This window comes from Lapidilactobacillus dextrinicus DSM 20335 (genome assembly GCF_001436095.1).
In the GTDB taxonomy this organism is placed as follows: domain Bacteria; phylum Bacillota; class Bacilli; order Lactobacillales; family Lactobacillaceae; genus Lapidilactobacillus; species Lapidilactobacillus dextrinicus.
Map to the genome: position 1 here is coordinate 57,966 of NZ_AYYK01000008.1, position 57,671 is coordinate 115,636.

A 57,671-nucleotide genomic window follows, 5' to 3' on the forward strand; every position below is an offset into this window, starting at 1 on the left:
TGTTCATCTTAGCAATAAATTCGTTATTATAAGCTAACGTTGTTCTAACCACATGAACGGTCATTGCTACTTCAGTGGTACTCATTCCCCAAATATGCAAGTCGTGTACATCAGAGACAGTTTCATCTGCTAAAATAACTTTCTTAATCCTATCAATATCTAATCCTTCAGGAACGGCATTTAATGCTAAATTAATAGACTTGTGTAATAAATCCCACGTACTTATCAAAATTACAATTGCTATTAATAAACTGATAGCAGGATCAAGCCAAGTCCATTCAGTAAATAAACTAATAAACCCAGCAATGACAACACCTAAAGAAACGCCGGCGTCAGCCGCCATATGCAAAAAAGCACCGCGAATATTTAAATCACCTTTTTGATCTTTAGCAAAAAGAACTGCTGTTAGCCCATTAATCACAATACCAACGGCTGCAACAATAATCACTGTCCAGCTAGAAACAGGTTCTGGATTGGCAAAGCGCTGAATTGCTTCAACGGCGATTCCACCAATAGCAATTAATAAAATTACCGCATTTGCTAAGGCTGCTAAAATTGAAGAAGATTTATAGCCATAAGTACGTTGCTTGGTTGGTTGTTTTTGTGAAAGCCAAAGTGCTAACCAAGAAATTAATAAGCCTAAAACGTCGCTTAAATTATGCCCGGCATCAGCTAATAATGCTAAAGAACTAACAGAGAAGCCCGCAATTGCTTCGACAATAATAAAAGCTAAATTTAATCCGACACCAATTTTGAAAGCTTGAGTTTTATTACTGGCGTTAGTTGTCTGATGTTGATGCGCCATAATATAACCTCCATCACATATTTATATATGAACATTTATTCATATGTTATTGATAGCTATATTATGCCACCTTTTTCACTAAATGGCAATTACTTTTTAAGAGAACAATAAAAAAGCTCGCTGTAAAAAAATTACGGCGAGCTTTTATTTGTTACAACAATTGATCACAAGTTTTAATCAATCTGAATGTGATGATCGGCATTATTTGTTGGTTCGGCTTTTGGTAAAACAATCTTTAAAACACCTTGATCATATTTACCTGTAATTTTATCCGCTTCAATGTTAGGTAAACGATACTGACGAACAAATTGTCCATAACGCCGCTCGCTCATAATCGTATTACCTTCTTGATCACCATGATCGGCAAAGCTGTCTTTTTTACCACTAATTGTCAAAACATTTTGATCATAGCTTACTTTAATGTCATCCTTATTCATTCCCGGTAATTCAACATTAACTTGATAATCTTGGTCCGTTTCTTTAATATCTGTCTTCAATTCTTGGTTGGATTCACTCAAGCCATAAAATGTACGACCTAGATTGCTAAAGAAATGGTCATTAAATAGATCATCAAAACCTCCAAATAAATCATTACGACGATTCATCATTTCATTTGCCATAATTCTTTACTTCCTTTCTTTAACTTACAAATACATTGTAGTGCCGTTTTTTATGAAGTTCAAACATTTAGCACTCTAATCACAAGAGTGCTAATTTATCCCAGTAATTTATCATAGCGTTCACCGTCTCGCCAAACACCGCCATGCGCCTCTGCTGCGTTTGCTACCAAAATAAACGCTTCAGCATCGATATTCCGAATTGTTTTTAACATATGATGATAATCAGGGTTTTCTACAATGATCATTAACATTTCTCGTTCGTTGCCAGTATAACCACCGGTGACGTTAAAGATTGTTAAAGCCTTTCCCAAATAAGCAAGTTGCTGTTTTAATTCCTCTAAATCATGTTCACTCATTACGTAAATAACTTTTTTACGATCTAATCCTGTTTCAATAAAGTTCATCACAATTGTCGTTAATATTTGCGATAAAATTGCTAAAAACATTGTTTCAATACCTGCAACAAAAAGGTTCAATAAACAAATCATACCGTCAATCATTAACAAGGTCGTGGATGTTTTAATGCCAAAATATTTTTTAATAATCAATGGGGGTACTGTTGTACCGCCACTTGATGCATCTAATTGATAGAGAATAGAAATCCCCACTGCAAAAATGGCGCCACCAACAATTACCGTTAACAAGGGGTCCTCAATTAATTTAATTTGCGGTGTAATAGCTAAACAAATTGGTAATAAAACACTGCCTAGTGCAATACGCAACGTTGTCCCTTTGCCAAGAAAAATATAAGACAGGATAAGCATGACAATATTAATTAACATCACAACTACAGAGATATTTAATCCTAGTGTTGCTTCTAATAGGATGGCAATACCAGTTGCACCACCAGCAGCAATTTCATGAGGTGCATAAAACATATTAATGCTGACGGCCAATATCTCAATGCCAATAATTAATAACAAAAGATTAAGTAATTTTGATTCAGTTTGTCTAATTTTAGCCACAATGACGCTCCTTTATGTTTCAAAATTGTTAATTTATCTTATTGAAAAATAGACAGTCTATTCAATTAATTATGACAGAAACAAACTATCAATTGCTAACATTTTGCTTATGGTATGTATTAACAGAAAATTAATTTAATTCTTTTCATTGACATTTCACAAGCTAGACGTTATGATTACACCATAAAATTTAAAAGCCACAATGCAATAGAGGTCGCGAGAATCACGAAGCTTAGTGAGTGTCCAAACACATTGAACTAAGTCATTCAGGAGGATCGCCGAAGTAATATTATTTTTGGAGATAATATTATTGGGGCATAGATTAATAGTCTATGAACTGTCTTAACGATTTTTCGTTAAGGAGCGCTATGATTTTGGGATGAATCTATTTACATAAATTTATTCAGCAGAAAAATTATGGTAAAGACCTTTATTAATGCGAAAGCATCTAATAAAGGTCTTTTTTGTGGGCTCGTTGGAGGAATGAGTCATGAAACAACATCGCAATTTTTGGTTTTTCTTAGGTACTTTGTTATTGATGATCCTAGCCGTGCCTGCTGCAACTAGTCACGCAGCTAGCGGAACATTCAAGGTCGGCATGGAGGCTGGCTATCCACCTTTTAACTGGACACAAAACGATGCCAGTAATGGCGCCGTTAAAATTCAAGGAAATTCCACTTACGCTAATGGTTATGACGTTCAGATGGCTAAAAAAGTGGCCAAATCTTTAAATAAAAAACTGGTTATTGTAAAAACAGAATGGGATGGTCTACAACCAGCTTTAACTTCTGGTAAACTTGATGCCATTATTGCCGGAATGTCTCCAACCGCACAACGTCGTAAGGCAATTGATTTCACAGATACTTATTACCATTCTAAACTCGTTATCATCGTTCGTAAAAATAGCAAGTACGCGCAGGCAACTAGTTTGAAAGACTTTAAAAATGCCAAATTAACAGCACAATTAAATACTTATCACTACACAGCGTTAAATCAAATCAAAGGCGTTATTAAAGAACCTGCCATGAAAGACTTTTCGGCAATGCGTGTAGCTTTAGAGTCGGGAACTATTGATGGTTACGTTTCTGAAAAACCTGAAGGTATTAGTGTAACAAGCGCTAATCCTAACGTTAAAATGATCGAATTTAAAGGAACTAACGGTTTTAAAACTAATCCTGAAGACACTGACTTAGCAATTGGATTACGTAAAAATGATCCAGATAGAGTTAAAATTAACGCTGCATTAGCCAAAATTTCTCAATCAGAGCGAGATAAAATTATGGATAACGCCGTTAATGAACAACCTAAAACAAATGGTGATTCGGAAAATTGGTTCGTCGCAATCCTTAAACAATATGGCAATATGTTGTTAAAAGGCACGGGTGTTACTTTGTTAATTTCAATGGTTGGCACAATTGTTGGTTTTTTAATTGGCTTACTGGTTGCCATTATTCGTACCATCCCAGTAGCTGGTAATCGATTCCGTCGCGGTCTTTTAAAAGTAGTTGATTGGTTACTATCAGTTTACATTGAAGTTTTCCGTGGTACTCCTATGATTGTTCAAGCCGCTGTTCTTTATTATGGTGCTGCTCAAGCGTTCGGTTGGAATATGGATCGACTCGTAGCCGCTCTGTTAATTGTTTCTATTAATACCGGTGCTTATCTATCTGAAATTATGCGTGGTGGTATTATTTCTGTTAATGCTGGTCAATTCGAAGCTGCCCATGCTTTAGGTATGACGCACTTACAAACAATGACCAAAATTATTTTGCCACAAGCTGTTCGAAATAGTTTACCAGCAGTCACTAACGAATTCGTTATTAACATTAAGGATACTTCAGTTTTAAGCATCATCTCTGTATCTGAATTATTCTTCACTGGTTCAACGATTGCTGGACAAAACTTCCAGTTCTTCCACACTTACTTGGTTATCTGCCTAATCTATTTGGTTCTGACCTTTACGATTACTCGAATTTTGCGATTAGTTGAACGCCGCTTAGACGGACCACAAAATTACAATGTTATGGCTAATCAAAACCAAGTTTCAGCACCAACAGATAATAATTAGGAGGCAACCTTATGACAAGCTTATTAGAAGTTAACCATTTAGAAAAAACTTTCGGCACGCATAAAGTTTTAAAAGATATCAACTTACAAGTTAAACCTGGCGAAGTTTTATCAATTATCGGTTCATCTGGTTCAGGTAAATCTACATTGCTACGTTGTATTAACTTACTGGAACAACCGACTAGTGGTGCAATTAATTTCCATGAACAAAATATCCTGGCTAATAACTTTAACGTGACTGACTATCGAGCTAAGGTTGGCATGGTTTTCCAATCATTCAATTTATTTAATAATTTAGATGTTTTACAAAATTGCACAATTGGGCAAACGACTGTTTTGCACCGCGACGCTGCTGAAGCTAAAAAAATTGCGTTAGAACAATTAGAAACAGTCGGCATGGCACCTTATATTAATGCCAAACCAGCCCAACTTTCTGGTGGTCAAATGCAACGCGTTGGTATCGCCCGGGCTGTTTCAATGAGTCCTGAGGTATTGCTATTCGATGAGCCTACATCGGCCTTAGATCCTGAAATGGTTGATGGTGTGCTGGACTCCATGCGTGCATTAGCCCACACCGGCTTGACAATGATCCTAGTAACACACGAAATGGCCTTTGCACGAGATATTTCTGACCATGTCGTCTTTATGGATCAAGGCGTCATTGCCGAAGAAGGAACCGCCGAGCAAATCTTTGAGAACCCTCAAGAAGAACGAACAAAAACCTTCTTAAAACGTTATTTGAACCGGGTTTAAAAAATATAAGATTAAAAAAGGTGAGAACGATTTGTTCTCACCTTTTTTTGTCTATCGTCGTTCTAAAAAACGGTTAGCTAAATCCTTTAATCCTCATCTACTTGATACTGAATACTACTCTCACCGTTACCATGACTGATAACTTTTAACTGTGCTGGAATTTGGGCTTGTAATTCACGTACATGACTGATAATACCAATCATTCTCTGTTGGCTTTCTAAACTCATTAAAGCTTCAATAGCGGTATTTAGCGCTTCTTCATCTAGTGAACCAAAGCCTTCATCAATAAAGAGCGCATTAATTTCAATTGCACCGGTTTGTTGTTGCACAACTTCACCTAGTGCAAGTGCCAATGCAAGCGCCGCAATAAAACTTTCACCACCAGATAAAGTTCGCACGCTCCGATAATCACCCACATAATCATCAAAAACATTAAGTTCTAGACCAGAATTCTTACGTGCACTTCCTAGTTCTTCTGCCAACGCTAAACGATATCGACCTTTAGTTAGTTTAGCCAAACGCTGATTAGCAACTAAAAGAACCTGAGTCAAATAAGTTTGCAAAACATAGCGCTCCAGACCTAACTTCTGACTACCATTGCCGCGAGCAAGTTCGCTTAGTTCTTGTAAAGGCGTTATATCCACTATATCCGATATTAATTCTTTGACGTTTTCAGTGATTTTAATTTGTTGTGAAATCTGATTTTTAAGCTGTCCCACTTGTTCTTGAACCGTACTTTGCTCCGATTGTATTTGTTTAATCTGTTGTTGAAGCTGTTTTAGATCTGGTATTTCTTGATAATCTTTTAATTGTTGTTTTAATCGTTGTAAAACTGCTTGTTGACTAACGATTTGTTGCTGATACTGCTCAATTTGGGCTACTAAATCTGCCTGTTGGTCTAACTGTGTTAAAATTCGTTCGTATTGATCACATTGCGCCTTAAAAGAAAGCGTAGGCCAATTTTGATTAAAAATAGTTGTCATTTCTGTTTGCAACTGTTCAATTTTAGTTTGATCAGTCTCAATTTGTTGTTGATAATGACGTTGATCAGTTTTATTTTCAGTTTGTTGTTGTTGATTTTGTTGAAGCTGTTGTTGTAAGGTCATCTGCTGTTTTTTAAACTCAGCCACCTTTTGTTTGGTACTAGTTAAGAAATCTGTTAATTCTGCACTTGAAGTAAACTCTGTCGGCAATTGCTGTTGAAGGTCTTGAAACTGTGTCTCCACAATAGCTAATTGACGTTGCTGATCATTAATCTGAACTTGTAGTGCTTGGGACTTGGCCGTTAATTGTTGCGACTGTTCTTTGTATTCTGTTAATTTTTGTTGCTGAGCTGTTATTTCTGCCTGTTTTTGACTTAATTTGGCTTGTTCTTTATCTCGTTCTTTTAAATTCAAAGTCAAAAACTGCCTAACCTCGTCAAGCGTCGCCATATTAGTATCAGCAGTTTGTTGAACTATCTGTTGCCAAGTATCCTCATACTTTTGTTGAAGTTGTTGCGAACTGTTTTGTAGCGTCGTTATACTACTCTCTAACGTAGCCACTTCTTTTTCAACAGCTTGCCGTTGTTGGTCCATTTCATCAAGCAATTCTTCACTCACGATCGGTGCATCATTTTGAACCAACTTAATCTGCGAATGATCGCGTGAACCACAAACAGGGCAAGGTTCATTAGGCAATAAATCACGTTGTAAAATAGCGATTTGTTGGGCCGCATAGTTGCTCTTTACTTGACGATAATCTGTTTGGATTTTACTTTGACGTTCAGTAGCAACTTGGACGTGTTGCTGTTGTGTTGTTAATTCTTTATTAATTACGCTAATTTGTTGGTAAAAATCTGTTGCTTGATTAACCAACTCCTGTAATTTTTTCAACTGATCTGCACTTTGATCTAATTGCCGTTGCTGCAAATAAAGATCTGCAGTCTGTTCTTGTAATTCGCTGAGTTCTTTAACCTGCCGCTGAACTGTTTGTAATTGTTCATTTGTTTGTTGATGTTGCTGTTGTTGTTGAGTAATTTCTTGAGCTAATTGCTGTTTAGCTTGTTGTAACTTTGTTACTTGTTGATACTTAGGAATTAAATCTGCATATTGAATTAATTGAGTTTGTAATTCTTGCTGTTCTTTTTCATGAGTTTGTAGCTCGGCTGCTGTCTGTTGTAATAATGCTTGTTGTTGCTTAATTATTTGAGCTGAATCTTTAGCAGTTGCTAATTGAGCTTTTGCCTGCGTAAATTCAGCAGTTACTTGTTGTAATGATTGATAATGTTGTTGGTTATCCTGGGCCCACTTTAATTGATTTAATTGCTGTTGCATTTGCGTAATTTTGGGTGTTTGTTGCTGTAAGGTAGCTAACGTATTTTGTGCTTCTTGTTGCTGCTCAAACAATGTTTTAATATATTGACGTTGCGTTAACTCCGCTTGTTGCTGCTCAAGCTCTTTTTTTAATCGGGCCGCTTGTGCTTGTTGTTCTGATTCCTTTGCCTTCATTTGATCAGTTTGTTGTTGTAATAAGTCTAGTTGCTCAGTCACTGACACCTGATCATCTGAGGCCAAGGTTGGTAGCCAGTTAACTTGTTGCAATAGCGTTTGGATTTTTTGTTGGCGTTGGCCATTGTCATCTTTAAGTTGTTTATATTGTGTTTGTAATTGTTTAACCCACTGCTCGTAACGCTGCGTTTGAAAAAGATTCCGTAACACTGCCTCTTTTTGATTACTATCCCCGTTTAAAAATTGGCGAAACTCGCCTTGAGGTAATAAGACAATTTGCCGAAATTGGGCCGCATTTAATTGTAATAAATCAGCTAAATATTTGTTAGCCTGATCAATTTTAGTTAGCTGTTTAATTTCTTGGGTGGGCGTTTCATCAACATAAATCGTTAATTCAATTTGTGGGGGCTGTTCAGTTGTCCCTTGTCCCCGCTTTTTGGCTAATGTTTGCTTAGGCTTACGAATAAGCTGGTAATAGTGCCCCCGATGCGTAAACGTCAACTCAACACTAGTCTCATCATGGATCGTAGCAAAATCTGAACGAAATTCCTTGGGATCTCGTTGTGAACCTGAAGCCTTATCATATAAGGCAAAAACCAAGCCATCAAAAATCGTTGATTTGCCCGCACCTGTTGGCCCACTAATTAAGAACATCGAGGTTCGATCAAATTTTGTAAAATCAATTATTTGCTGACGATAAGGACCAAAATAGTTTAATTTTAGTTGTAGCGGTCTCATTCATCTACCTCTTTTAACGCTTGCTCAGCCCAGTCCTGCTGTTGTTGTGAAAGTGAGCGTTGCGTCATTTCTTGATAAAATTTCGTTAATAGTGTCATGGGTGAATTAATCTCTTGCGTAGAGATCTGGTGAGCTGTAAATGTTGAAACACCATTAGCCCGACTCATATTCAAAAAGTGGGAAAATTGTTGACGCAGCAAAGCACTAGCATTACTAATCACGTTGGTATCATCCAAAATAATTCCTGTATAAGCATCTTGATTAATTTGGTGATTGCTTAAATATTCAGTATTGGTTAGGTCGATAAAACTCCCTTCAACCGTTTGAACATCTCGTAGTGGTGTGATTGGTCTGAATTTAACTTTTACATTTGGTTCAGTATCAACAATTAACACACCTTTAGTTTGATTTTCTTCAGATAATGAATACTTAATTAATGAACCGCTATAACGAATCGTTGGATTTTGTAAGGCATCCTTATTATGGACATGGCCTAATGCTACATAATCAAAATCTGCCAATAGATCTAACGGCACTGCCTCTAAACCACCGACATTAACAGTTGTTTCAGAATCTGAATGTAAACTGCCTGCAGCAAAAAAGTGGGCAATCAAAATATGACGTTTCCCTTTAACAAAGCGTTGTTTGATTGCCGCCATAATTTTTATCATCGCCTGCTCAAGTGTTCGAATATGATCGTCATTGAAATATTGACGCGCTTGATACAATTCAAAGTAGGGTAATAAGAAAAACTGCACATCGTTCATTTCAATTGGTTCAAAAGCCTGCGCCAATTCTGTCTGTAAATAAAAATTAGTCGCAGTAAACCATTGATTCCCCACACCCAAACGAACTGCGCTATCATGATTACCATTAATCATTAATAATGGTAACTTCAATTCCAAATTAACCGTGCTAATCATCTTCGTCAATTGTGCAACCGCTGTTTCTGCAGGATTCTGTCGATCATAAAGGTCGCCTGCAATCACAATGGCATCAACTTTTTCTTCTTGAGCAATGGTGACGAGTTGCTTAAAGGCATCATCTTGTTCAGCTGTTAAATCATAACCAAATAAGCGCCGCCCTAAATGCCAATCTGCTGTATGTAAAAAACGCATTAATCTCCCTCCTGTTCTAATCGCCAGGTTACATAGTGAGAAATAATATAATCATGGCGAATCTGAATTAATTTTTGATAATCACTATTTTCGCCATCAAGTAAACCTTGTAAAACTTTAATTTGTCGTCGTAGTGGTTGTAAATTAGCAGCTTGTTCTGAACTCGCCAGGTGCCGGGCAACTGCTAATTGCGATTGCAACTTCTTTTGGCGTTGGGTTAAACGCTCAATTGTTTGCTGGTAGCGACGCAATTTATTCAATGTTGCTGAAATTTCATTATTCCATTGAACAAATTGTTGATAAGGCATACTTCCTTTTAACTTATTACATTCACGGCACGATAACGTCAAATTGTCTAAGCTGTTATCATCTGATAATGATACTGGGTCTTTATGATCAACACTATCACCATAACGACCACAATATTGACATACGTAATGATACTTCTCCCGAATATAAAGCCGCGTTGTATAGTCCAAGTTGTTTTTATCGAAAATTGTCGTTGTGTCACAGCCTAAATTTTCTAAATCAATGGGAAAATTACCCGTTAATTTAACAGCATCTGGTTGATTCTGCCATTTAATAACATGCTGATAAAATTGAAAACGTAACGATTGATCCTGCCAAGAACCTGGTAAAACATCAAAGCTATCAATTAAACTGTTGCAGCTTTTACGTTCTGCCTTGGACAATGTTAATGTTATCAGTTGCTCCTGGTTAAAATTATCGGGCAGACCTAAATAAACCCATTGACGAGCTATAGCCAAACCGAGACTCTGTAAATTTGCAAAATTGCCAATTAAAAGCCCACGAGTTTGACAAATATCACAAATACTCGTTAATTGTTTCTTGCCTAGGTAAAAATGTTCCTCAGCTAAGTTCAAACGACAATATTGACAACGTATCCTCATTTTAATCCCTCTTCTAAATTGAATAAGAAAAATGACCCCGCTGAATCTATCATGAATTCAACAGGGTCAATCAAATATGAATTGGTGAAAATGAATAACCACTAAATATTTTGCGTTAGATAAAATCATCATAAACGATTTCGACAAGTTCTTTTTTAGTCGCAAAATTAACTTGATAGACAGTTTGATCTAAAGCTTTTTGGTATTCATCTAAAACATCTTCAGGCAATGGTGTTACTGCTGATAATTTGGCAATCATCTCTGAAGTATTCTCGATGTTTTCCAGATCTACAAACAAGTAAACCTTAGTCAAAATATCATGAAGCAAATCGGTCATCACGGCATTAGGCTTGCCATTTAAATCAGTTAATGCGACTTGATCAGGTGCGATACCTTGATGATTAATTGTAATAAATTTCAAAACTTGAAAAACATTCATTTAGCTTACCCCAATACACATGAATTATTATCTTCATATTAGCACAAATAAGTACTGATTCGATAGTAGTGAAACCTTTTAAAGCTATAAATTTAGCAACTTAATAGAACAGTTAAAGTTATAAATACTTAACAACTTAAGCAAACCTTAACTGACTTGAGAATTAATTAAGTAAAGGATCAAACTCTTCAAAAATAAAACACAAATTAACTAAAGAATTAATCGTAAAGTGGTCAATTTTATTGCGTATGATAAAAACATCATCAAGAAAGGATGTTCTTCTCATTATGCTAATCAACGATCAACAAGTCATTTCAATTCAAATTATCAAAATTATCAACGCTAAAAAAATTAAATGTTTAACTGAGAATGGTCATATCATTAATCTCCACATTACTAGTGCAGAAAAAAAGGATCCCTTATTCTGGTGGAGTTTAATCAAAACATATACAGCTCAATTATGGATTCCTATTGCTAAACAAACAAAAACACTTTTAGCAACAGACTGGTTAGCTAGTCCTGAACCGGTTTAAGAGCATAAAAAAAGTCGAACATAATTGCTCGACAAAAAATAAATCATTGACTACTTATCTGCTTCAGCTAATTTTTTTAAAGTTTCTAAAACCTTGTCATTAGCTTTTTTGTTCTTTTTGATGTTAGCCGTATTAATTGGTCGACGGTTACCGTTCATACCAGTATGATTGTTTTGTGACATGGTGAACCTCCTTACGTATTACGTATTCAATTAATTCTATTGCATTTGTGCCTAAATTTCAAGCCGTAAAGCACTTAAGTTTATCAAAATTCAGAATTATCAGCTAATTATAGACCCGCTTTAAAATTAGTTATTACCCGGGAAATAATTTATCATACTCATGAAATAAAATTAGTGACGCCGACTTAAATTTTTTAAAGCTATTTTAACTTGCATTCGTCGGTTATGATCGGTCAAGACGATTAAAGTATCGCCGGCTAATATTTCTGTGTCTCCCCTTGGAATTAATTCCTTTTCTCCTCGTCGAATAGAAACAAGCAAGATTTCTTTAGGCCAGGCAATATCGCGAACTTCTGCATTCACAAAAGTTGTGCCCTCAAAAACCGGAACTTCTAAGCGGTCTTGATGTCCAGCTTTAACTAAGTGTGGTTGATTAACTTGCATTCGCTCAGCCAACGATTCATAAATAGGTGCACCACCTAAAACATCAACCACGAGATAAGCAACTAAGGAAACAACAGCTAATGGCATTAGATGTTCTAAGGTACCCACCATTTCTGTAATTAATAATATGGCCGTAAATGGCGCTTTACCAATTCCAGCAAAGTATCCTGCCATGGCAAAAATAACCAAATTCATAATCAAACTACGCGGTAATAAACCTAGGTTTGCCATTACAATCCCGTATAAATCACCAATTAATGCCCCCAGCGTTAGAATCGGAAGAAAAATACCACCAGGCAACCCAGATCCATAAGAAATCATCGAGAAAACAAATCGTAGAATGAATAATCCCAAGACAATTAGGGCCAGTGGTTGGTGATGCGCTAGACTTAGGATTAAACTATTACCGCCACCTAGTGTTTGCGGCCAAAAATAACCAATCGGAATTATTAATAATAAGGGGATAAAACCGTCAGCACGCCGTGGCAGCTTTTTAATTTGTCGATATAACGATGGCAATGCTAACAGCACTTTTTGATAAATAATGCCTAGCACGCCTAAAATAATCCCTAATAACAACAAGTGTCCGTATAATCGTAATGGAAAACTCGTGGTGTATTGCAAATGTAGCACGGGTGTTAAACCAAAAATATTTGAAGAAATAAAATTAGCACTTAACGCACCAGCCAATGACGTCATCCAAACGAGCGGTGAAAAATTGTGATAGATTTCTTCAAGAACAAACATTGTCCCTGCAATTGGTGCATTAAATGCCGCTGCTAGGCCGCTAGCAGCACCTGATGCAATTAAAACACGTTCATTAGTCCCTTTTTCTTTTAAGCCAGCTGCAACTCCCTGGCCAATCGAGGAGCCTAATTGAATTGACGGTCCTTCACGACCTAGAAAGAGTCCGGAACCAATAGCCAGCGCACCACCGATAAATTTACGCCATAAAACCGGCCACCATTGTAATTTTAAATTACCACCAAGCTGAGTCTCTACCTCTGGAATACCTGATCCCATAATATGTGGTTGCTGATGAATTAATTTCATATTGATTAACCCAATCAGTAATAATATGAGAATAACCAAGGCTCCCCACCAAATATTTTGATGCATTTTTTGATATGCAAATTGCCAAAAAATTAAGGAATGCTCAATTAAAAAACGAAATAAGCTGACAATTAATCCTGATAGTAACCCCACTAAAATACCCTTAGCAATAAAACCAACATGAATTAAGTTTAATTGTTGTCTAAATTTAGTCATTAATAACACCTCAACTACTATTAAAAGCCAAAATAAATAAAATTACTAGTCCACATTATCCTGTAAAGATTCTCAAATTATCAAGGCCACAAAAAAACGTCAATCAAAATCTTAGCTTGATTGACGCTTTTAACGAAGAACTAGCTTATTTTAGCAATTCGACCTTGTTCAATATAAACACTCAAAATAGCAATATCAGCTGGATTAACACCACTAATCCGTGATGCTTGAGCAATAGTTTCTGGTTGAATTTTAGTTAACTTTTGTCTTGCTTCCGTTGCTAAACCATTAATCGCCGAATAATCAATTCGATCTGGAATCTTTTTAGCTTCTAACCGTTTAAGATGTGCAACTTTATTTTTTTCTTTATCAATATAGCCTGCATACTTCAATTGAATTTCTACTTGTTCTTTGACGTAACGGTCTGCCTCTAGGCTTTCATCGCCAACGAGTTCCGCAATTTCATCATAACTAATGCCGGGACGCTTGATTAAATCGCTAGCTAAAATACCATCTTTTAGAGGCGCACTATGATGTGCCACCATAAAGTCCTGCACTTTTGGTGTTGGTTTAATTCTGATTTCTGTTAAACGTTTCGTTTCGGCTTCAACTGCTTGTTTTTTAACCAAGAATTTTTGATAACGGTCTTCACTAATTAAACCAAGTTGATGACCCTTTTCAGTCAATCGTAAGTCAGCGTTATCGTGACGTAAAATCAAACGATATTCTGCACGACTTGTTAATAAACGATATGGTTCATTCGTTCCTTTAGTGACCAAATCATCGATCATAACGCCGATATAAGCTTCATTTCTACCTAAGGTGAAAGCTGGTTGATCATCTGCCCGTAAAGCCGCATTAATTCCGGCTATGATGCCTTGACCGGCCGCTTCTTCATAACCTGATGTCCCATTCATCTGACCAGCCGTAAAGAGATTTTTGACAACTTTTGTCTCTAAACTATGTGTCAACTGCCATGGTTCAATGATGTCATACTCAATGGCATAACCGGGACGCATTAATTCGGCATGTTCCAATCCTTCGACAGAATGTAGCATTTTCAACTGAATTTCTTCAGGCATTGAAGTAGAAAAATCACCAACATAATATTCTTCAGTTTTACGGCCTTCTGGCTCAAGAAATAGTTGATGGCGTGGTTTATCAGCAAAACGAACTACCTTATCTTCAATCGATGGGCAGTAACGCGGACCAACACCTTCAATAATGCCAGAGAACATTGGCGCACGATCTAAATTATCGCGAATAATTTGATGCGTTGTTTCATTCGTATAAGTCATCCAGCATGACAATTGATCTTTTAGATAAGCCGTATCTGGTGTCTCATAAGAGAAATGATTAGGTGTTTGATCGCCAGGTTGTTCCTGGGTTTTATCATAATCAATCGTGTTGCCATCGACACGTGGCGGTGTCCCTGTTTTAAAGCGACGTAGCTTAAATCCTAAAGTCTCTAAATTTTCAGATAGTTTGATTGATGGCAAGGAATTATTAGGACCAGATGAATAGGTCAATTCACCAATAATAATTTTACCGCGTGAAGAAGTACCAGCAGTCAAAACGACACTTTTAGCTAAGTAACGCGCGCCAGTAGCTGTTATAACTCCTTGACAAACACCGTCTTCAACAATTAATTCATTTACTAGTCCTTGACGCAAGGTTAGCATTGGTTCGTTTTCAATGGCATCTTTCATCGTTAAATGATAATCATTTTTGTCCGCTTGTGCTCGCAAAGCACGGACGGCTGGTCCTTTACTGGTATTGAGCATTCGCATTTGAATATAAGTAGCGTCAATATTTTTACCCATTTGACCACCTAATGCGTCAACCTCACGGACGACAATCCCCTTTGCTGGTCCACCAACTGATGGATTACAAGGCATAAAAGCAACCATGTCCAGATTAATTGTTAGCAATAATGTTTTTTGCCCCATTCGTGCAGCAGCTAATGCAGCCTCACAACCAGCATGGCCGGCACCTACTACAATCACATCGTACTCGTGAGAGTCATATTGTTTAACTTTTAAATCCAAAATCTAAACCTACTTTCCTAAACAGAACTGACTGAATAATTGCGTAATTAATTCATCAGGTGCATTTTCACCAGTAATTTCTCCTAATTTTTCCCAACAAGTTGTCATGTCAATTTGTACTAAATCAATCGGCATATTAGCATTTAATCCAGAAATAACACTGTCCAACGCAACTTCTGCTTGTTCCAATAAACCAATTTGGCGATTATTAGAGACTAAAACATCTTGTTGACGATTCTCAATACCACCAAAGAATAGTGTTTTGATTTCCTGTTCAACAGCCGCAATTCCTTGATTGTCTTTCACTGAAGCAACAATCGGATCTTCAGTAACACCAAGTCTTGCTAATTGTTCTGGTGAAATTTTTTGTGGTAAATCTGATTTATTTAAGATAATAATCCGTTTTTGTTCGCGCGTCATTTCTAACAATTCGCGATCTTCAGCAGTTAATGGTTCACTAGCATCAAGCACTAGGATAATTAAATCAGCACCAGATAAGGCTTTCTTGCTTCGTTCAACACCAATTTTTTCAACCTTATCGTCTGTTTCGTGAATACCAGCTGTATCGATTAATTTTAAAGGTACGCCTTGAACATTAACGTATTCTTCCAAAACATCACGCGTTGTACCGGCAACATCAGTAACAATCGCCTTGTCTTCCTGCAATAAATAATTTAAAAGTGATGATTTACCTACATTAGGACGACCAATAATCGCAGTTGCTAAACCATCTCGAAGGATTTTACCTTGTTGAGCTGTTGCTAGTAGTTGTTGAATACGTGCTTTAACTTCAATTGCTTTTTCCATTAAAAGTTTAGCAGTTACTTCATCTTCATCGTATTCAGGATAATCAATGTTAACTTCAACTTGAACCAAAACATCGGAAATATCTTGACGTAAATGATGAATCAAATGTTGAAGATTGCCATCTAATTGATTCAAAGCTACTTGCATTGAACGATCTGTTTTAGCGCGGATCAAATCCATGACAGACTCTGCCTGAGTTAAATCAATGCGACCGTTTAAGAAAGCGCGCTTAGTAAATTCACCAGGTTCAGCTAATCTTGCACCATTAGCTAATAATAATTGCAAAATCTTATTTGTGGGTACAATCCCACCATGGCAATTAATTTCAACAATATCTTCTCGAGTAAATGTTTTTGGTGTTCGCATTACGGAAGCCATCACTTCATCGAGTTCTTGTTTAGTTGTCGGATCAATAATATGCCCGTAATGAATCGTATGGCTGGCTACTTTGGTCAGATTTTTACCACGAAAGACCTGATTGGCAATCTTAATCGCATCTTCACCAGACAAGCGCACAATTGAAATCGCACCTTCACCAGGTGGTGTTGAAATAGCGGCAATCGTATCATATTCTGTAACACTCAGCATTGTTTTACTCCTTTTTTAATTAACGCCAATAAAAAAAGTGCTCAAAATCCAGCGATTAAAAATTAATTTAATCGCCGGACAAAGCACTTTGACTACTTTATCTATTTAGTTAAGTTGAGAAGATAATAGCGCATGTTGATGATTTTGTCAAAACTTAAGGTAGCATGACTGTTTTTCTAGGTGCAATCACCACATAACGATCAGGCTCTGTACCTTCTGAAAAAGTTTCAACATAAGGATTATCTGACAGCAATGTATGAACTAACTTACGTTCAAAAGATGGCATTGGATCAAGAAAAACAGCCTTATGGTCAGCAACTACATTGCGAGCAGTTCGCTTTGTTAATGCAGTTAACGCCCGTTCTCTACGTTCACGATAATCACCAACATCAAGAATAATTGTTTGGCGTGTACGGCCACGGTGATTAAAGAACGTCTGACTTAAATACTGAAGCGAATTAATCGAACGACCATGTTTGCCGATTAATAAGCCTTCTTTAGCAGTTTCTAAGTGAAAAATGATGCCTTGCTTTTGCTGATCAACTCTTACTAATGCAGGTGCGCCTAAACGTTTCGTTAAGTCCATTAAATAAACTGATAAATCTTTAATTGCCTGATTATCGTTTCTTTCAAAACTAGGCGTCTTCTTAATAACCTGATTGTTTTCGGAAGGCTCCATTGTTTTTTGAGCTTCAGCAGCAACTTTATCTTTAATTTCAGAAACGGTTTGTTGATCTTGTTTAGCATCATTCTTAATCGTTTTTTGAATTTTTTGATCTCGAACTTCTTGCTTGGCTTTCTTAGCAGCAACAACCGTTGGAGAAATTTGCATTTCAACAATTGCGGTCTTTTTACCAATACCAAGAAAACCATGTGAGTCTTCGCGTACAACCTGAATGTCTGCTTCTTCGCGTTCAATCTTTAGGTCAGCCAATCCTTTTTGGATAGCTAATTCAATTGTTTCACCTTCATATTGAGCCATGTGATCAACTCCGTTCCTTTCTATTATTTCTTACGCTTGCTGTAAGCTCGTTTACGCGCTCGTCTTAAATTACGATCGTGTTCGCGTTGCGCCTGTTCTTTTTCGTCTTGCTCGCGCTTAGCCTTGAATGGGTTTTGCAAAATTAAAGTTTGTACAACTTGGAAGGCATTAGAAACAACCCAGTAAAGTGAAATAGCTGATGCAATGGTTAATGCCGGAATCATAATCATAAATGGCATAACGTACATCATAATTTTACCAGTTGAACCATTTTGTGGCATTGACATATTACTAATCCAAGTACTTAAGAACGTGAAAACACCCGCTAAGATAGCCATGATGTAGTATGGATCCCGCTCACCAAGTTGCATCCATAAGAATGTTCCTTGACGTAATTCCGTGGTCCGCCAAATTGCCTGATACAAAGCATACATAAAAGGTAATTGGATCAACATTGGTAAACAGCCCAACATTGGATTGACACCTGCTTCTGACATTAACTTCTGTGTTTCTTCACGAAGTTTTTGTTGTGTTTCAACATCTTTACCACTGTACTTCTTTTGAAGTGCTTGTAATTCTGGTTGGATAGCACTTTGTTTCTTCATATTTTTCGTACTGAAATGATTCAATGGTAACAAAATAATCCGTACGATAATTGTAAAGACAACAATTGCCCAACCGTAACTACCACCTAATAATGAGGCTAACTTCAAAATAAAGCGTGAAAAGGAATATAACACATAATGATCCCAAAAACCGGTACTTTCACTTGTAATTGGCGCATTCAAATTACCGCATGCTGTTAAGAACAACATTAAACTTAATAACGAAACCGCCAATAAAACTCTTTTTAAATGCGATCGTTTCTTCACTAATTTTTCCTCACGAATCAAATTTTAGTCACTGTTTAGTCTTCTTGTTCGACAGGTAACAGCTCACTCAATTTTAACACATGTATCAGATTACTTTTAGTCTCTGCCATAGTTAAATTTTTTGCATTTTTTCGGGCAATAACTAAAAAGTCGACGTCTTGTTTCAATTCGCCATCTAATTCATGGAGGCTTTGTCGAATATAACGTTTCATTCGATTACGGCTGACTGCAGTATGCCCTATTTTTTTGCCCACAGAAATGCCGACACGAAAATGAGCCTGTCCGGGTTTATCTAATCGATAGATTACAAAACTACGATTAGCAACTGAACGACCAGTCTCAAATACTAGTTGAAATTCTTTTTCTTTTTTTACTCGATAAGACTTACGCATCTGACTTGTCCAATCTTTGTCCTTTTTAAATCAAATTGAAATTAATAAAAAAAACCACTGATCCCAGTGGCCTTTAAGCAGATAATACTTTTCTACCTTTAGCACGGCGTCTAGCTAATACTCTACGACCGTTCTTCGTGCTCATACGTTTCATAAAACCATGAACTCGTTCGCGATGACGTTTCTTTGGTTGATATGTTCTCTTAGTTGTCATGTGTGCTGCACCTCCTAAATATAATACAGTGGATACACCATGAAGATCGGTTAAATCGACTTCTTCCAGCGCAATTACTTAAATATACTAGCATATACACGCGCAAAAAGAAACTGTCTTTTACTTTTTTTCCAATTAAAAAGAAAAAATTTGGCAAAAAGTTTTCCACAATTTAAAAAATCGGCGTTAATTAGCTGTGGAAAATTATTTTAAATACACAACAATATCCACAGGTTTTTCCAAAATTCACACCCTGTCTTAAAATTTATCCACAGCCCCTGTCAAAAATTCAAAAACGTTAATTTATAGCTTGATTTATCTTTTAGTTATCCACAATTGTCTGTTTAGTTTTTAAAAATTATTGTTTGTTTTCTAATTTTATCCACAGCCAGTGGATTACTTATTCCTTTTCTGTGATTAATTTTTTTAAATATTGAAAAGCTGTGGAAAACTTTTTTTGAGAATGATAAACTTAATTTATCTTTTTATTTTAGGAAAGGAGTATTGAAAATTGGCTAATGAAAAATTACTATGGGAAAAACTCGTTTCCGAATTGCAAAAAAACTTTGAATCCGTTAGTTATGACACTTGGATTGCACCTGTAGAACCGATCTCTTTAGTTAATGGTGTCTTAACTTTAGAATTACCGTCTGCCTTTCATCGTGATTATTGGGATCGTAACTTAGTTGCTGAATCTGAGACAATTTTACAAGACTACACTGGGCAAAAAATTCGCCTCGATTTAACAGTCCCCAATGAAAATCATAAAGAAGATGTTGATGATCCAGTCGTGACTGGCGTTGATGCGCCTGGTCAAGTTTATGCTCATGATACCCATTTAAATGATAAATATACTTTTGATAGTTTTGTCGTTGGCTCTGGTAATTACTTAGCACAAGCAGCTGCACTGTCTGCTGCTGAGGAACCAGGACAAGTTTACAATCCGCTTAATCTTTACGGTGGTGTTGGATTAGGTAAGACCCATCTGATGCAAGCTATTGGTCATGAAGTTTTACGGCGTAATCCTGAAGCAAGGGTTAAGTATGTCACCAGTGAAGAATTCGCCAATGATTTTATTAATTCCATTCGCACCCGTCGACAGGAAGAATTTCGGCGCGAATACCGCTCCGTTGATTTGTTATTAGTGGATGATATTCAATTCTTTGCAGATAAAGAAGCGACTCAGGAAGAATTCTTCCATACTTTCAACAAATTATATGAAAACAAAAAACAAATTGTTTTAACTTCTGATCGTATTCCTAGTGATATTCCTAAGTTGGAAGATCGCTTAATTTCGCGCTTTAAATGGGGCCTATCTGCGGATATCACACCGCCAGATTTGGAGACACGAATTGCTATTTTGCGTAATAAAGCGGTCGCTGAAGGATTGGAAATTGATAATCAAACGTTAAATTACATCGCCGGCCAAATTGATACTAATATTCGTGAACTTGAAGGAGCATTGGTTCGCGTTCAAGCCTATGCCACAATTAATAAAATCGACATTACTTTAGAGACCGCTATTGCTGCGCTTAAGGGACTTAAAGATTCAGCGCAACAACATGGTCTTTCAATTAGCAAGATTCAAGAAGTTGTCGCTCAATATTATCGTCTTCAAGTTTCTGATCTAACTGGTAAGAAGCGGACTAAAAATATTGTTGTTCCCCGGCAAATAGCCATGTATCTTTCACGCGAATTAACGGAAAATTCCTTACCTAAAATTGGTAAAGAGTTTGGCGGCAAAGATCACACAACTGTTATTCATGCCCATGAAAAAATTGTGCAAGATCAAAATCACGATTCAGAATTACGTTCTCAAATTAGTGATTTAAAAAAATTACTTAAAGGCTAGCCTGTGGAAAACTTTTTAATCGTCCCCAGAACTTTCCACAAGTTATACACAGGACAAATAACCAATCTAACGGAACATTTTCCTTTATCCACATAATCAACAAAGCCTATTACTATTACTTTAAATTCTTTTATATATATAATAAAAACACCTAGGAGGGTATCCAATGAAATTTACAATTGATCGTCTTAACTTCATTCGTCAATTTAATAATGTTTTACGTGCTGTCCCATCAAAAACAGCTATTCAAATTTTGACAGGGATTAAATTTGATTTGACCGAAGCGGGATTAAAATTAACAGGTAGCGATGCTGATATTTCAATTGAAACAATGTTACCTGTAACTGACGAAGCGCTGAAGTTACAAATTGAATCAACCGGTTCAATTATTATTACCGCTCGTTTCTTTAGTGAAATCGTTAAAAAATTACCTGAAGAAACATTTACTTTTGAAGTTAAAGATAATTTACAAGTCACTTTAACTTCAGGAAAATCTGAATTCACTGTTATTGGTTTTGATGCAAATAGTTATCCGCATTTACCAGAAGTAAGTGATGCAAGTCAGTTAGAATTTTCTGCAGATCTATTAAGAGGTTTAATTAACCCAACCGTCTTAGCTGTTTCAGCTCAAGAAAGTCGTCCTATCCTAACGGGTGTTCATTTCTTAATTAATGCCGATGGTTTATTGGCTGTTGCTACTGACAGTCATCGCCTAGCTCAACGTAAGCTTGACTTACCTAATGTTGAAGGTAATTACGATTTTGTAATTCCCGGTAAAAGTTTAACTGAATTAGCGAGAATGTTAGCTGACTATCAAGATGACGTGCAACTAAAAATTACAGATAACCAAGTGCTCTTCACTTTTGGCCAGACACAATTTTATTCACGTTTACTTGAAGGTAATTATCCAGACACAACTCGTTTAATTCCTACGGATTCAACGACAACTATTCAAATTGATGCATCAACTTTATTAGCTTCTGTTGAACGTGCTTCTTTACTTTCTCATGAAAGTCGAAATAATGTTGTTCGCTTACAAGTTAATCCGGCTGAAAATATGGCAACACTATCTAGTAACTCTCCAGATGTTGGTAATGTCGAAGAAGAATTAAGTTTAAGTTCATTAGTGGGTAACGAATTAGATATTTCCTTTAATCCGGATTACTTAAAAGATGCGCTCCGAGCATTCGGCTCAACTGAAATCAAGTTGTCTTTCACAACTAATTTACGGCCGTTTACTTTAGTACCTTCTGAAGACGCTGAACACTATATTCAATTAATTACACCAGTTAGAACTTTTTAGTAGCTAGCTCGGCTGTTTAAAAAACAAGGTTTAAATATTTCATTGTTGAAATATTCAAACCTTGTTTTTTATTTAGGTCATTGATGAAGAATTGGCTTATATCGTCATATAATTCATTTTCAGCAATTTTAGCTTTTTTGGCCAAAATATATTAGCTAACTGTAAATGGTCTTAAATCGCATCAAAATTCTAATATCGTTGTTTTGATTGGTTAAAAAGGGTATAATTGAATAGTGAAACTTATATTTTTATTGGTGGGAGTGATTGTTATGAAACAGATCAAATTAACCGCCGATTATTTAACTTTGACGCAATTATTGAAAGAAGAAGGCATCATTGGCAGCGGTGGTCAAGCAAAATTTTATTTGCAAGAACAACCAGTGACCTTAAATGGTCAAGCTGAAAATCGACGCGGCAAAAAATTGTATCAAGGTGACATAATCAAATTAAGTAGTGGCGAAGTTTACGAAATTGTGAAGGCCTAAAATGTATTTAGAACACCTTGAATTAGCTCATTTTCGCAATTATGATTCATTAGCACTTGATTTTTCACCACAAACTAATGTGTTGATTGGTGAAAATGCTCAGGGTAAAACCAACTTATTAGAAGCTGTCTATGTCCTATCTTTAGCACGTTCTCATCGAACTAATGATGATAAATCTTTAATTCAATGGGGCCATGATTTTGCTAAACTTTCTGGAGTTATTCAAAGACGAGTTGGGCGGCTACCATTAGAGATTGTGCTAAGTCACAAAGGTAAACGAGCTAAAATTAATCATCTTGAACAAAAGCGATTATCTCAATATGTTGGTCAGTTTAATGTTATTTTGTTTGCCCCGGAAGATCTAGGCCTTGTTAAAGGCTCACCTGCTGGTCGGCGGCGTTTTATTGATATGGAATTTGGTCAAATTAATCACCAATATTTATACAATATAACGCAATATCGCTCGATTTTGCGGCAACGTAACTTATATTTGCGTTCGTTACAACGCCATCAAGCTAAGGATTTAGTTTATTTAGAGGTCTTATCTGATCAATTATCCGGTTTTGGTGCGGAAATTATCTGGGCACGGAAAAATTTCTTACAACAAATGTCTGAATATGCCAATGCGCAACAGCAGCAAATTACACAACAACGTGAACAATTAATTTTTAATTATCAAACGGTATTGCCAACAGCTGAAATTCAAAGTTCCGAGCAACTTTATCAATATTTAAAAGAACAGTATCAAAAACAACAAAAGCGTGAGTTGCAACAAGGCACGACTGCCTTAGGACCTCATCGCGATGATGTTAGTTTTATTGTTAATGATAAAAATGTCCAGACTTTTGGATCACAAGGTCAACAACGTACCGTTGCTTTAAGTTTAAAACTTGCTGAAATTGAGATGATGAAGGCTCAAACCGGTGAAACACCAGTTTTATTATTAGATGATGTTTTGTCTGAGTTGGATGATTTACGGCAGACACATTTACTACAAACTATTCATAATCGTGTCCAAACATTCCTAACAACTACTAGTTTAGATGGTGTTGCTCGAGATATTATTGGTCAACCCACTACTTTCACGGTTAGTTCAGGAAAAGTTATTCACTAGAATTAAGGTTAACGCTAGGAGGATTTGACGTGAACGACGAGGAAAATAAAAATATATCAGCTGATCAATCTTCTGATCCGGAAACAATCACAGAAGTTGAATTAGAGAAAGAAGAAAAAGCTAAGGAATACGACGCTAGTCAAATTCAAGTACTTGAAGGACTTGAAGCTGTTCGTAAACGTCCTGGTATGTATATCGGTTCGACTAGTTCACAAGGTTTACACCATTTAGTTTGGGAAATTATTGATAACGGGATTGACGAAGCCTTAGCTGGCTTTGCGTCACAAATTGATATTACGGTTGAACCAGACAATAGTATTACAGTCGTCGATGATGGCCGTGGTATTCCAGTTGGTATTCAAAAAAAGACGGGTAGACCAGCTTTAGAAACAGTATTTACGATCTTACATGCCGGCGGTAAGTTTGGCGGTGGTGGATACAAAGTTTCTGGTGGTTTGCACGGTGTTGGTGCTTCAGTTGTCAACGCTTTGTCAACTAACTTAGATGTAACCGTTACACATGAGGGTAAACGTTACTATATGGATTTTGTTCGGGGCAAAGTTAATACTGAAATGACCGTGATTGGCGATGCACCTGAACATGAACATGGCACTAAAGTTCACTTTGTCCCTGATCCAGATATCTTTACTGAAACGACGATTTATGACGATAAAGTTTTAAATACCCGAATTCGGGAATTAGCCTTTTTGAATAAGGGATTAAAGTTAACTTTTACAGATAAACGCGCAGAATCTGCCGAACGAATCGAATATCATTATGTTGGTGGTATTCGCAGTTACGTTGAATATCTAAACGAAGGTAAGGAAGTTATTTTCCCAACGCCGATTTACGTTGAAGGTGAGCAAAATGACATTACTGTCGAAGTTGCTATTCAATATACCGATGATTTTCATTCTAATCTTTTAACTTTTGCCAACAATATTCATACCTATGAAGGTGGGACTCACGAAGCTGGGTTTAAAGCTGCCTTAACTCGGGTTATTAATGATTATGGTAAGAAAACTGGGTTAATCAAAGAGAATGACGATAATTTATCAGGCGATGATGTTCGTGAAGGGATGACGGCTGTTGTCTCGATTAAACATCCAGATCCTCAGTTTGAAGGACAGACCAAAACAAAATTAGGTAATTCTGATGCACGAACAGTTACCGATAAAATGTTTTCTGAGACGTTTAATAAATTCTTACTTGAAAATCCAACCGTTGCTAAACAAATTGTAGAAAAAGGCCAGTTAGCTTCTAAAGCACGTCTGGCTGCTAAACACGCTCGTGAAGTAACTCGGAAAAAATCAGGTTTGGAAATCAGTAATTTACCAGGTAAATTGGCAGATAATACGAGTAAAGATCCAGAAATTTCTGAATTATTTATTGTCGAGGGTGATTCAGCCGGTGGTTCTGCTAAGCAAGGACGTTCTCGTTTAACACAAGCTATTTTGCCAATTCGTGGGAAGATTTTGAACGTTGAAAAAGCCTCAATGGAAAAAATCTTAGCTAATGAAGAAATTAGAACACTATTTACAGCTATGGGAACTGGATTTGGTAGTGATTTTGATCTTAGTAAAGCACGCTATCATAAATTAATTATCATGACTGATGCTGATGTCGATGGTGCGCATATTCGGACACTATTGCTGACATTATTCTACCGTTACATGCGTCCAGTTGTTGACGCTGGCTACGTGTATATTGCTAAGCCACCACTATATCAAGTTCGTCAAGGTAAGTTCATGCGTTATATCGACTCTGATGAGGAACTAAACGAAGTAGTAGGTCAACTACCAGCCTCACCAAAACCAGCTATTCAGCGTTACAAAGGTTTAGGTGAAATGGATGCTGAACAACTTTGGGAAACAACCATGAATCCCGAAAACCGTCGGATGGATCGGGTTGAGGTAACAGATGCTCAAGAAGCTGATGATGTCTTCCAAATGCTAATGGGCGATAATGTTGGTCCACGTCGTGAATTTATTGAATCTCATGCGAAGTACACGAAGAATTTAGATGTTTAGAAGGGGAGTTTGCGAAGTAAATGGCAGAATTTGAAGACCATCGCATTGAAACAGTTAATTTATCTAAGACAATGCGGGACTCATTTTTAGACTATGCAATGAGTGTTATTGTCGCGCGAGCTTTGCCAGACGTACGTGATGGCTTAAAGCCCGTTCAACGTCGGATTTTATATGGTATGAACGAATTAGGCGTTACACCGGATAAGCCTTATAAAAAGTCAGCTCGTATTGTCGGCGATGTTATGGGTAAGTATCATCCCCATGGTGATTCTTCAATTTATGAAGGTATGGTACGAATGGCTCAAGATTTTAGTTACCGTTACCTTTTAGTTGATGGTCATGGTAACTTCGGGTCAGTTGATGGTGATGGTGCGGCTGCAATGCGTTATACCGAAGCAAGAATGAGCAAAATTGCCGTTGAAATGCTTCGAGATATTAATAAAGACACGATTGATTACCAACCTAACTATGACGGTACTGAACGAGAACCAGTTGTTTTACCAGCTCGTTTCCCTAATCTGTTGGTGAATGGTGCAACTGGTATTGCCGTTGGTATGACAACGAATATTCCACCTCATAATTTATCAGAAACCATTAGTGCATTACATTTATTGATGAATAATCCTGATGCAACAACTGCTGATTTGATGGAAGCACTCCCTGGTCCAGATTTCCCAACTGGTGGTATTGTCATGGGTAAGTCTGGTATTCGTAAGGCTTATGAAACTGGTAAAGGAACCATTATTCTCCGTGCTAAAACAGAAGTGACGACTTTAAAAAATGGCCGTGAACGTATCATTGTTAGCGAAATTCCTTATATGGTCAATAAAGCTAGATTGGTAGAACGAATTGCTGAATTAGCACGTGATAAACGAATTGACGGCATCGTTGATTTAACTGATGAATCCGACCGTGAAGGTATGCGAATTGTCATTGATATTCGTCGCGATACTAGTGCGTCAGTCGTGTTGAACAATTTATATAAATTAACGTCAATGCAAACAACGTTTGGGTTTAATATGGTGGCAATCGTGAACGGTGCCCCTAAACAATTAAGTCTCAAAGAAATTTTGCAATATTATTTGGTTCACCAAGAAGAAGTGATTCGTCGACGGACAGAATTTGATCTTAAGAAGGCAAAAGCACGAGCTCATATTCTAGAAGGTTTAAGAATTGCTTTAGATCATATTGATGAAATTATTCGTATTATTCGCGGTTCACAAACAGGTGAAGTTGCTAAGAATACTTTAATGAGTCAGTTCGCATTGAGTGATAAGCAAGCACAAGCAATCTTAGATATGCGTTTAGTTCGCTTAACTGGTTTGGAAAGAGATAAAATCGAAGCCGAATATAACGACTTAATGGCAACCATTGCTGATTTAGAAGATATTTTGGCACGTTCAGAACGCATTGATCAAATTATCTATGAAGAATTATTAGAAATTCAAAAACGGTTTGGTGATGAACGACGGACAGAATTATTAGTTGGTGAAGAATTAAGTCTTGAAGATGAAGATTTAATTGAAGAACAAGAAGTTATGATTGTCTTAACACATAATGGCTATGTTAAACGATTACCAGCTAATGAGTTTAAAGTTCAAAATCGTGGCGGTCGTGGTATTCAAGGCATGGGTGTCCATGATGATGACTTTATTGAACAGTTGATTTATACATCGACGCACGATACGCTGCTCTTCTTTACCAATACTGGTAAAGTCTATCGAGCTAAAGGCTACGAAATTCCAGAGTATGGTCGTACTGCTAAAGGTATTCCAATCATTAACTTATTGGGAATTGATACCGGAGAAAATGTTGAGACTGTTATTAATATTCATGATGTTGATGACAATGATAGCTTGTTCTTTATTACTCGTTTAGGCACAGTTAAACGGACGACTGTTAGCGAATTTTCCAATATTCGGAGTAACGGTCTGCGCGCGTTGACGTTACGTGACGGTGATGAGTTAACGAATGTCTTGTTAACCGATGGCAAGCAAAACATTTTGATTGGTACTCACCTAGGTTATGCAGTTTCCTTTAACGAAGAAACTGTACGCTCAATGGGACGAACTGCTGCTGGCGTTCGTGGTATTCGTTTACGTGAAGAAGACTACGTCATTGGTTCAGCTATTTTAACGGCTGATCAAGAGATCCTAACGATTTCTGAGAACGGTTATGGTAAACGAACAGCGGTTAGCGAATATCCAATTAAAGGTCGCGGTGGTAAAGGTATCAAGACTGCCAATATCACTGAGAAAAATGGACCTTTAGCAGGCTTAGTTGCAGTTGATGGCAGTGAAGATTTAATGTTGATCACAACAGAGGGTGTCCTCATTCGCTTCCCAGTTCAAAATGTTTCCCAAACTGGACGAGCAACATTAGGTGTACGGTTGATTAAAGTTGATCATGGCGCTAAGGTAGCCACCTTAGCAAAAGTTGATCATGAAGACCCCGAAGCTAGTGAGTCAACTGCTCAAAATGCAACGGTTGAGACTAATACTGAAGCTAGTGAACAAACATTGCCTAAAGATGTTGAAGCATTAGTTGATCGTGCCGAATCTGCTGATCAAGATTTTTCAGAGACAGATAATTCTGACGATTCAGATAGATAGTTAAGTTATTAGCGAAAAGCAAATAAATCGTTTTGACGTATTTAAAAATGTAGCCAAATCTATGTTACTTTTTAAAGTCGGAATGATTTTTTTGTTGTTTAAATATCTTATCTATGCTAAACTACTAGTTTGTGAGCAGACTATTTGTTGCTTACTCCTTGTTCTTAGTAGATAAGAACCAATAGTCCATAAGGAGGTGTAAAACCATGGCAGAAACATTTTACGAAGTTACTTATATCATTAAGCCAGATCTTGACGAAGAGTCAAAAGCTACTTTGATCAAGCATTATGACGAAATTTTAGGTGCTGATGGTGCTGAAGTGGTTGATTCTAAAGATTGGTCTAAGCGTCGTCTCGCTTATGAAATCTCGAATTACCGCGAAGGTATCTATCATATTGTTAACGTAAAAGCCGATAACTCAAAAGCTATCGACGAATTTGATCGTCTTTCAAAGATTGACACATCTGTTTTACGTAGCATGATCGTTAAACGCGATGATAAAAACTAATTTTTTCAATTTGAAAGGGGATTTTTAAATGATTAATCGTGTAGTACTTGTTGGCCGACTTACAAAGGACGTTGATTTGCGTTACACCGGTAGTGGCGCTGCTGTTGCATCCTTCACTATTGCAGTTAATCGTCAATTTACAAATGCCCAAGGTGATCGCGAAGCTGATTTTATTCAATGTGTGATTTGGCGTAAAGCAGCTGAAAACTTCAAGAACTTTACTCATAAAGGTTCTTTAGTTGGTATTGATGGTCGTATTCAAACACGTAACTATGATAACCAACAAGGACAACGTGTGTATGTGACTGAAGTTGTCGTTGATAACTTTTCATTATTGGAACCAAAGAGTAACAATGCTGGCTCAGGTCAGTCGATGAACTCTAATAATTCTAATAATTATAGTCAATCAAATAATATGAATAATAGTTTTGGTAATCAGAATAACCAACAAAATTCTGTTGGTGAAGATCCTTTTGCTAATAATGGCGAACCTATTGATATTTCTGATGATGATTTACCATTCTAATTGAAAATTCGAAATAACGCTTGAGAGGAGGAATTCACATGGCTCAACAACGTCGTGGCGGCCGTCGTCGTCGTAAAGTCGATTTTATCGCTGCTAATCACATCGAATACATCGATTACAAAGACACTGAATTGTTGAAACGTTTTATCTCAGAACGAGGTAAAATTTTACCACGCCGAGTAACTGGTACTAGCGCTAAGAACCAACGCAAGTTAACCGTTGCTATCAAGCGTGCACGTATTATGGCCTTATTACCATTTGTTGGTGAAGACTAAAAAGTAAATGTAAAAAGAGTCGCAATTATGCGGCTCTTTTTTGTATGTTGCCCAAAAATTACTTATTAAGAATTTAAGCCATGCTGACAGCTTAATTTAATCAATAATGGGTAAAGATACTAGCCATTAGCTCAACTTGTTAGAAATCAAATTAAGGCGCTAATAAGCCCGTGGTACAGTTAAAAGAAATAGTAAGAGGGCAAATAGTTAGCACCAGAGAATCATGGTTATTTCTAAAGAATTTTATAAGCTTTTATGGTAAAATAGGCACAAGTAACGGTTTAATAAAGATTAGTAATTATCTTATTAATAAGTTTAAGGAGTATTATGAAAAAAATAATAAGTTGGTTTCGCGAAAAATTTAGAATTCCAACTTTCTTTGCCGATATTCAATTAAGAATCATTGCTCTGACAGTTGTAGGAATTGCGATACTAGCAAGTGCGGTTGCATTAATTATTATGCCAATTTTTGGGATTATCTTTCTTGTAGCCATGATTTTATTAGTTGGTGTTATTTTTTATGGATTTGAAGTTATTTTTAAGAACACCAATAAATATGTTTCAGACTTATCTTATCGTATTAAGCAAGGTGAGCAGTCAGCCTTAATTCAAATGCCAATTGGTATCATGCTTTTTGATCAAGAGAGTGAGATTCAGTGGGTTAATCCAACGTTTCAGGATTATCTAGGCGATCAACAAGTTTTAGGTAAAAAAATTCGTGATATCGATGATAATTTAGCTAAAATGATTGATCAACATAAAGATGATGAAAAAACTCAAGTGATTGATTGGAATGGACGCAAATTTGAAATTACCGTCCAAGAAAAAGTTGGCGCCTTATACCTGTTAGATGTAACGCGTTCAGCTAATATTGAACAGCGATTTAATGATCAACAAATCGTCATTGGTCAGATTTTTATTGATAATTATGATGAAATTACGCAAACAATGGACGATCAAGGTGTTTCTAATCTTAGTAATTATTTGACTAATCGCCTATCAGATTGGGCTAGTGATTATCAAATGTTTTTAAAACGCGTTGATGAAGATCATTTCTTTGTGCTGGCTTACGCTAAAGCTTTAGCTAAAGCAGAAGCCAATAAATTCCAAATTCTGGATAAGATTCGTGAAGATACCTCAGTTCAGAACTTTCCCGTTACGCTCAGTGTTGGCTTTGCATATGGGAGTGATGATTTAGCTGAGTTGGCTATTACTTCTCAAAGTAATTTAGATCTGGCCTTGGGCCGAGGTGGCGATCAAGTAGTTGTGAGAGCTAAAGGTCAACAAGCTCATTTCTATGGTGGCAAGACGAATCCAATGGAGAAGCGTACGCGAGTTAGAGCGCGAATGATTAGTCAAGCGCTACAAGGATTATTTGCTTCAGCAAATGATATTTTTGTAATGGGACATAATCATCCAGATATGGATGCTGTTGGTGCTTCATTAGGCATTCGTCGTATTGCTCAGATGAACGGAATTAAATGCCATATTGTCTTAGATCAGAACTCGATTCATACGGATGTACAAAGATTAGTAGATGATATTAAAGACTATCCAGAAATTTATCAAAGCGTCGTTACGCCAGAACAAGCATTAGAGATGGCCAGCAGCGATAGTATGTTGATTATGGTAGATCACTCTAAACCATCTATTTCAATCAGCTCATCGTTGTATGACAAGCTTAAACAGCGTGTTGTGATCATTGATCATCATCGACGTGGTGAAGAATTTCCAGAAAATCCGATGCTAACATACATTGAGCCTTATGCTTCATCAACGTGCGAACTAATTGCCGAGATATTTGAATATCAACCAACTGATGTTGAACCTCTTAACAAAATTGAAGCGACAGCTATGTTGGCTGGAATTTCTGTTGATACACAGTCATTTTCACAACGAACCGGCACTCGTACTTTTGATGCTGCAAGTTACTTACGTTCAGTTGGGGCTAATAATGGCATGGTTCAGCAACTATTAAAAGAAAATGCTGATGAATTTATTCAACGTAATCATTTAATAGATAATTTAGAAATGGTGACAAGTAACGTTGCTATTGCATTAGGTGAAGAAAAGCAAAAATATGATCCAGTAATAGCTGCTCAGGCGGCTGACACTATGCTAAAATTATCAGGTATTGATGCGTCTTTTGTTATTAGTCGTCGCTCGGATGATATAATTGGTATTTCAGCGCGAAGCCTTGGCAAGATTAATGTTCAGGTTGTGATGGAAAAAATGGGTGGTGGTGGTCATTTATCAAATGCTGCAACCCAATTGAAAGACACAACAATTGCGAAAGCTAAACAACAATTAGTTAGTATTTTAGACGAGATACAAGATGATCAATAAACTCAGAGTTCCTTAGGAGGTATTTATTCATGAAAGTTATTTTTCTAGAAGATGTCCGTGGTAAAGGCAAACGTGGCCAAGTTAAGGAAGTTCCTGACGGTTATGCGCGTAATTTTTTGATTAAGAATGGTAAAGCTGAGTTAGCTACGAAACAGGCGATCAGTCATTTAGAGGCACAACAAAAGGCTGAAGCTAAAATAGCTGCTAACGAAAAAGCTGCTGCTAAGCAAATTAAAGAACAACTTGAAGATGACAAAACTGTTGTCTCAATTAAATCAAAAGCGGGTTCTGATAGTCGTTTATTTGGTTCAGTTCCTAGTAAACAAATTGTGACAGCACTTGAAGATCAATTTGGTATTAAACTTGATAAACGTAAGTTGTCTTTATCAGAACCAATTAAGACTTTAGGTTATACCAATGTTCCAGTTAAACTTTATAATGGCGTTAACGCGGTTATTCGAGTTCATATTACCGCAGAATAGAATAGGATTTTTTTAAGTTTGGCATTATTTAGTGCCAAACTTTTTACTAGTTTCATGTATTTAGGCTGAGAGGTTATAATGGATAATTTACAAAATCAATTGCCACCACATAGTGAAGAGGCTGAGCAAGCAGTCTTAGGTTCTATCTTTTTAAGACCAGATGCTATTGTAGATGCAATGGAATATTTAGTACCCGAAGATTTTTACCGGCGCGCTCATCAAATAATTTTTCAGGCAATGATTAATATTAGTGACCGTCAAGATGCAATTGATGTTGTAACAATACGTAGTGAATTAGAAAGTCATCATCAATTTGAGGATGTTGGTGGTGCGGCGTATATTGCAGAGTTAGCGTCAAATACGCCATCATATCGCAATGTCGGTTACTATGCTAAAATTGTTGAGGAAAAATCAATGTTGCGGCGACTAATTGGCACAGCGACTCATATTGTCAATGAAAGTTATCAGCAAGATGAAGATGCAACAACAATACTTGATAATGCTGAAAAGCAGATCATGGATGTTAGCCAAAATCGTAATCGTAACGGATTTAAACAAATTAGTGATGTTTTGTTAGAATCAATGGCCAATATTGATGAGTTAACCAAACAAGACAGCACTATTACAGGTTTATCGACAGGATATGCTGATTTAGATCGAATTACTGCTGGTTTGCATGAAGACGAATTAATTATCCTAGCGGCGCGTCCTGGTGTTGGTAAGACGGCCTTCGCGTTAAATATTGCTCAGAATATTGGTACTAAAAATGAAGATGTTTCGATTGCTATTTTTAGCTTAGAAATGGGTGCTGAACAATTAGTTAATCGAATGATCTGTGCTGAAGGAAATATTGAATCTAATCATTTACGGACTGGTCAATTGACAGATGAAGAATGGGACCATTTAATGGTAGCCATGGCTAGTTTATCTAAAGCAAAAATCTATATTGATGATACACCAGGTGTAAAGATGGCTGAAATTCGAGCTAAATGTCGTCGTTTGCAACAAGAGCAGAAAAATTTAGGGTTAATTGTGATTGACTATCTACAATTAATTGAAGGTAGCGGCCAAGAAAATCGCCAACAAGAAGTATCAGCAATTTCTAGACAATTAAAGATGTTGGCTAAAGAATTACATGTTCCGGTTATTGCCTTATCTCAATTATCTCGTGGCGTTGAGCAACGTCAAGACAAGCGGCCAGTTTTATCAGATATTCGTGAATCTGGTTCTATTGAACAAGATGCCGATATTGTCGCCTTTTTATATCGTGAAGATTATTATCGTTCCGAAGATGAAGATGACGATACTGGTTCTGCTCCTGCACAATCAAGTGATGATGATCAAAATGTTGGTCCTGTAGAAGTTATTATTGAGAAAAACCGGGCAGGTGCTCGCGGTACGGTACAGTTATTATTTGTTAAATCGTATAATAAATTTGCATCAGTTTCGAATCGGGACATGATGCCCCAATAGTTCTTATTTCCCGGGAAATAAGAAAACCACAAAAGATGATTGTACGTCTTTTATGGTTTTTTTTTATTTATATAATGATAATATTTTTTTAAACATTGAAAATAAGAACTATTAATGATAGAATCCTTCATGTAGTTAACAATTTTAAAAGGTGGCAATCAAATGTCAGGAACAGTTGTAGTAGGTATGCAGTGGGGCGACGAAGGAAAAGGCAAAATTACAGACTTTTTAAGTCGAGATGCCGATGTTGTAACACGTTATCAAGGCGGCGACAACGCAGGACATACAATTAAGCAAAATGGACAAACTTATCACTTAAGAACAATTCCATCCGGAATTTTACATGCTGATAAGACTTGTGTCTTGGGGAATGGAATTGTACTCAATCCTAAGTCACTCGTTGCCGAAATTACTCGTCTTCATGAAGCTGGTGTGAGCACGGCCAACTTGGTGATTTCAGATCGTGCCCATATTATCTTGCCATATCATATTGCTTTAGATAAGGCTCAAGAAAATTATCGTGATGACAATAAAATCGGTACCACTAATCGAGGAATTGGTCCTGCTTATACCGATAAAGCTGAACGTTCTGGTATTCGAATGGTTGATTTGTTAGATAAAGATACTTTTGCCAAAAAATTAGCAACGAATTTAAAATTTAAAAATGAATTATTAACAAAAATTTACCAACAACCAGCATTAGATTACGATGAAATATTTAATGAATTCTACGATTATGGCCAACAGTTAAAAGATTATGTTGTTGATAGTAGTGAATTATTAAATGCTCGCATTGATAAAAATGAGAATCTACTTTTTGAAGGTGCACAGGGAATTATGCTAGATCTTGATCACGGTACTTATCCATATGTAACGTCTTCTAATCCTGCTGGTGGCGTTTCTGTCGGTGCTGGCATAGGACCTCAAGCCATCACTCATGTTGTTGGTGTTGCCAAAGCGTATACATCAAGAGTAGGTGATGGCCCATTCCCAACAGAGCAATCAAATGAAGTTGGTGAATATCTTCGTGATGCAGGTCATGAATATGGCGTTGTTACTAAACGCCCACGACGCATTGGTTGGTTGGATGCGGTCGTTTTAAACCATTCACGTAAAGTAGCTGGTGTTACCGAATTATGTTTAAATTCAATTGATGTTTTAACTGGATTAGAAACAGTTAAAATTTGTGTTGCTTATGAACTTCACGGCAAGCGTATTGATTACTATCCAGCAAGTTTTAAAGATATTGCCGATTGCACACCGATTTATGAAGAATTGCCTGGATGGAATGAAGATATTACGCAAGCAAAAGAAATTTCAGAGTTACCAATTAATGCACAAAATTATATTCAACGTGTTTCAGAACTAGTTAAATTACCACTTGCTACTTTTTCCGTTGGGCCCGATCGTGAACAAACGATTGTATTAAAAAATGTTTGGCAACAACCTGCCTACAATAAGTAAGCTAAAGAAAAACCTTGGTCGATTCGACCAAGGTTTTTTTGTTTATAAAAAAAGAGAACGCAAGATTGTTTTCAAAACGTATAATACGCCAGCAATCTTCGTTCTCATGGGTTTGGCACCGTCAATTATTATAACATATTAGATAGTAAAGTGTGTATTTTTCGATAATAAATAAAATAGAATTTAGTAGCGTCTTTCAGAGAAAATTAAAGCTACTTGGTGTAGTTTAATTATCAGCTATTTTATAATTGGCTATGGTACGATGAAATCGAATAAATATTGTTGATTTTTTCGTAGACATTAGGGAGTGTGGTGAATGAAAAATTCAATGTTGCACGTTGTTGTAGACCGTCAAATTGGCTATTTTGATGATAAACATGCCCATATCCAATCAATTATGGTTATTTACCCAACATATTAGGCAGCGATAATGAACCTCAAGATGTATATATTATTTCCGAGGAAATAATATCACCTATATCCGTATTTGATGGTAAATTAATTGCGATTATTCATCGAGAAGACGATATTGAAGATAAGTGGGTTGTTACTACGCCACATGAAAGTTTTACTGCTAAAGAAATTGCTGACAAGGTAAAATTTATGGAGCAGTACTTCAATAGTATAATTGAGCTTTTGTAAGGCACTTTTATATTATTATCTCCTTAAAAGTTTCATGTGAAACGTCATTTTATATATAGAGATTTAATCTGAACGCATTCTGTTGAAAAGGGGAAAACAACATGACTGAGCCTGAAAAAATTGGCAAAATGAGCAACTAAAATTAGATTTAGGGGCGGATTTGGGTGGAATATTACTATCGACTACTGCAACGGCACAACCGGGAATTGCAACGCTATATTACGAAAATTCTAAGTTAATTGGTGTTCAAAGCTTGAGTACTGAAAAGAAACCGATACGAGTTGTACAAATCAAAACGCCAGAAACAATTGAAGCTGAATATTTTGAGCGTTTTATAATAAACAAAGCCAAAGAAAAAGGCATTAAATTAGAAGATCATACTGAATATTCGGTGCCAGCTAACCAACAAAAAATAATGGCAGATTATTGGCATGACTTGTCACCGATAATGACATTATTAGGGCTGAACCTGGTATCTTCTAAGCCACATCCGGCTAAGGCTCAGCATAGATGGAATTCAAAGGTTGCTAAAGTAAAATTCTCAACAGTTTACGAAGGTACACAAGCAACAATTTATTGGCGTAAAAGAAATGAGGTAGTTATTTTATCTGGCGCAAAAATGAAATCAGAGCCAGAGTTAAACGCAAATGGTAAGCTTGGTTTTGCCGCACGTTTTGCTATTCAACTGTGTCAAGAACATGTTAATTCTTTTACTGAAGATTTTATAACTGTTGAAGATATAATTTTAAAAAGCATCAATGAGGTAGGGTTATTTCTTTATTTTGGGAATACTAATAGTTGGTTACAATTTAAAGATGAGAATAATCGAACCATTGATGAATGGACAATTGTTAAATGATAATTTATATGATAATTAACTGTGAGATTTAACTTTTTATGACGATAAAATGATAAAATATAAGAGAACGTTTCATGTGAAACAAGAATAAGGAGTTGAAGAAAATGGATAAAGAGAAATCAATTCAGTTAATTAAAGATTTATCAAATGTACGAGGAATTTCTTCGTTTGAAGACGAGGTTACAGCACTTTTTAAAGACACAGTGAAAGATGCTGGAATCGTTAGTGAAGATCATATGCGTAATATTTTTGTTAAGCACCCTGCTAATGATGGCAAGCGTCCTGTGGTTGAATTAGATGCGCATTCTGACGAAGTTGGTTTTATGATTAGAGCTATTAAACCGAACGGTCAGATGATGTTTGTTAATGTTGGCGGTTGGGCAACAGTTACAATTCCAGCACAAAAAGTTAAAGTACGTAATCGTGACGGTGAATGGATCTCTGGTATTGTTAGCAGTACACCACCACATTTTATGACTGCTGAAGAAAAAACACGTCTACCTAAACCTGAAGAATTAAGTATTGATGTTGGTGCTTCTAGTGCTGATGAAATTATTGATATTTATGGTATTGAAGTGGGCGCACCAGTAGTGCCAGACGTTACCTGTGAATATAATGATAAAACTGGCTTATTTCTAGGTAAAGCATTTGATAATCGAATTGGTACAGCATTACTAGCATCAACCATGAATGATTTAGCATCAGAAAAATTAGATGTAGATATTATTGCTGGTCTTTCTTCTCAAGAAGAAGTGGGAGATCGCGGTGCCGAAGTTGTTGTACGTAAAATTAAACCTGATTTAGCTATTGTATTTGAAGGCGCGCCTGCTGATGATACAGTGATGCCGAATTATTTAATTCAGTCAGGATTACGTAAAGGTCCTATGTTACGTGACTTTGATTCAACGATTGTCACTAATCCACATTTCCAACGTTTTGCATTAGATATTGCAACTAAGAATAATATTCCTGTTCAACGTTCAGTTCGGACTGGTGGCGGACAAGATGGTGCAATTATCAATCGTTACAATGGAGCACCAACAATCGTGATTAGCGTGCCAGTTAGATATGCGCATACACCATATTGTTTCATCGCGTTTGAAGATTATCAAAATGCATTGGCTTTAGCTAAGAAAATAATTAAAGCGTTAAATGCTGATGTTTTAGAAAAATTCTAATTTAGGTTTTAAAGAGAGTTCAGATTTTCTGAACTCTCTTTTTATTGATTAAAATTCTATTATTTCCCTGGAAATAATAGAAACCTGTATAGAACGAACTAGTTGAAGTTAAGTTTGAAAATCAAAATAAAAAGTGTGACTCAGCAAACTGCCGAGCCACACTTTTTATTATTGAATTATAATTCGCGATTTTGACGTCTTGCAATTGCTGGTAAGATCAATCCTAAACTAATTAAGAAGATCGGCATTGCAATATTTAATACTAATTGGAACCACCATTCAGTTGGGCTTGTTGCATAAGCAATTTTAGGAACCATACCTAAAATACATGCAAAGGCAGTAAAGACGAAGCACCATAAGCCAATACCAAATCCTAATTTAGAATTCTTAACAAACATGTAGTCTGAATGAAATTTATCTAAGTGTTTGTTTAAAAGCATGAAGGCAAGGAATACCCAGAGATAACGAAGTGGCATAACGACTGAGTTAAGGTTAAGTAACCAGTTATATAAGGTGTTTGTACCACCAATACCTAGTGCAGGAATAATGATGATGATACCAACTAAAACACCAGTAAGTTTATAACCATTTACTGGAACGCCATCAGCATTTTTCTTACGTAATGCGGCTGGGACAAATTGGGGATCGGCATCATCTAATAAAATACGCAATGGTGCATCGATTGAAACAGCAAAAGCGGCGATAGAAGCCATTGCATTCGCAATAGCATAAACATACATTAAAATATTACCAACATGGTAGAATTTACCTAGACGTTGGAAGGCAACATAAGCACCATTGGCCATTAAGTCAGAAGGAATATGTTTGGCATCAAAAATCATACCCATTGCAAAAGAGCCCATAATTGCAGAAACAGCAACCATAATTGCTAAAGCAATCATACCCTTAGGGAAGTTCTTTGCTGGATTCTTTGTCTTATTAACGTAAGGTGAGATTTTTTCTGCACCACCAACGGCGAAGACTAACATCGAAATTGTTGTGAAATATTTAAAATCAAATTTTGGAATATAAGTACTAATATGATTCATATTTGCAGTTGCAATAGAAGAACCCGTCATTGCTGGTGCAGATAAACCAAGAATAATGAAAAGAATTGACATAACAAACATAGACATACCGGCAATACTACCAATACGATTCAATGTTGTAATACCACGAGAAGCTAAGAATAAGAAAATCAAGAAGATAACTAAACTCAAAGCTTGAACGATCATTGAAGAAGTAACATTAACAAAGTTACCATTACCACTAAAGAACCAGCTTAAGGCAATCATAATTGCCTGTGGCTTTTGTGCTAAGTAAGGGATATGAACTACCCAGTAAGTCCAAGCTGCAAAGTAGGCGAGGCGTTTAGTTGAAACTTCCTTAATCCAACTAGAAACACCACCTTCAGCATCTTTGAAGGTTGCCCCCATTTGCCCTACCATTAAAGTATACGGAACGAAGTACAGAACCATTATTAAAATCCAAGAAACGACAACAACTAAACCTTCTTGTGCAAAGTTATTAACGACGTTACCTAAACCCCAAACGGCTACGAATGCGAGTAATGCAATGTTGTACCAAAATAATTGCTTTGAGTCTTTTTGCTCAGCCATAATATTCCCCTTTCTGAGAGAAAAATAATCTATTGAAACATTATACCCCCTCATGAATGCTTATTCATGAAAGAATAATGAGAAATAAAATTTAATCAATTACTCATAATTGTCTTTTGTAATTTTAAAAGCTGATATCAAGCTGTTTTTAAAATTAGAAGAAGTTACAAGTTTTATAATTTTTCTAATCAAAAAAATAATATAAATTTTAAATCGTCATTCTATTCAAAAAAATCTATTGCTTTTTACTAAAAAAAGCGTGGTTATTAAGAAATAAACTTAATGAAAATACTCATAATAATGATATGATTAGAATATATTCAAGATATTATTAAGGAGAAATCATATGACACAATTAGTTATTGCGTTTGCAGGGTTTGGTAAAAGTGCCAATCGTTATCATTTACCTTATTTAAAGAACCGATCTCAAATAAAGGTTAAAATGGTTTATGATCATCGCTTTAGACATTATCACGAACAACAAGATAATTTAAAAGCTAGTGGTGTTGAACTAACAACTGATTTTACTGATATTCTTGAAGACTCTGACGTTCAACTGATTGCGATTACGACACCAGCGGCAACTCATTATAGTTTAGCTAAACAAGCGCTATTACATGGTAAGAATATTTTAGTAGAGAAACCTTTTTGCGAAACTGCTGAACAGGCTGAAGAACTTTTAAAACTAGCTAAAGAAAATAGCTTAATTGCTATGCCGTTTCAAAATCGCCGTTTTGACAGTGACTATTTAGCACTAAAACATGTCTTAGAAGTTGGGTATGTAGGGGAACCTTTAACGATTGAATCACATATGGATCATTTCCGTCCTAGTGAGCAGTTTGTTAACAGTGATCCAATTAATGGTCAATTCTATGGCTTAGGTATTCATACAATTGATCAAATTGTGGCATTATTTGGTCAACCGCAACGAGTGTTCTATGATATTCGAGCCCAACAAAATCAAGGAACATTAGATGATTATTATGAAACTCAACTTTTTTATTCTAAATTAAAAGCGACTGTAAGTTCCGGTCCGTTAGTTGCTACGCCGTACCCTTCATTTAGACTTAACGGTACTAAAGGTAGCTTTGTTAAATACGGTATTGATCAGCAAGAAAATGATTTAAAAGCAGGAATTATGCCAGATCAATCTGACTTTGGACAAGATGCTCCTAATGCGTTTGGTCATTTAAAGTATTTGAACGGCAATGGTGACTGGATAGAAAAAGATTTACCAACGCCAGTAGGAGATTACGGCCGAGTATATGATGCAATGTACGCTGCTATTATTGAAAAAAAATCCAAACTTGTAACAGATCAAGAGTTACTAATTGACATGCGAATTCTTGAGGCGGGTGTTTCTGAACAGGGGCCCCATGTAAAAGAGTTTTAGAACAGATAATTTTTAATAAAATAACTAAAAAACACTTAATTGAAAATACTTGCAGTGGAATTAATGATTAATTGATGCTGCAGTATTTAAAATTAAGTGTTTTTATTTAATACGATAAAATTTATAAATTAATTTTCAGGTTGGTAATCTTTATCAATGATCAAAACTGGTTTAATGGTTTTACCAGATCGCGAATCTTCATTAGCTTGATTAATCTCATCAAAGTCGTAAAATCTTTCAGTCTTATCAAAATCAAACATACCTTGACGGTAGAACTTAATTAACCGAGGGATATCAATTTGTGGAATAGAGTCGCCCATATTAACACCAATTACTGAACGATCATCAACGCAGAGATCATTCCAAGTATCTAGGTCAATATGGTTAGGCGTAACAGCGATACATGCAGAAACACCGCCTTGAGCTAATGCTTTGATAGAACTTTCCATAACCGCCGTAACCCCAGTAGTATCAACTGCAAAATCAACACCATAGCCACCAGTTAATTGCTTAATCGCTTCAACGGCATCTTCATTCTTACTATTAATGACGTCTGTTGCGCCTAATTCTTTGGCTAGAGCTAACCGTGAATCAACAATATCAATGGCAATAACCGTTGTACATCCGGAAATACGTCCTGCCATCATTGCTGCAAGTCCGACCGCACCAGTACCAAAGACTGCAATTGTTTGACCAGGGCGTGGTTTTAGCGTGTTTAAAACAGTGCCACTACCAGTAACATAGCCACAACCTAAAGGCCCTAATTTACGTAAGTCAAGATCATCGGGAACTTTGACACAATTACGCTCTCGGACTACGGTTGTTGTGGTAAAAGAAGATTGATCAAACATATCGGCGACGTGTTTACCATTTTGAGTAAAATGACTAGTTCCATCTGGACGAACACCTGATAAATTATTAGCACCGTAATGTAAACATCTTGTTGGGATGCCTTTTAAACAATTTTCACAGTTACCACAAGCATAAAATGACAATACAACGTGATCGCCAGGTTTAAAGTTTTGAACATGAGCACCAACTTTTTCAACGATACCGGAACCTTCGTGACCAAGTATGATTGGATAATCAATGACCGCATCACCTACGCGTAATGCTTCATCGGAGTGACAAATACCGCTGGCCACCATATGAACCTGAATATCATCAGGCTGCATATCGGCTAGTTCAATGTCATCGTGGATAACAAATGGCGCATCCTTTTGTTCGACAACTGCTGCTCTAATCTTCACAAGAAATCACCTCTGAGTTTATTTAGAAAACGATTACATTATTCATTATTTCACTATTTTTTTGAAAACTCAATCATAAATTGACGTTTAATTGAGTAATACAATTGTTATTTTTACAGTTATTTTAAGCTAGAAGGGTTCTTCATTGACACCCTTACTTTTACAAAGTATGATGTTAGAAAAAAGGGGTGGATAAGATGGTTAACACACTTAAACAAATGAATTCAAATGTGCACTGCTGTTGCAACTGTATGAACAACGGCTTATTTGCATATGCACATCAAGAACTCATCTTATCTGCTAATCGATGTTAGGCTAACAATTACTGTATAAGAAGAGAGCTAAGACTGTGCGCATATATAACGCACAGTCTTTTTTTATTAGTAAATTATAAGTGTCATAAACGGAGGAAAAAATATGAAAATAGCAAACAAGACATTTAGCAGGGTAATAGGAATTGGGGTTTTGATTACTTTAACTATGATTTTAACGGCATGTGGTGCTAAAAAATCCAGCAAAACAGCCGGTAGTGCTCAAACATTACGTCTAGCAGCAGCGGCGCAATTAAATACGATTGATATTTCAACTTCATCAGGCTATGGACAAACGGGTAATGTTTATGAAAGTTTCTACCGGTTAGGTAAAAACGGCAAACCAACAGCTGGATTAGCCAAAGCAACTAAAGTCAGCGCTGATGGTAAGACCTATACCTTTACTTTGCGTAATGCTAAATGGAGTAATGGTGATCCGATTGTTGCTCAAGATTTTGTATATTCTTGGCGTCGAACAATTAATCCGACAACAAAATCAGAGTATGCTTATTTATTCGAAGGAATCAAAAATGCGAAGGCAATTAGTGAAGGTAAATTAGCACCAGATCAACTTGGAATTAGAGCACCAGATCAAAAAACAGTTGTTGTAACGTTGGAACGACCGATTTCTTACTTTAAGGTTTTAATGGCTTATCCATTATTTGCACCGCAAAATCAAAAGGTTGTTGAGAAATATGGTAAAAAATATGCGACAAATTCCAAATACATGGTTTATAGTGGCCCATTCAAAATTAGTGGTTGGAAAGGAACAAATAATTCTTGGCAGTTTGTTAAAAATAATGAGTATTGGGATGCAAAAAAAGTTAAGTTACAGACAATTAGCTATAAAGTAGTTAGTGATCCTCAGACGAGTTTAGACCTTTATCAAAATGATCAACTTGATTTAAGCAAGTTATCTCAAGAACAAGTGGCAAATTATGAAAATGATAAAGAGTATATTCAGTATCCATATTCTTATGTTAGTTTCTTAAGCTATAACTTTGCTAACACTGATGCTAATAAGCAGAAAATTTTGACCAATCGTGATGCACGATTAGCTATTTCACTAGCGTTAGACCGTAAGCAACTGACTAAAAAGGTTCTAGGTAATGGTTCTTTAGTTCCCACTGGCTTTGTATCGACGGATTTAGCTAAAGATCCTCAGACAGGTAAAGATTTTTCAGCCGCACAAAAAACAGCAAATACGTTAGACTACAATACTAAATTAGCAAAAACAAAATGGAAAGCAGCACAAACTGCCACCGGAATTCATAATGTCACTTTAACAGTATTAGCAGGAAATGATAACGGTGATGATCCTTCAACTGGAATTGTTGTTCAATATTTGAAGGGGCAACTTGAAAAAGTGCTACCAGGACTCTCAATTAAAATTCGAGCAGTACCAACACAAGTAGCCAATAGTGAACGACGTCAAGGTAAATTTGATATTGCCTTAACAGGATGGGGTGCTGATTTTAACGATCCGATTTCATTTTTAATGATTCCTGAAAAGGGTACAGATTATAACTACGGAAAATATGATAACGCAGAATATAACGCACTATTGGCTAAAGCTAATGGTACTGATGCTAATAATTCTGAAAAAAGATGGCAGGATATGGCACAAGCAAGTCAACTATTATCACAAGATCAAGGCGTAACACCGTTATATCAAAGTGTTTATTCTTTCTTACAGAAAGATAATGTAAAAGGAATTATTCATAATACTGCTGGTACACAGTGGAATTATAAATACGCTTATATCAAATAATTAAAAAGAGGTCCGAACTAGATTTACTAGTTCGGACCTCTTTTTAATAGGATTATTTTTCAAAGCGTTGAATTAAATCAACAAATGTATCCATTGAGCTCTTCAAGAATTTAAGCGTACCTTCGTTTGTAATCTTTAATTGATCATCAAGCAAATTCGTGACATTACTAATATAAACTTCTGGTTGTTGAACGATTGGCATATTCAAGAATGTCAAAGATTGACGTAAATGATGATTTGCACCAAAACCGCCAATAGCACCTGGAGAAACGCTTAAAATAATTGCTGGTTTTTTATCCCAAATACTTTGGCCGTAAGGACGTGATCCGACATCAAGTGCATTTTTAAGAACTGCAGGTACCGAACGATTATATTCTGGAGTTGCAAAAATAACGGCATCAACATCTTTCATTTCATCACGAAATCTTTGCCATTCTGTAGGAACTTGATTTTCATCATCAAAATCTTGGTTATATAGTGGAAGATCGCCAATCTCAATATCTTTAACGATATAATCACTTGGTAATAAAGCAGCCGTTTGTTCGGCAACTGCACGAGTAAATGATCCTTTACGTAAACTACCGATTAATAATCCAATTGTCTTTGTCATAATAATTGCTCCTTCTTACTATTTATAAGTAAATGTTACCTTGTTAAAAGACAAAAAGCAATAAAATAGTCTTTGTAAATATAATCTAATATTAAAAACTAGATGATAATATTTAATTGGTGATTTATTTAGTTTTGTGTATTACAATATAATCAATATGATGTTAGGAGCATAATAATGACAACAAAAAAAATATTTACACCACCAGAACATCCTTCTAGGCGTTATGAAATTTTAAATGAAATTTTTTCGGCGATTACCCATGGCATTGGCTTTTTATTTGCTATTGCTGCTTTGGTTCTATTAATTGTTAAAGCAAGCCAAACTCATGATGCATTACGAATTGTTACTTTTACAATTTACGGGTCCTGCATGGCGTTACTATATTTATTTTCAACTTTATATCACAGTTTGGTTTTTACAAAAGCACGTCACGTTTTTCAGATTTTTGACCATAGCTCGATATTTATACTGATTGCGGGAACATATACGCCATACACTTTGGTAGCTATTGGTGGTTGGCGCGGATGGACTATTTTTGGGATTATCTGGGCATTGGCTATTGCCGGTATTTTAATGAAGATTCTTTTTGCCAAGGCTCCTCAAGTTTATGAAACAATTCTTTACGTTTTAATGGGTTGGATGATTATTCTAGCCTCACAACCATTAGCAAAATCGATCGGACAGCGTGGACTATGGCTACTTATTGGCGGTGGGATTGCCTATACTTTTGGTGCATTACTTTATAGTATGCGTGGTATTAAATATATTCATGTTATTTGGCACGTTTTTGTAATGATTGGTTCAATTTTAATGTTTTTCTCCGTGTATCTTTATGTCTAAACGTTTTTCTCAAGATTGCGAAGATGTACAATGTAAGTGGTTTCTAAATAGGATTCTAGGAGGAAAGTATGGTTAAACGTTTAATAAGTGCGAATACTAGCGATATTTTAGCTATGAATGCTGAAGATTTGAAGGAAAGCATTAAGGCTAGTGAGGGTCGAGTTGTTCTTAGCGAAAATGTTGTGACGAGTCAACCGTTAGGTGAAGATATTACTAATGCAGAAGTAGCAGCAGCCTTTGGTGCGGATTTAATTTTATTGAACAATATGGATGTTATGAATCCTGTAGTTATGGGATTATATGATGGTGAAGAAACGATGGCTACTGCTAAGCCACGTCATGATGGACATATTATTAAGGATCTGCAACATTTGGTTGGACGTCCAATTGGTGTTAATTTAGAGCCTATTGATGTTGATGCGGACATGTTAGAAGAACGCTTAGAGATTGTAACCGGCAGAACTGCAACGCCTGAAACGCTAGCGGAGGTAGAACGTTTAGGCTACAATTTTGTCGTTTTAACTGGCAATCCGGGAACTGGCGTAACAAATGAACAAATCGTTAAAAATATAAAAATTGCTAAGCAAAAGTTCTCAGGATTAGTTATTGCAGGGAAAATGCATGCAGCTGGTGTTAATGAACCATTAATTAACCCTAGCATTGTTAAAGAATTTATTAATGCTGGTGCAGATGTTATTTTAGTTCCTGCCGTGGGAACAGTCCCAGGGCTAACCGATGATGAACTAACAGAGATTGTTAAAATTGCGCATGAAGCTAATGCGTTAGTGATGTCAACAATTGGTACCAGTCAAGAGAGCGGAACTACATCTTATATTGAAAATATTGCGATTCGCAATAAGATCTGTGGCGTAGATATTCAACATATTGGCGATGCTGGATATGGTGGTATGGCACCAGTTGAAAATGTTTTTACGTTAAGTAAAGCAATTCGTGGTCAACGGCATACTGTCAGTCGAATGGCACGGTCGATTAATCGCTAAGTTAAATAATAAAGTGGAAGACAATAATGTCTTCCACTTTTTATATACTGCAATAAAAAGAACCCATCGTTGGATGAGTTCATCATTAATGATTAGTTTTTTAAATTCTTTTCGACCCAGTCACGAACTTGGTCATCTGTGTAATTTAGAAATGGCTTCATGGCTTCTTCAGTCTTGATTGTGTCATGAGCATTAGCTTCCATAATGTGATTCCAAATTGCATCACGTACGATGTTTTTATCGTTGCTCCAGTCGAATGCTTCATTCATCCGTAAATTCAAAATATCAGGTTCAGTTTGAATACTTTTATCAGCCATAATACTTACCTCCATTAATTATTTACAAGTTCATTATAGATCTGTTATTAAAAAGTGGTGTAAAAAACGCACTATTTATTGAACTAGCGATAAAAATTAAAAAACTTGATCTACGTCAATTAATTAATTGCACCAGACAGCTAGAATTAAAAACATCAAGTCAGAAGGAGTTGGCGTAGATGAAAGTTCAATTATTTATCCAAAAACATACGAACCATATTACTTGGTTAGTAGCTGGTTTAATTATTCTGGGGTATTTAAGTAAATATTTCCTGGGAAATATTTTGATTTATCAAGTTAGTTTAGCCGTTGCTTCGATTATTGCTGTTGTTCCTATTGCGATTCATGCTTATCAGGCATTAATGGCTAAAGTTGTAAGTATAGAATTACTAGTAACAATTGCAGTAATAGGTGCCTTCATTATTGGTGAATATAATGAATCAGCGATTGTGACCTTTTTGTTTTTGTTTGGGAATTTTCTGGAACAAAAAACTTTATCAAAAACACGGGCTTCAATTAAATCATTAACAGAAATGACGCCAACCACAGCAGAAGTTGTTAGGAATGATGGTAGCACGGAAGAAATTGAAGTTGATGATGTTGAAGTTGGCGATATTGTTTTAGTAAAAACTGGTGCTGCTATTCCCGTTGATGGGGTTGTAGTTGAGGGTAATGGCTATGCCAATGAGGCAGCTATAACGGGAGAGTCGCGCGCGGTCAATAAAGCGGTAACTAGTTCAGTTTATTCTGGCACAATTTTAAGTGATGGATTTTTAAAAGTTAAAGCTACTAAGGTTGGTGATGACACAACTTTTGCTAAAATCGTTGAATTAGTAGAGGATGCACAAGATACTAAATCACATGCCGAAAAATTCATTGATCGCTTTGCCCAATATTACACACCAGCGGTATTAATCATTGCACTATTAACTTATCTCTTTTCTCATGATTTTAAATTAGCAATTACGGTACTGGTATTGGGTTGCCCAGGTGCTTTAGTAATTGGTGCACCGGTTTCTAATGTGGCTGGAATTGGTAACGGAGCCAAGAAAGGTATTTTAATTAAAGGTGGCGAAGTGATAGATTCTTTTGCCAAAATTGATACCTTTGTCTTTGATAAAACTGGTACCTTAACTCAAGGCACGACGACGGTTTCTAATCGTATTTATTATGATGATCATTCTAAAACCGCCTTAGCTTTTGCAGCTAAAGTAGAAAGTCTATCTGATCATCCATTAGGTCGTGCTATTCAACAATACGCAACAGCGCAACATGTTGAATATCAATCATTGAAAATTAATAACAATACGACTATTAAGGGACAAGGTATTGTTGCTGAAGTTGCTGATCAACAAGTTATTGTCGGCAATCTTAAATTAATGTTAGTAAAACATATTGTATTAACACCCAAACAACAAGTTGATTTGCAACAGCTGCAAGAACAAGGCAGTTCTGTGGTTATTGTTGCAATTGCTGGAACTATAACGGCAATTTTTGGCATATCTGATGAAGTTCGTTCTGAAGCAGCCACTGCTTTAAAAGCATTGAGAAAATCAGGTGCTAAGCATTTGGTTATGTTGACAGGTGATAATCAAGTAACAGCCAATTATGTAGCTGGTCAGTTAGGAATTGATGAAGTTCATGCAGAATTAATGCCTGATCAAAAAGTAGAATTCGTCAAAGAGTTTCAAGCTGCCGGAAGAAAGGTAGCCTTTGTTGGAGATGGTATTAATGATAGTCCATCTCTAGCAACGGCCGATATTGGTATTGCCATGGGAAGTGGTACAGACGTTGCCATCGAAACATCTGACGTCGTTTTAATGAAGTCAAGTTTCAGTGCTTTAGTTCATGCCTACCGTCTAGCTAAAAAAACAGTTTTGAATACAAAAGAGAATATTACTATTGCCATTTCTGTTGTTATTTTCTTGTTGCTGGGGTTAATTGCCGGATTTATTTATATGGCAAGCGGGATGTTCGTACATGAAGCAAGTATTTTAGTTGTTATTTTTAATGCGATGCGCTTGATTAACTATGGTAAAAAGACGAGCGATTAAATTTTAGAATATAAAAATAAGTCAATATTTTTAGAAAACTTGATTTAGATCAATTATTTTAAAAATCAAGATAAGTAAAATAAGGTTATCAAATTGAAAAGAGGTTGTTAGTGATGAATAAAAAAGTAATTCTACAATTAGACGCTCTAACTTGCCCATCTTGCTTAACTAAAATTGAAACGGCTGTTAAAGCTGAACCTGGTGTTGGTGAGGTTAAAGTTCTTTTTAATGCCGGCAAGGTAAAAGCTGAAATTGACGATACACAAACGAATGCAGACAAACTAAGCGATGTGGTAACAAAACTTGGTTATGAAGTTGAAAAAATTAAAGTAAAAGATTTGTAAAGAATAGTTTTTGGAGGTCATAAAATGAAATTAACAGCAGAAATCGAAGCCAAGTATCAGGCAGAGCTTAAACAAGCAGATATTGATCATCATAAGCCAACAGCTGGTGCAATGTGCGGTCATATTGTGGCGAATCTATGGTACTTTGATGTTAAGTTACATCAAGCGTTATGGTATCTTAAAGGATCGGGAACGATTGAATTGCAGCATTTTTATCAAGAATTAATTGCTGAAAATCGTCAACAACTTGACGAATTAGGTGCAATTCTATTAGATGAGAATGAATTACCACCAGCAACAGTAGCCGAATATACACAATATACTAAAATTAGTGAAGAGCCTCGGTTAAAGTATCAGTCGGTAACTGCTATTTTGGATGAGACAGCTCACGATTTTACAACGGCTGATATGTTTATTGATCGTGCGATTATTTTAGCTCAACGGGAGCAGCGACCAGTACTAGCTAATTATTTAACGCAATTAAGAGGCTACAACAATCGTAAAACTCGTTTATTGCAAGCACAACTTGGTAAAACAGCCTGGGAAGATTTAGTTGAAGTTGATGATGATGAAGACTAAATAACTTAAACAACCTTTGAAATTAAAACTTTCAAAGGTTGTTTTTGTATATTTTGTTTTATCATAACGTCGTTTTTAAATGAATAGTTATCGGATTTTTATTGAATATTTATTAATTTAAACCGAATCTTAATCCAACATGATTAAAATCGTGATAAAAAATATTTTCAATAATGAATGAAAATATGCAATTAAAGGGTTGCTTTTCTACTATAAGTCGCGATACGCTATAATTTATAAGATTTTTTAAGGGAGAGTGTGACAGATTGCAACGAGATCCAATTAAGCTTAAATGGCTCTTTTTAGGGTCGTTAATTACGAACACCGGCATTAGCTTTATTTGGCCATTGACTACGATCTATATGCATGAGTACTTACATGAATCATTAACTGTAGCGGGCATTGTTTTATTAATTAACTCTGTGTTTACGATAATTGGTAATTATCTAGGTGGCTGGTTATTTGATCATTGGAAACCTTATCCAACAATTTTGATCGGTATTTTTACAGCTACGATCTCAGCCGGGTTATTGATTTTTTGGCATGGCTGGCCAACATATGCGATTTTATTAATTGTCTTAGGATTAGGCAATGGTATGGTGGCAACTTGCATTAACTCGATTGCGACGTTAATTCGAAGTAAACAACCAAGTTATGTTTTTAATGTTTTATATTTTACGAGTAACTTAGGATTAGTATTTGGTTCATTGATTGTTGGTTATGTTTTACCATTAGGAATTGAATATATTTTTACGATTGCATTCGGGATGTTTATTGTTTTCTTCATTATGGCTTTTCTAACTTTTCGGGGCTTGGATAAGTCTAAGCAAAATGTTCGTAAAGGGAAAGTATTAGCAGACGATAACACCCAAACCCGAGAAAAATTACCGATTTCCTTATTGTTACTGACTTTATTTGTGGCTTGGATTGCTTATGAACAATGGCAAAGTAATATTTCAGCTTATATGTTGCATTTAGGTATGAATGTTAAACTTTACAGTCATCTATGGACTGTGAACGCAGCGTTAATTGTATTAGTTCAGCCATTCTTGACACATTTTGATGACTATCTTTTACAGCATTTACGCGGAAGACTATATATAGGGTTTGCATTTTTCTGTAGCTCGTTTTTAATTTTAATTTTTGCTCGTCAATTTATTTGGTTTGTTTTAGGAATGACGGTTCTGACAATTGGCGAAATTATCGCCTTTCCAGCCGTTTCAACTTTCGTTAATGAGCGCGCTTCTTTTAAAGAAAAAGGGCGTTATCAGGCCATGGTTACCATTGCGGCGTCAGCAGGGCGAGCAGTTGGTCCATTAATTGGTGCATTAATTATTGAATCATTTTCATACCCTATCTTATTTATCTTCTGCTCAGTCTTAATTGCTATATTCACATTGTTCTTTGTTGGTTCTGGTTTTAAGAAAGCACAACGTTAGCGGTGTATTGCAAATGTTGATTTTATTCAATTATGGTGAGTAATAGGCGCTGATTGTATTGTATGTTACAATGGCAAGTGACAGCGTCAAATATTCAGTAGTTATCGTTTTTTATCGTTATAACGATAAAAGAGTACCGAGTGTTTGTGACGCGTATAAATTGAGATATAAAAGGAGCGGTATTTTTGGAAGCAATTGGATTAAAAGCAGGCATGACTTTTATTAAAGACGGTAAATTGATTAAGGTTATTGAAAGTAATCATCATAAGCCTGGTAAAGGTAATACAGTGATGCAGATGAAGTTATATGATGTTCGTGCAGGTTCAACTGTACAAACAACGATGCGCCCAAGTGAAAAGATTGAATTGGCTATTATTGACTTGAAACAAGCTCAATATCTTTATACTCAAGATGAAATGGCTTATTTTATGGATCTTGATACTTATGATCAATACGAAATCCCAACAAACAGTATCGAACAAGAATTGAAGTTCTTATTACCTAATACAGATGTTCAAATTCAATTCTATGGTACTGAGGTAATTGGTGTTATGTTACCAAGTACAGTTGAATTGACAGTTAGTGAGACTCAACCATCAATTAAGGGTGGTTCTGTTACTGGTGGCGGTAAACCAGCTACAATGGAAACTGGTTTAGTTGTTAGTGTTCCTGACTTCATTCAAGCCGGTGAAAAACTTATTATCAACACATCAAACGGCGAATATAAAGGTCGCGCTTCTAACTAATGTTAGTAAAAAAGCTTGAGATTATTAATCCCAAGCTTTTTTTGTATCGTTGATTTAGTTTGTATAAATTTGAATTTTATTAAGTGGCCAATAACGTAAACGAACGATACCCTTAATGGCTGATTTCTTAATAAAACCAATACGCCGGCTATCTTTAGAAACAGGCCGATTGTCACCCATAACAAAATAACTATTAGCTGGAACTTTAGCGACACCTAATCTTGATTTAAGTGAAAAATCCTCAGTAAAGTTCTGACCAGTTTGATATTTTGATAAGTAAGGTTCATCAGTCTTTTGACCATTAACATATAATGTGTCGTTTTTAGCCTCTATGGTGTCCCCTGGTAGGCCAATAACACGTTTGATATATAATGTCTCAGGTTCATCTGGAGCGTCTAAGACAACGACAGAACCGCGTTTAACTTTACCTAATCGATAAGTAATCAACCGATCGCCATCATTAAAGGATGTTTCCATCGAAGGACCTGAAACAACATCCTTAGCAAGTACATAGTGAAAAATTAATTGAACACCAGCAAATAAAAGAATTGCTAAAATCATCATTTCAATTAGCCATTTGCCAAAGCTGGTCTCATCTTTTGGTTGTGTTTGCTGTTTCTTCATTATTTAACCTCGAAGTTATTCTTAATACAATAATTGTCCGTTTTTGTTTGAGAAAAAGCAATGATTAAGAATTATCTTTCCAAAATAGTAATATTTAGTACATAGCTAAGAGATAATTCAGCCAGAAGAGTGATTTTTTATGGTCAGAGTCACTGCTTTCAACTATAATGGGGTTAATTACTATAGTTTTGAGTAAATTAAATTGATGGAATTTTTGGAGGAACAAATGGCAACTAGATGTAATAATAGTCATCCTATGAAGTTAATTGCCTTAAACGGTAATTTTGATTTAGCAAAAGCAGTCGCTGAGCATGTGGGTATGCCACTGCTAACGACATCTGTTAAGCATTTCGCAGATGGTGAAATCCAAATTAATATTGATGAAACTGTACGTGGCGATGATATTTTTGTTATTCAGTCGATCAATGACCCTGTTAACGAAAACTTCATGGAGTTAATGATTGTCTTAGATGCTTTACGCAGAGCCAGTGCTCATACGATTAATGTGGTGCTACCATACTTTGCTTATTCACGTGCTGATCGTAAAACGCGTTCTCGAGAACCAATTACAGCTAAGTTAGTTTCTAACTTGATTGAAATTGGTGGTGCAGATCGTGTAGTTGCACTTGATTTACACGCTGACCAAATTCAAGGATTCTTCGATATCCCAGTTGACCACTTACAAGCGTTGCCGATTTTAGCTCAGTATTTCTTAGATAAAAAACTGGGCACGGCAGATGAAATTGTTGTCGTTGCGCCTGATCATAGCTCAACTAAACGGGCTCGTGCATTGGCTGAATACTTTGATTGCCCAATTGCTATTGTTGATAAGCGCGATAGTAATCCAAGTGTTGATCCATTAGATATTATTGGCGATGTTGATGGTAAGATTTGTATCATTGCTGATGATTTAATCGATACAGCAAGCCGCATGGTTTGGTCTGCTAATTCATTGCATGAAGCTGGCGCAAAAGAAATCTATGGTTGTGCAACACACGCTATTTTCTCAAGTGGCGCACCTGAGAAATTACAAGACTCTGTTTTAAAAGAAGTTGTCGTTACGGATTCAATTCGGATGCCAGAAGAGAAGAAATTCCCTAAGCTGGTTCGGTTATCGGTTAGTGACTTGTTAGCTAGAGCGATCAATAAGATCTATAACAACGAATCCATTCACTCGTTGTTTGTTGAAGAAGACCAAAAAGATTAAATAAAAAAGGCCCCTGAGAATTTAATTCTCAGAGGCTCTTTTTATATTTAATAAATTGATAATTAGTTTAGTGAGCGGTTGTAATAATTGCACCAGCAACAATCACAACTAAGCCAAGAATAGTCATGATTAATTCGCGTTGTGTCTTGCGTTCTTTCAAGAAGATAATACTTCCAAGTGTAGAGAGAACAACTGATAATTGACCGACAACGAAGGCAGTATTAACGCCATTATCGCGAACTGAGAAGATGTATGTGATGGAAGCAATCGAGAAGATTAAACCTGAAATAATGTGTAACCAGCTCTTAGATTGCTTCAGAACATTTAAACTACGGGTTACAAGTAGATAACCAAGCACTGCGACTACCATACCAACAGATTCTGGGAAGAAGATAGCTAATCCGGAAGCTGACATAGCTTTAGGTAAAGTATTATAAACTAAATAACCAATGGTTGTTAGAACCAAGATAACATAAGTCCGTTGGGTATTTTGTTGCCGAGCATCACTCTTTTCAGTATAGGCCGTTAAAAAGACCCCACTGACTAATAGCAGAATACCAATGAATCCTAATAATTTAGTAGTTGTCGTTGGCCATTCACCAAAAATAATAACACCGATTAACGACGTGCCAATCAGTTGTAAGCCAGTAGAAATTGGCATCGTTTTAGAAACGCCGATATTTTGGAAAGCTGTGAACTGACCAATCTGACCGCCAATCCAAAAAGCACCAGCCAACATTGAAATTAAGAAGTTATAGGTCGAAGTGTGCAAACCTTGTACACCAAGTATGAAGAAACTAGCAATTAAGGTTCCCACTGCCGTGCCGAAAATTTGATTTTTTGTATTGCCACCAATTAAGGCAATGACAAGTGGCATTATGCCCCATGCTAATGCAGGTAGAAAAAGCCATACAAGCGTCATAAAAAAATCCCCCAATGTTTGCTGTAAATAAATATATAAATAATAGAATAACGCATTCTATTAAAAAAAAGCTAGTCTAAGTTTTCCAATTAAGGCATTGTTGGTTGCGTTTTAGTAATTGGTTCATCAAAGTTATAAGTAAAGTAAGTTTAAAAAAGTTAGATAACATCAAGGGTAAATTGAGTTGCTCGACCTATACGAACAGCAATTGGTTATGCCCACTAAAATAACGTCGTTATATCGGATGTGATGTTATTGATACTAAGTTTTATAACATTATTAATAATTAAATACACAAAAAAAGCATTCGAGAAAGAACCCCGAATGCTTAAATTAATTGATTATTCGGTTATTAATAATAGTTAAACTAACGCTTAGTACCAGCCATTAGCGTTCCAGAATGCTAATGCTTTAGTCCATGAACCATAACGAGATGCAACGTATGAGTTTGCAACTTTTTCTTGGTTAGCAGCTGAGTAATCGCCGTTCAAATAACTTGATGTTAATTGGTATTTACCAATGTATTGACCATTACGAGCAGTATAGCTACCACCAGATTCGCGTGAAGCGATAATTGCTTTAGCACTTGCTTCAGAACCACTTACATTTGTTGTAGCTGTAGTAGTTGAGCTTGAAGTAGTAGTACGAGCAGGAGTGGTTGTCTTAGCTACGGCACTTGAACTAGTGTTTGTAGTTGTTGTACGAGCAGGAGTTGTCGTAGTTGTAGCTGTACTTGTTGTAGAAGTAGTAGTACGAGCTGGTGCAGCTGTAGTAGTTGTAGCTGACTTAGAAATGTTTAATACTTGACCAACATAGATCATGTGACCAACAATGTTGTTTAAAGTTTCAATGTTTGAAACAGTAGTACCATATTGTGCGGCTAATCCGCTGACAGTGTCACCAGCTTTAACAGTAACTTGTGAAGCTGAGTTAGTAGTACCATTGATTGATAATGATTGACCAACGTAGATCATGTGGTTTGAAGCAATGTTGTTTTCTCTTTCAATTTGAGCGATTGTTGATTTGTATGTTGATGCTAATGCAGAAACTGTGTCGCCAGCTTTAACGGTAACAGTTGCGGCGTGAGTTTGTGCTGGATTCAAGAATGCAATACTAGCTGCAAGAACTGCTGCGCCTAAACCTAATGCAAAGTGTTTCTTGAGTTTACTAGTGAATTTCATAGATTGAAGAACCTACCTTTTATATTTTTAATTGATTGCTGCGCGCTTATCAATTTATCGATGTTTATAGATTAACACACGACTATGCTTATCCGGTTTCAGTTAAGTTACAAAAAAAGGAGCTGCTGTAAGAAATGACACAGTTCTGTAATGATAGAATTCGAAATTTCTGTAAAAATGTATAAAATGTCGTATTTTTCTAAAATATTCATCATATAAACAACTAATTGTGTCATAAAGAGACTTTTTTGTTGCGGATAAGTGTTAAGAATAATTTGTCCAATTACAAAAATCGGTTTTTATTACCGTATTTATGTGGGATCTACCTAAAATTTAGGTGATTAAATTAAAAAATAGCCAAGGCAAGTTTATTTAAGTAGTTCTGTCATAAACTTATCTTGGCTATTTAAGCGTTGATTATTTGTTTTCTATTGGTTTGTTAGCGGTGGTTCTAGCTTGATAATTTGTAATGATCATTTCTTTAATTGCTTTTGCAACATTCTCATTACGTAATATTGGGCCGTGTGAGTAACTGCCAATTGTATTCTTGTAGTGAACGCCCTCTTGCTTGTCTTCTGGATTATTACCATAGCCTTCGATAACTTCACCTAAAGGTTGTAGGTTAGAATTGTCATCAAAGTAAGTTCGACCACTATGATTCTCAAAGGCGGTCATTTCTCCCCAAGGCGTCTTTACTTTAGTATCACCGATCATTCGACTATCAGCTTTAAAAATAGTGTGTAGCGGTAGAATACTTAATCCCTTGATTGTGCCGCCATCACTTGTCATATAATAATCGCCAAGTAGTTGATAGCCACCGCAAATAGCTAACATGGGTTTGCCAGCTTCAATATAATCACGAAGGGTAGCTTGATGACGTTGCAAATCTTGGGCAACAATTGTCTGCTCAAAATCTTGGCCGCCGCCAAAGAAAATAAAGTCATAGTCGTCATCTGAAAAATTATCACCAAGACTAACATTGTCTACTTGGACTTGATAACCATCATTTTCTAATAGGTAACGAAGAATTTTAACATCGCCACTATCACCATAAGTGTTCATGAGATCTTCGTA

The 57,671-nt window shown here is 36.2% G+C and carries 50 protein-coding genes, 2 pseudogenes and 1 riboswitch (2 of these 53 cut by a window edge); of the genes and pseudogenes, 29 read left to right on the top strand and 23 right to left on the bottom strand.

Annotated features, from left to right (window positions below; genetic code table 11):
- From FC84_RS04735 to FC84_RS04745, 3 genes are all read right to left on the bottom strand, one after another.
- A protein-coding gene (locus FC84_RS04735; protein WP_057756245.1) for a cation diffusion facilitator family transporter crosses the window boundary here: on the bottom strand, nt 1-805 show its 5' portion. The gene continues 92 nt to the left of window position 1, outside the view; only the first 805 of its 897 coding nucleotides appear in the window; it begins with the start codon at nt 803-805; the stop codon falls past the left edge of the window.
- A 173-nt stretch (nt 806-978) separates the two neighbouring features.
- Nucleotides 979-1,425 (bottom strand): Hsp20/alpha crystallin family protein, encoded by a 447-nt coding sequence (locus tag FC84_RS04740; RefSeq protein WP_057756248.1) that lies wholly within the window; start codon nt 1,423-1,425, stop codon nt 979-981.
- Nucleotides 1,426-1,520: 95 nt separating this feature from the next.
- Entirely contained in the window at nt 1,521-2,381 is an 861-nt protein-coding gene (locus FC84_RS04745; protein WP_057756666.1) for a YitT family protein, read from the bottom strand.
- 209 nt (nt 2,382-2,590) lie between these two features.
- Nucleotides 2,591-2,767: riboswitch (Lysine riboswitch) on the top strand.
- Nucleotides 2,768-2,880: 113 nt separating this feature from the next.
- On the opposite strand from FC84_RS04745, the gene FC84_RS04750 reads away from it, so the two are divergent.
- Nucleotides 2,881-4,458, top strand: coding sequence for an ABC transporter permease subunit (locus FC84_RS04750; RefSeq protein ID WP_057756250.1), 1,578 nt, complete (start codon nt 2,881-2,883; stop codon nt 4,456-4,458).
- A gap of 11 nt (nt 4,459-4,469) precedes the next feature.
- Nucleotides 4,470-5,210, top strand: a complete 741-nt coding sequence (locus tag FC84_RS04755; protein ID WP_057756253.1) for an amino acid ABC transporter ATP-binding protein — start codon at nt 4,470-4,472, stop codon at nt 5,208-5,210.
- A gap of 86 nt (nt 5,211-5,296) precedes the next feature.
- On the opposite strand, the gene FC84_RS04760 is transcribed toward FC84_RS04755, so the two are convergent.
- The 4 genes from FC84_RS04760 to FC84_RS04775 all read right to left on the bottom strand — a co-directional run bounded on the left by FC84_RS04760 (nt 5,297) and on the right by FC84_RS04775 (nt 10,905).
- Complete coding sequence (locus FC84_RS04760; protein ID WP_057756256.1) at nt 5,297-8,437, bottom strand: AAA family ATPase; 3,141 nt, start codon at nt 8,435-8,437, stop codon at nt 5,297-5,299.
- Nucleotides 8,434-9,555 carry an exonuclease SbcCD subunit D gene (locus FC84_RS04765; protein WP_057756259.1) on the bottom strand — a complete coding sequence of 374 codons (1,122 nt, stop codon included), beginning with the start codon at nt 9,553-9,555 and terminating at the stop codon, nt 8,434-8,436. The genes FC84_RS04760 and FC84_RS04765 overlap by 4 nt, the downstream gene beginning before the upstream one ends.
- Nucleotides 9,555-10,466, bottom strand: a complete 912-nt coding sequence (locus FC84_RS04770; protein ID WP_083479539.1) for an HNH endonuclease — start codon at nt 10,464-10,466, stop codon at nt 9,555-9,557. The genes FC84_RS04765 and FC84_RS04770 overlap by 1 nt, the downstream gene beginning before the upstream one ends.
- Before the next feature lie 115 nt (nt 10,467-10,581).
- Nucleotides 10,582-10,905 (bottom strand): hypothetical protein, encoded by a 324-nt coding sequence (locus tag FC84_RS04775; RefSeq protein ID WP_057756265.1) that lies wholly within the window; start codon nt 10,903-10,905, stop codon nt 10,582-10,584.
- A gap of 287 nt (nt 10,906-11,192) precedes the next feature.
- On the opposite strand from FC84_RS04775, the gene FC84_RS04780 reads away from it, so the two are divergent.
- Nucleotides 11,193-11,438 (top strand): hypothetical protein, encoded by a 246-nt coding sequence (locus tag FC84_RS04780; protein WP_057756268.1) that lies wholly within the window; start codon nt 11,193-11,195, stop codon nt 11,436-11,438.
- A gap of 50 nt (nt 11,439-11,488) precedes the next feature.
- Here the strand turns inward: FC84_RS04780 and FC84_RS09145 are convergent, their stop codons facing one another.
- The 8 genes from FC84_RS09145 to rpmH form a co-directional block, all read right to left on the bottom strand.
- Nucleotides 11,489-11,620, bottom strand: coding sequence for a hypothetical protein (locus FC84_RS09145; RefSeq protein ID WP_263970761.1), 132 nt, complete (start codon nt 11,618-11,620; stop codon nt 11,489-11,491).
- A 171-nt stretch (nt 11,621-11,791) separates the two neighbouring features.
- Nucleotides 11,792-13,333, bottom strand: a complete 1,542-nt coding sequence (locus FC84_RS04785) for a ClC family H(+)/Cl(-) exchange transporter (protein WP_057756271.1) — start codon at nt 13,331-13,333, stop codon at nt 11,792-11,794.
- Nucleotides 13,334-13,473: 140 nt separating this feature from the next.
- The gene (mnmG, locus tag FC84_RS04790; protein WP_057756274.1) at nt 13,474-15,381 is read right to left on the bottom strand and encodes a tRNA uridine-5-carboxymethylaminomethyl(34) synthesis enzyme MnmG; all 1,908 of its coding nucleotides are present in this window, start codon (nt 15,379-15,381) and stop codon (nt 13,474-13,476) included.
- 9 nt (nt 15,382-15,390) lie between these two features.
- Nucleotides 15,391-16,776: a tRNA uridine-5-carboxymethylaminomethyl(34) synthesis GTPase MnmE gene (gene mnmE, locus FC84_RS04795; protein WP_057756277.1), complete on the bottom strand. Its 1,386-nt coding sequence runs from the start codon at nt 16,774-16,776 to the stop codon at nt 15,391-15,393.
- Between the two features lie 154 nt (nt 16,777-16,930).
- Nucleotides 16,931-17,758 (bottom strand): RNA-binding cell elongation regulator Jag/EloR, encoded by an 828-nt coding sequence (jag, locus tag FC84_RS04800; protein ID WP_057756280.1) that lies wholly within the window; start codon nt 17,756-17,758, stop codon nt 16,931-16,933.
- A 23-nt stretch (nt 17,759-17,781) separates the two neighbouring features.
- Nucleotides 17,782-18,573, bottom strand: coding sequence for a membrane protein insertase YidC (yidC, locus tag FC84_RS04805; RefSeq protein WP_057756668.1), 792 nt, complete (start codon nt 18,571-18,573; stop codon nt 17,782-17,784).
- 92 nt (nt 18,574-18,665) lie between these two features.
- Nucleotides 18,666-19,022, bottom strand: coding sequence for a ribonuclease P protein component (rnpA, locus tag FC84_RS04810; protein WP_057756283.1), 357 nt, complete (start codon nt 19,020-19,022; stop codon nt 18,666-18,668).
- Nucleotides 19,023-19,095: 73 nt separating this feature from the next.
- The gene (rpmH, locus tag FC84_RS04815) at nt 19,096-19,236 is read right to left on the bottom strand and encodes a 50S ribosomal protein L34 (RefSeq protein WP_057756286.1); all 141 of its coding nucleotides are present in this window, start codon (nt 19,234-19,236) and stop codon (nt 19,096-19,098) included.
- Nucleotides 19,237-19,747: 511 nt separating this feature from the next.
- On the opposite strand from rpmH, the gene dnaA reads away from it, so the two are divergent.
- The 16 genes and pseudogenes from dnaA to FC84_RS04890 all read left to right on the top strand — a co-directional run bounded on the left by dnaA (nt 19,748) and on the right by FC84_RS04890 (nt 38,386).
- Complete coding sequence (dnaA, locus tag FC84_RS04820) at nt 19,748-21,088, top strand: chromosomal replication initiator protein DnaA (protein WP_057756289.1); 1,341 nt, start codon at nt 19,748-19,750, stop codon at nt 21,086-21,088.
- A gap of 166 nt (nt 21,089-21,254) precedes the next feature.
- Nucleotides 21,255-22,391 (top strand): DNA polymerase III subunit beta, encoded by a 1,137-nt coding sequence (gene dnaN, locus FC84_RS04825; RefSeq protein ID WP_057756292.1) that lies wholly within the window; start codon nt 21,255-21,257, stop codon nt 22,389-22,391.
- A 269-nt stretch (nt 22,392-22,660) separates the two neighbouring features.
- Nucleotides 22,661-22,864: pseudogene (gene yaaA / locus FC84_RS04830) on the top strand (S4 domain-containing protein YaaA); the annotation flags it as partial.
- Nucleotides 22,865-22,877: 13 nt separating this feature from the next.
- Complete coding sequence (gene recF / locus FC84_RS04835) at nt 22,878-23,990, top strand: DNA replication/repair protein RecF (protein ID WP_057756296.1); 1,113 nt, start codon at nt 22,878-22,880, stop codon at nt 23,988-23,990.
- An 86-nt stretch (nt 23,991-24,076) separates the two neighbouring features.
- Entirely contained in the window at nt 24,077-26,020 is a 1,944-nt protein-coding gene (gene gyrB, locus FC84_RS04840) for a DNA topoisomerase (ATP-hydrolyzing) subunit B (protein ID WP_083479553.1), read from the top strand.
- A gap of 20 nt (nt 26,021-26,040) precedes the next feature.
- Nucleotides 26,041-28,632 carry a DNA gyrase subunit A gene (gene gyrA / locus FC84_RS04845; protein ID WP_057756299.1) on the top strand — a complete coding sequence of 864 codons (2,592 nt, stop codon included), beginning with the start codon at nt 26,041-26,043 and terminating at the stop codon, nt 28,630-28,632.
- 206 nt (nt 28,633-28,838) lie between these two features.
- Entirely contained in the window at nt 28,839-29,141 is a 303-nt protein-coding gene (rpsF, locus tag FC84_RS04850) for a 30S ribosomal protein S6 (protein ID WP_057756302.1), read from the top strand.
- 28 nt (nt 29,142-29,169) lie between these two features.
- Nucleotides 29,170-29,667 (top strand): single-stranded DNA-binding protein, encoded by a 498-nt coding sequence (gene ssb, locus FC84_RS04855; protein ID WP_057756305.1) that lies wholly within the window; start codon nt 29,170-29,172, stop codon nt 29,665-29,667.
- Nucleotides 29,668-29,705: 38 nt separating this feature from the next.
- Nucleotides 29,706-29,942 carry a 30S ribosomal protein S18 gene (gene rpsR / locus FC84_RS04860; RefSeq protein ID WP_057756309.1) on the top strand — a complete coding sequence of 79 codons (237 nt, stop codon included), beginning with the start codon at nt 29,706-29,708 and terminating at the stop codon, nt 29,940-29,942.
- 327 nt (nt 29,943-30,269) lie between these two features.
- Nucleotides 30,270-32,288: a DHH family phosphoesterase gene (locus FC84_RS04865; protein WP_057756311.1), complete on the top strand. Its 2,019-nt coding sequence runs from the start codon at nt 30,270-30,272 to the stop codon at nt 32,286-32,288.
- 29 nt (nt 32,289-32,317) lie between these two features.
- Nucleotides 32,318-32,770 (top strand): 50S ribosomal protein L9, encoded by a 453-nt coding sequence (gene rplI / locus FC84_RS04870; RefSeq protein WP_057756314.1) that lies wholly within the window; start codon nt 32,318-32,320, stop codon nt 32,768-32,770.
- A gap of 78 nt (nt 32,771-32,848) precedes the next feature.
- A complete protein-coding gene (dnaB, locus tag FC84_RS04875) occupies nt 32,849-34,243 on the top strand; it encodes a replicative DNA helicase (RefSeq protein ID WP_057756318.1) in 1,395 nt (464 codons plus the stop codon).
- A 162-nt stretch (nt 34,244-34,405) separates the two neighbouring features.
- Nucleotides 34,406-35,707 carry an adenylosuccinate synthase gene (locus FC84_RS04880; protein ID WP_057756321.1) on the top strand — a complete coding sequence of 434 codons (1,302 nt, stop codon included), beginning with the start codon at nt 34,406-34,408 and terminating at the stop codon, nt 35,705-35,707.
- 316 nt (nt 35,708-36,023) lie between these two features.
- Nucleotides 36,024-36,349: pseudogene (locus FC84_RS08895) on the top strand (inorganic diphosphatase).
- Nucleotides 36,350-36,509: 160 nt separating this feature from the next.
- Complete coding sequence (locus FC84_RS04885; protein WP_057756325.1) at nt 36,510-37,208, top strand: hypothetical protein; 699 nt, start codon at nt 36,510-36,512, stop codon at nt 37,206-37,208.
- A gap of 104 nt (nt 37,209-37,312) precedes the next feature.
- Nucleotides 37,313-38,386 (top strand): M42 family metallopeptidase, encoded by a 1,074-nt coding sequence (locus tag FC84_RS04890; RefSeq protein WP_057756328.1) that lies wholly within the window; start codon nt 37,313-37,315, stop codon nt 38,384-38,386.
- 176 nt (nt 38,387-38,562) lie between these two features.
- On the opposite strand, the gene FC84_RS04895 is transcribed toward FC84_RS04890, so the two are convergent.
- On the bottom strand, nt 38,563-40,005 hold the full coding sequence (locus tag FC84_RS04895; RefSeq protein ID WP_057756331.1) for an amino acid permease: 1,443 nt from the start codon (nt 40,003-40,005) through the stop codon (nt 38,563-38,565).
- 346 nt (nt 40,006-40,351) lie between these two features.
- On the opposite strand from FC84_RS04895, the gene FC84_RS04900 reads away from it, so the two are divergent.
- A complete protein-coding gene (locus FC84_RS04900) occupies nt 40,352-41,398 on the top strand; it encodes an oxidoreductase (RefSeq protein ID WP_057756335.1) in 1,047 nt (348 codons plus the stop codon).
- 128 nt (nt 41,399-41,526) lie between these two features.
- Here FC84_RS04900 and FC84_RS04905 read toward each other — a convergent pair whose 3' ends face one another.
- Nucleotides 41,527-42,648: an NAD(P)-dependent alcohol dehydrogenase gene (locus FC84_RS04905; RefSeq protein ID WP_057756338.1), complete on the bottom strand. Its 1,122-nt coding sequence runs from the start codon at nt 42,646-42,648 to the stop codon at nt 41,527-41,529.
- A 417-nt stretch (nt 42,649-43,065) separates the two neighbouring features.
- Between FC84_RS04905 and FC84_RS04910 the strand changes: the two genes are divergently transcribed.
- Entirely contained in the window at nt 43,066-44,730 is a 1,665-nt protein-coding gene (locus FC84_RS04910) for a peptide ABC transporter substrate-binding protein (RefSeq protein ID WP_057756341.1), read from the top strand.
- 52 nt (nt 44,731-44,782) lie between these two features.
- Here FC84_RS04910 and FC84_RS04915 read toward each other — a convergent pair whose 3' ends face one another.
- Entirely contained in the window at nt 44,783-45,340 is a 558-nt protein-coding gene (locus FC84_RS04915) for an NADPH-dependent FMN reductase (protein WP_057756344.1), read from the bottom strand.
- Nucleotides 45,341-45,517: 177 nt separating this feature from the next.
- Here FC84_RS04915 and trhA point away from each other — a divergent pair, with 177 nt between their 5' ends.
- Together trhA and FC84_RS04925 are read left to right on the top strand one after the other, a co-directional pair.
- Complete coding sequence (gene trhA, locus FC84_RS04920; RefSeq protein ID WP_057756347.1) at nt 45,518-46,183, top strand: PAQR family membrane homeostasis protein TrhA; 666 nt, start codon at nt 45,518-45,520, stop codon at nt 46,181-46,183.
- A gap of 68 nt (nt 46,184-46,251) precedes the next feature.
- Nucleotides 46,252-47,184 carry a DUF7916 family protein gene (locus tag FC84_RS04925; protein WP_057756349.1) on the top strand — a complete coding sequence of 311 codons (933 nt, stop codon included), beginning with the start codon at nt 46,252-46,254 and terminating at the stop codon, nt 47,182-47,184.
- 92 nt (nt 47,185-47,276) lie between these two features.
- Here FC84_RS04925 and FC84_RS04930 read toward each other — a convergent pair whose 3' ends face one another.
- Complete coding sequence (locus FC84_RS04930) at nt 47,277-47,501, bottom strand: P8 family protein (protein ID WP_057756352.1); 225 nt, start codon at nt 47,499-47,501, stop codon at nt 47,277-47,279.
- Nucleotides 47,502-47,680: 179 nt separating this feature from the next.
- On the opposite strand from FC84_RS04930, the gene FC84_RS04935 reads away from it, so the two are divergent.
- From FC84_RS04935 to efp, 5 genes are all read left to right on the top strand, one after another.
- Nucleotides 47,681-49,555, top strand: a complete 1,875-nt coding sequence (locus tag FC84_RS04935) for a heavy metal translocating P-type ATPase (protein ID WP_057756355.1) — start codon at nt 47,681-47,683, stop codon at nt 49,553-49,555.
- Nucleotides 49,556-49,668: 113 nt separating this feature from the next.
- The gene (locus FC84_RS04940) at nt 49,669-49,899 is read left to right on the top strand and encodes a heavy-metal-associated domain-containing protein (protein WP_057756358.1); all 231 of its coding nucleotides are present in this window, start codon (nt 49,669-49,671) and stop codon (nt 49,897-49,899) included.
- Between the two features lie 24 nt (nt 49,900-49,923).
- Nucleotides 49,924-50,478, top strand: a complete 555-nt coding sequence (locus FC84_RS04945; RefSeq protein ID WP_057756361.1) for a ferritin-like domain-containing protein — start codon at nt 49,924-49,926, stop codon at nt 50,476-50,478.
- Between the two features lie 266 nt (nt 50,479-50,744).
- A complete protein-coding gene (locus FC84_RS04950; protein ID WP_057756364.1) occupies nt 50,745-51,917 on the top strand; it encodes an MDR family MFS transporter in 1,173 nt (390 codons plus the stop codon).
- Between the two features lie 185 nt (nt 51,918-52,102).
- The gene (gene efp / locus FC84_RS04955) at nt 52,103-52,663 is read left to right on the top strand and encodes an elongation factor P (protein ID WP_225733068.1); all 561 of its coding nucleotides are present in this window, start codon (nt 52,103-52,105) and stop codon (nt 52,661-52,663) included.
- Between the two features lie 54 nt (nt 52,664-52,717).
- Here efp and lepB read toward each other — a convergent pair whose 3' ends face one another.
- On the bottom strand, nt 52,718-53,287 hold the full coding sequence (gene lepB / locus FC84_RS04960) for a signal peptidase I (RefSeq protein WP_057756367.1): 570 nt from the start codon (nt 53,285-53,287) through the stop codon (nt 52,718-52,720).
- Nucleotides 53,288-53,513: 226 nt separating this feature from the next.
- On the opposite strand from lepB, the gene FC84_RS04965 reads away from it, so the two are divergent.
- Nucleotides 53,514-54,494, top strand: coding sequence for a ribose-phosphate diphosphokinase (locus FC84_RS04965; protein ID WP_057756370.1), 981 nt, complete (start codon nt 53,514-53,516; stop codon nt 54,492-54,494).
- A 67-nt stretch (nt 54,495-54,561) separates the two neighbouring features.
- Here the strand turns inward: FC84_RS04965 and FC84_RS04970 are convergent, their stop codons facing one another.
- The 3 genes from FC84_RS04970 to FC84_RS04980 all read right to left on the bottom strand — a co-directional run.
- On the bottom strand, nt 54,562-55,416 hold the full coding sequence (locus FC84_RS04970; protein WP_057756373.1) for a GRP family sugar transporter: 855 nt from the start codon (nt 55,414-55,416) through the stop codon (nt 54,562-54,564).
- A gap of 374 nt (nt 55,417-55,790) precedes the next feature.
- Nucleotides 55,791-56,597: an aggregation-promoting factor gene (apf, locus tag FC84_RS04975; protein ID WP_083479541.1), complete on the bottom strand. Its 807-nt coding sequence runs from the start codon at nt 56,595-56,597 to the stop codon at nt 55,791-55,793.
- A gap of 417 nt (nt 56,598-57,014) precedes the next feature.
- On the bottom strand, nt 57,015-57,671 hold the 3' portion of the coding sequence (locus FC84_RS04980; protein ID WP_057756376.1) for a type 1 glutamine amidotransferase. It continues 30 nt past the right edge of the window; the window shows 657 of its 687 coding nt (coding positions 31-687); the start codon falls outside the window, past its right edge; the stop codon is at nt 57,015-57,017.

Excerpts from the sequence above, each read along its gene's own strand:
- FC84_RS04945 (WP_057756361.1), top strand. The coding sequence starts at position 49,924 with ATGAAATTAACAGCAGAAATCGAAGCCAAGTATCAGGCAGAGCTTAAA.
- FC84_RS04930 (WP_057756352.1), bottom strand. The coding sequence starts at position 47,501 with ATGGCTGATAAAAGTATTCAAACTGAACCTGATATTTTGAATTTACGG.
- FC84_RS04760 (WP_057756256.1), bottom strand. The coding sequence starts at position 8,437 with ATGAGACCGCTACAACTAAAATTAAACTATTTTGGTCCTTATCGTCAG.
- FC84_RS04925 (WP_057756349.1), top strand. The coding sequence starts at position 46,252 with ATGGTTAAACGTTTAATAAGTGCGAATACTAGCGATATTTTAGCTATG.
- jag (WP_057756280.1), bottom strand. The coding sequence starts at position 17,758 with ATGGCTCAATATGAAGGTGAAACAATTGAATTAGCTATCCAAAAAGGA.
- FC84_RS04915 (WP_057756344.1), bottom strand. The coding sequence starts at position 45,340 with ATGACAAAGACAATTGGATTATTAATCGGTAGTTTACGTAAAGGATCA.
- FC84_RS04910 (WP_057756341.1), top strand. The coding sequence starts at position 43,066 with ATGAAAATAGCAAACAAGACATTTAGCAGGGTAATAGGAATTGGGGTT.
- recF (WP_057756296.1), top strand. The coding sequence starts at position 22,878 with ATGTATTTAGAACACCTTGAATTAGCTCATTTTCGCAATTATGATTCA.
- FC84_RS04780 (WP_057756268.1), top strand. The coding sequence starts at position 11,193 with ATGCTAATCAACGATCAACAAGTCATTTCAATTCAAATTATCAAAATT.
- rnpA (WP_057756283.1), bottom strand. The coding sequence starts at position 19,022 with ATGCGTAAGTCTTATCGAGTAAAAAAAGAAAAAGAATTTCAACTAGTA.
- trhA (WP_057756347.1), top strand. The coding sequence starts at position 45,518 with ATGACAACAAAAAAAATATTTACACCACCAGAACATCCTTCTAGGCGT.
- FC84_RS04880 (WP_057756321.1), top strand. The coding sequence starts at position 34,406 with ATGTCAGGAACAGTTGTAGTAGGTATGCAGTGGGGCGACGAAGGAAAA.
- FC84_RS04775 (WP_057756265.1), bottom strand. The coding sequence starts at position 10,905 with ATGAATGTTTTTCAAGTTTTGAAATTTATTACAATTAATCATCAAGGT.
- rpsF (WP_057756302.1), top strand. The coding sequence starts at position 28,839 with ATGGCAGAAACATTTTACGAAGTTACTTATATCATTAAGCCAGATCTT.
- FC84_RS04755 (WP_057756253.1), top strand. The coding sequence starts at position 4,470 with ATGACAAGCTTATTAGAAGTTAACCATTTAGAAAAAACTTTCGGCACG.
- dnaN (WP_057756292.1), top strand. The coding sequence starts at position 21,255 with ATGAAATTTACAATTGATCGTCTTAACTTCATTCGTCAATTTAATAAT.
- FC84_RS04895 (WP_057756331.1), bottom strand. The coding sequence starts at position 40,005 with ATGGCTGAGCAAAAAGACTCAAAGCAATTATTTTGGTACAACATTGCA.
- FC84_RS04770 (WP_083479539.1), bottom strand. The coding sequence starts at position 10,466 with ATGAGGATACGTTGTCAATATTGTCGTTTGAACTTAGCTGAGGAACAT.
- FC84_RS04900 (WP_057756335.1), top strand. The coding sequence starts at position 40,352 with ATGACACAATTAGTTATTGCGTTTGCAGGGTTTGGTAAAAGTGCCAAT.
- FC84_RS09145 (WP_263970761.1), bottom strand. The coding sequence starts at position 11,620 with ATGTCACAAAACAATCATACTGGTATGAACGGTAACCGTCGACCAATT.
- FC84_RS04750 (WP_057756250.1), top strand. The coding sequence starts at position 2,881 with ATGAAACAACATCGCAATTTTTGGTTTTTCTTAGGTACTTTGTTATTG.
- rpsR (WP_057756309.1), top strand. The coding sequence starts at position 29,706 with ATGGCTCAACAACGTCGTGGCGGCCGTCGTCGTCGTAAAGTCGATTTT.
- ssb (WP_057756305.1), top strand. The coding sequence starts at position 29,170 with ATGATTAATCGTGTAGTACTTGTTGGCCGACTTACAAAGGACGTTGAT.
- rpmH (WP_057756286.1), bottom strand. The coding sequence starts at position 19,236 with ATGACAACTAAGAGAACATATCAACCAAAGAAACGTCATCGCGAACGA.
- FC84_RS04965 (WP_057756370.1), top strand. The coding sequence starts at position 53,514 with ATGGCAACTAGATGTAATAATAGTCATCCTATGAAGTTAATTGCCTTA.
- rplI (WP_057756314.1), top strand. The coding sequence starts at position 32,318 with ATGAAAGTTATTTTTCTAGAAGATGTCCGTGGTAAAGGCAAACGTGGC.
- FC84_RS04865 (WP_057756311.1), top strand. The coding sequence starts at position 30,270 with ATGAAAAAAATAATAAGTTGGTTTCGCGAAAAATTTAGAATTCCAACT.
- dnaB (WP_057756318.1), top strand. The coding sequence starts at position 32,849 with ATGGATAATTTACAAAATCAATTGCCACCACATAGTGAAGAGGCTGAG.
- FC84_RS04765 (WP_057756259.1), bottom strand. The coding sequence starts at position 9,555 with ATGCGTTTTTTACATACAGCAGATTGGCATTTAGGGCGGCGCTTATTT.
- FC84_RS04740 (WP_057756248.1), bottom strand. The coding sequence starts at position 1,425 with ATGGCAAATGAAATGATGAATCGTCGTAATGATTTATTTGGAGGTTTT.
- FC84_RS04785 (WP_057756271.1), bottom strand. The coding sequence starts at position 13,333 with ATGACTAAATTTAGACAACAATTAAACTTAATTCATGTTGGTTTTATT.
- FC84_RS04890 (WP_057756328.1), top strand. The coding sequence starts at position 37,313 with ATGGATAAAGAGAAATCAATTCAGTTAATTAAAGATTTATCAAATGTA.
- FC84_RS04935 (WP_057756355.1), top strand. The coding sequence starts at position 47,681 with ATGAAAGTTCAATTATTTATCCAAAAACATACGAACCATATTACTTGG.
- apf (WP_083479541.1), bottom strand. The coding sequence starts at position 56,597 with ATGAAATTCACTAGTAAACTCAAGAAACACTTTGCATTAGGTTTAGGC.
- FC84_RS04970 (WP_057756373.1), bottom strand. The coding sequence starts at position 55,416 with ATGACGCTTGTATGGCTTTTTCTACCTGCATTAGCATGGGGCATAATG.
- FC84_RS04940 (WP_057756358.1), top strand. The coding sequence starts at position 49,669 with ATGAATAAAAAAGTAATTCTACAATTAGACGCTCTAACTTGCCCATCT.
- yidC (WP_057756668.1), bottom strand. The coding sequence starts at position 18,573 with ATGTTGTTCTTAACAGCATGCGGTAATTTGAATGCGCCAATTACAAGT.
- mnmE (WP_057756277.1), bottom strand. The coding sequence starts at position 16,776 with ATGCTGAGTGTTACAGAATATGATACGATTGCCGCTATTTCAACACCA.
- lepB (WP_057756367.1), bottom strand. The coding sequence starts at position 53,287 with ATGAAGAAACAGCAAACACAACCAAAAGATGAGACCAGCTTTGGCAAA.
- gyrA (WP_057756299.1), top strand. The coding sequence starts at position 26,041 with ATGGCAGAATTTGAAGACCATCGCATTGAAACAGTTAATTTATCTAAG.